Raw genomic sequence first — 55882 nt, 5'->3', positions numbered from 1 at the left:
CCGACACCTGGTGTTCGACGCGGGACGCCAGCGGCGATACGAAGCCGTAAGCCAGCAGAATGCCCAGGAACGTTCCCACCATGGCGTGGGCGATCAGCGCGCCCAGCTCGGACGGCGGCAGGTCCGCGGAGGCCAGCGCATGCACCACGCCCATCACCGCGGCCACGATGCCGAAGGCCGGCAGGCCATCGCCAACGCGTGACAGTGCGTGGGCGGGAATCTCGGCTTCGTGGCGATACGTTTCGATTTCGTGGTCCATGAGCGCCTCGATCTCGAAGGCGTTCATGTTGCCGTTGACCATCATGCGCAGGTAGTCGGTCAGGAACTCCATCATCTTGGCATCGGCCAGGATGCGCGGGTACTGACTGAAGACGCTGCTCGATGCGGGATCGGCAATTTCCTTTTCGAGGAACAAGATGCCTTCGCGGCGCGCCTTGGACAGCAGCACGTACAGCAGCGCCATCACGTCAAGGTACAGCTCCTTCTTGTACTTGGAACCTTGCAGCAGTGAGGGCATGGCCTTCATGGTGGCCTTGATGGCCTTGCCGCTGTTGGAGCTGATGAATGCGCCAACGGCGGCGCCGCCGATGATGATGAGCTCCGCCGGTTGATAAAGCGCGCCCATGTGGCCGCCGGTGAGGGCGTAACCACCCAACACCGCCACGACTACGACGACATAGCCAAGAACTACTAGCACGATCGGATCCCCGTCTGAAAAACACGCGTCAGGCACGCACAAGGGCATCCTGTACGGGCCAGCGGGGTCACCGCTCGCCAGGTACCGGGAGCCCACCTGCTACGCGGACGTCTGGCCAGATGGAATCAGGCTTCGGTCTGCGCGGCTGCGGCGTCCTTCGAGAGCTTCTTCACCTTTCCGGCACGCGACGGCGGGCGGCACAGGCTGCACACGAAATTCGCGTGCGGCTCATAAGCGTGCGTCACGAACTGCCCGCCGCAACACGTGCAGGTGGAAAGCTGCAGCATATTGCTCTCGAAAAACCGTACTAACGTCCAGGCACGGGTGAAACTTAAGACAATTTCGCCGCCAAGCAGCGAAACGTGCTCGAGGTACAGGCGATAGCTCGCCACCACTGCGCGAATGCCAGACGTCTCGCCTTCCTGCACCATGAACTGGTACGCGGAGAAGAACAGCGAGGAATGGATATTCGGCAGCCAGGTGGTGAACCAGTCCGTCGAGAACGGGAGCATGCCCTTGGGCGGCGACGCGCCACGGAGCTCCTTGTAGAGGCGGATCAACCGGTCGCGCGAGAGCGTGGTCTCGGCTTCAAGCACCTGAAGGCGCGCACCCAGGCCGATCAGCTCGATGGCGAGCTGCGTCTGGTTGGCATCCTGCAGGACGCTCTTGCGGTTGGGGATGGGAGTGGCCGTAAAGCTTCGGGCTGGCTGGGCCTGGAGGAGCGCGGTCAATTGAGCGACTCCACAGGTTGCCGGGCGAGAAGGATAGCAGCGTGGATCTGCTGCATATCATGGCTCTTGGCCGTGTGAGTGAGTGTGGAAAGCAGCGCGTGATCGTCGAAGCGGAAACGGCACAGCACCATATTCGATGCGGCCAGCTTGACGAGTTGCGCCGAGGTCAGCTTGGCGAGAATGTCAGCGATTTCCTTGCTGACGCCAAGCCTGAACATGGCTTCCACCTGGTTTTCGCGCACCAGTCGTTGCGCGAGCAGCAGATAGGCGAGGTTGACCTCCCTGATCTCCTGGAGAACTTCACTGCTTTCCAATTTTTCCCCGCTACCAAAAACCCTTCGACCGCTTGTCCGGCGCTTACCGACTTTTTTGCTGCAAGTCGGCGACCAGATCGTTTGATGCGTGTTCGATGGGTACGACGTACTACGAAAGGAACTGCGCCCGGTTACACCACTTCTCGTAAACGTTACAGATGTTACAGAGTGTAAATGAAACTGTTACGTTTATATCGGCAATTCGCCCGCACTGCCAATCCCTACTTGAGTTGGGGGATAGCAAATGTCGCACGGAAAAGACATGGCCCTCCGAATTTGTAACAGCTCGGGGGGCTGACTTCTGATTTACATCAAGGCTGTAACACTTCACTTACTGAACGGACACTCCACGTTTGTGGTGGACATGCCGACGCCCTGACGGATTCCACTATTGACGAATCAGACCGCCTTGGCTAAACAGCTGCCGCAACCACGCAGCCAAACGCGCGAAGATATCGTCGGGCGCTTCGCGGAACAGATGCGGCCGCGCACGTTCCACCTGTTCGAGCACGCGTGCGGCTTCCTCTGCACTGACAGAACCGTATTCGAGCGCCAGACCCAGCAACGCGCGCAGCTCTCCCACCTTGCTCCGACCCAGTGCTTCGCTCTGCTCAGTCTGCAGCGCATACATGACGTCATACGCGCGCTGGCGAAGACTGTCGGCCATGCGCCACGCCGGTGTGCGCATGCGTTCCTCGAGCGTGCGGATATCCACGGCGGATGAGGAGATCTGTGCCGCGAGCGCTCCCGTGAAGGCCGCATCCGCGCCGGCCTCCGAAAGAATCTGCGTGGCCCAGTCACGCGCGTTGTCCACGCGCTGCTGGGGCGTCCAGTCCGGCTGTACCGCCAGACCAAAGCCGAAGCGCTGCGCATCGCGCATCAGCGCCGCCAGCGCATTGGGTAACTGCTTGTCGAAGACCTTCTTCGCCCAGCCATATTCGCCACTGGCCAGCAACCGCATGACGGCGCGCTCGGTCAGCGGGCCATCCTGCTGCATCAGTCGCGCGCGCAGGAAGTCATCGAATGCCGGCGGGATGAACTCGGCATCGAGCCCCGTGGAGACTTTTACAAAGGCATCGAAGTCCGCGCGCAGCCGCGCAGTGGCTTCGGCTGACAGGGACAGGCTGATGTCGGTGGTCATGATGTCATTGGACGAGAAAGCGCCCCGGCGCGCTTCCTACAACACGTCGCCGGGGCACACTGCATCGCTCGTGGCGTTGCATCGGAGCGCGTTATCGGCCGCTCAGAATGCGCTCCAGTCGCCGTTGTCGGATGCGCTGCTCGCCAGGGCGGCAGCGGGGCGTACCAATGAACTATCGGCAGCTTCGTCGGCAACTTCAGCGGCGGCCATCACGGCAGGCGCTGCAGCGGCCGCGACCAGCGCCGTGCTCGTCGACTTGCGCGCGGTGCGACCCTTGGCTGCCTTCAGCGTGGAGGTCACTGCGGCCTTCACACCGGGCTTGGCGATCGAACGTGCCGCCGGTGCGGCAAGCGCGCCGAGCGACGGGCTGGTGCTGGCGGCATCGTCCTGCGACAGGCGGAAGGTCGAGACCGACTCCTGCAGCCTGCCAGCCTGATCCTGCAGGGACCCGGCGGCGGCGGCGGCCTGCTCCACGAGCGCCGCGTTCTGCTGCGTCACCTCGTCCATCTGCGCCACGGCCTGGTTCACTTGCTCGATGCCCGAGCTCTGTTCCGCCGATGCCGCGCTGATCTCGCCCATGATGTCGGTCACGCGCTTCACCGCCTGCACGATCTCGCCCATCGTCGTGCCAGCCTGGCCCACCAGTGCCGCGCCGTTATCCACGCGCGCCACGGTGTCGCCAATCAGGCCCTTGATTTCCTTGGCCGCATTCGCGCTGCGCTGCGCCAGGCTGCGCACCTCGCCGGCCACCACGGCAAAGCCGCGGCCTTGTTCGCCAGCACGCGCGGCTTCCACCGCGGCGTTCAGCGCCAGGATGTTGGTCTGGAACGCGATGCCTTCGATCACGCCGATGATGTCGACGATCTTGCGCGATGCCTCGTTGATCTCGTCCATCGTCTGCACCACGCGGCCCACTACTTCGCCGCCGCGCACGGCGGTCTCCGAGGCATTGGCCGCCAGGCCGCTGGCCTGCCGCGCGTTGTCGGCGTTCTGGCGCACCGTGCTGGTCAGCTCCTCCATGCTCGATGCGGTTTCCTCCAGCGACGCGGCCTGCTGCTCGGTACGTTGCGACAGGTCGTTGTTGCCGGCGGCGATCTCTCGCGAAGCGGTGCCGATCGATTCGGCGGATTCCTTGAAGTCGCGGACCATGTGCGACAGCTGCTGCTGCATCTGGCTCATCGCGTGCAGCAGGCTGCCACGGTCACCCTTGCGCAGCGATACCTTGCCGGAGAAATCGCCTTCGGCAATGCGTGCGGCGATGGCGGCGGCGTAGCCCGGCTCGCCACCGAGCTGGCTCGACAACTGGCGCGCCAGGAACCAGCCCAGCAGCACGGACACCGCCACGCCACCGATGACCAGCAGCAGCATCAACACGCGCGAGCTGTTGTACACGCTGGTCGATTCTTCCATGTTGGCCTTGGCGCGGTCATCGCGGCGCTTGACCATCTTGAACAGCACGTCTTCCAGCGCGCGGCTTTCCTTGAGCAGGTCCGCGCTTTCCGTAAAGACGGTGCTTTCAAACTGCGACGTGTCCAGCGGCTGCTTGCCGACCAGTTCCACGTACTTGGTCATGCGCTCGCGGAACGGCGGCACCAGCTTGTCGTATTGCTTGAACAGCGCCTGGCCTTCCGGTGCGTTGAACGAATCCTTGGCGGCCTTCACGCGCGCTTCCATCGTCGTCAGTGACTTTTGGATCTCGTCCTTCTCGGTCGCGCGCTCGCCCATGGTCGAGGCCGACAGCAGCGCGATCTGGGCGCGGCTGGCGTAGACCAGGTTGATGTTGCCGTCCTGCACGGCCTTCAGGGCCTGCAGATCGGTGTTGTAGATCTTGCCGGTCCATTCCGCCATGCGCCCCATATTCACCACGCCCAGCAGGCCGATGATGGCACCGATCACGGATACGACCAGGAAGCCAGCAATCAGCCTGGTTGTAACGCGCAGTTGATTGAACCACTGCATAGAACTACCCCCTTCTGTCAGAAAAGACCGGGATTGGCATCGACTGCTCCCTCCCGCGTTGTCACGGCGTTTCGTGCGCCGCTCTTACCCCGTTCCTGTGAAACTCAGGCTGTTGCCAGCCCGGCTTCGCGCCCCACTTCACCGATCGCCGCCACCCGTCGCGCGCGCGCCGGCCGGATTTCGGCCTGCATGCTGACGCGGAAGGTGGAGACCGATTCGCGCAGGCGATCGGCTTGTTCTTCCAGCGAGCCCGCCGCGGCAGCGGCCTGCTCGACCAACGCGGCGTTCTGCTGCGTCACCTCGTCCATCTGCGCCACGGCCTGGTTCACCTGTTCGATGCCCGAGCTCTGTTCCGCCGATGCCGAACTGATCTCACCCATGATGTCAGTCACGCGCTTCACCGCCTGCACGATCTCGTCCATGGTTGCGCCTGCGTCGCTCACCTGTGCCGCGCCGTTATCCACGCGCGCCACGGTGTCGCCGATCAGGCCCTTGATTTCCTTGGCTGCATTCGCGCTGCGCTGCGCCAGGCCGCGCACCTCGCCGGCCACCACGGCAAAGCCGCGGCCCTGCTCCCCGGCCCGCGCGGCTTCCACCGCGGCGTTCAGCGCGAGGATGTTGGTCTGGAATGCGATGCCTTCGATCACGCCGATGATGTCGACGATCTTGCGCGACGCCTGGTTGATCTCGTCCATGGTCTGCACCACGCGGCCCACCGCCTCGCCCCCGCGCACGGCGGTCTCCGAGGCATTGGCCGCCAAGCCGCTGGCCTGCCGCGCGTTGTCGGCGTTCTGTCGCACCGTGCTGGTCAGCTGCTCCATGCTCGAAGCGGTTTCCTCCAGCGACGCGGCTTGCTGTTCCGTGCGTTGCGACAGGTCGCTGTTGCCGGCCGCCACCTGGTGCGTCGCCGTGGAGATGCTGGCCATGCCCGTCTGGATGTCGTGCACGACGGACAACAGGCTGCGCTGCATGGTCTGCATGGCGCGCGACAATGCGCCGATTTCGTCGTTGGACCGATATTCGAATCCCGTGGTCAGGTCACCGGCACCCAGGCGCAGCGCGAAGTCCAGCATCTCGCCGACTGGCCGCTCCACGCGCGAAACCAGCATCGAGCCCGCCGCGAACGACGACAGCACCGCCAGCCCGAATGCGCCCCACAGCCACGGCCACAGTTGCGCGGTGACCTCGGGGGCCAGCCAGTGCGCGCCCGTGACGGCGGCCAGGAACCACACCAGCCCGGCCAGCTGCGCCCAGAGGATGCGGCGCTTCAGGTTCACGCGCGTAAGTCGCCCGATGAAGCCGGCCACACCGGTACGCACCACGGCGCCATCGCGAATCGCCAGCCCTGCGGCACGGCTTTCGCGGAAGCGCTGATACAGCGCATCGGCGGCTTCGATCTGCTCGCGGCTGGCCATCGAGCGCACCGAGGTATAGCCCACGATCCGGCCATCGACGCTCGTCGGCGTGACGGTGGCATGAACCCAGTAGTGGTCGCCGTCCTTGCGTCGGTTCTTGACGATGCCGACCCACGACTTGCCCGCCTGGATCGATTGCCACAGGTCGGCAAACGCCTCGGGCGGCATGTCGGGATGGCGCACCAGGTTGTGCGCCGCGCCCAGCAGTTCCTCAGCCGTGAAGCCGCTCGTCTCGATGAACGCCCGATTGGCGAACGTGATCCGACCCTTGAGATCGGTACGCGAAATCAGGTAATCGTTCGACGAGAGCAGGTGCTCGCGCTGGGTAACTGGCTGGTTGTTTCTCATGGATGATTGCTGCGTGGTCGCCGATGGCCCCGGCGCGCTTTGTCAGGCGGCGCGCACCGTTGGCCGGGATGGAAAAGCCGGGCTGCCCGGCAGGTCTCAGGCCGTGCCGGCCGCGGCGTCGATGGCCGCCAGGTCGTCGAGATCCATCAGCTTCTCGATGTCCGCAAGAATCAGCATGCGGCCCTCGAGCGATCCCAGGCCACGGATGTATTCGGTTTCCACGCCACCGGAGAGCGCCGGTGCCGGCTTGATCTGCGATGGGGTCAGCGTCAGCACGTCGGACACGCCGTCCACCACGATGCCCGTGGTGCGTGCGTTCAGGTCGACGATGATCACGACCGTGTACTGGTCATAGGTGACCTCGGCCTGGTTGAACTTGATGCGCAGATCGATGATCGGGACGATGATGCCGCGCAGGTTGATCACGCCCTTGAGGTAAGCCGGCGCGTTGGCGATCTGGGTCACCGATTCGTAGCCCCGGATCTCCTGAACCTTGAGGATGTCGATGCCGTACTCTTCGCGGCCAAGCCTGAACGCCAGGAATTCCTCTCCCGCGCCGTCTGCCTTGTTGATGCTGGTATTCATGGTTGCCCCCGCTGGCTTGGTTGGTCGTGGCCGGGTGACGTCTCCCTGGCTGCTGGCGACCGGAAGCAGTGCCCCGGCGCTGGCCGGGCACCTGCTATGGCCCTCCAGTATTTACGGCAGGGCGCGGGGTGAATAAAGGGCGACATGGCCGCCTGGTTTACCCCTCTGTGGGAGGGGCAAGCAGCGCCTGGACCGAGTCCATCAACTGGTCGGGATCGAACGGCTTGGCGAGGAAGCCGGAAGCGCCGGCTTCCCGCGCCTGATCGAGGATGCGGTCGTCATGCTCGGTGGACAGCATCAGGATGGGAATGGCGGCGTAGGCCGGCGTGGCGCGCAGCGCGCGGATCAGCGTCAGGCCATCCATGCCGGGCATGACCTGGTCGGTCACCAGCATGCCGAAGTCCCCCTCCTGCGCCACTTCATGCGCCTCCTTGCCATCGGCGGCTTCCGTGACCGTATAGCCGCCGGCCCGCAGGCAGGCACCAATCATGCGGCGCAGGGAAGGCGAATCGTCGACGACGAGTATGCTCGGGAGAGACATGGGGACTCCGTGAATGGTTGGTCCGCCAGGGGGGCGCAACGCACATACGGCGGCCGGCGGCGGACAGGCCAGCCGGCGAGCACGCCGTGCGCGTGCCACTGCCCTGTATTCGGCATATCGTCCGGCCGTGGCCGCGATGTAGACCGCCGACGGCGGGATAGAGGAAAACCTCTAATTCCGGCGCCGGCGTTTACCGTCGCACCGGTTATGCGGCGCGAAGGGTTTCGGCGAACGCCGACGGGTCCAGCGGCAGGGACATCAGGTAGCCCTGGACTTCGTCGCAACCCATCGCGTGCAGGATGTCGAGCTGCGACGCGGACTCCACGCCTTCGGCCACCACCTTCATGCGCAGTTCGTGCGCCAGCGCCACCATCGACCCGACGATCGCCCGCCCCTGCGGGTCGGCATCGAGCCCGCCGATCAGCGTGCGGTCGATCTTGAGCGTGCCCACGCGCAGCCGCTTGAGGTAGCCCAGGCTGGAATAGCCGCTGCCGAAGTCGTCGAGCGCCACGTGGATGCCCAGCGCCTGCAGCTCCGCCAGCGTTTCCAGCGACTTGCCGATGTCTTTCATGGCCGCGGTCTCGGTGATCTCCAGCGTGATCGCGGACGGCGGGATGTCGTGCTGGTGAATCTGGTCCAGCAGGTACTGCGGGAAATTGCGACTGGCGAAGCGCAGGCCGGAGACGTTGATCGCCACGGGCACCACGGGCAGCCCGGCATCCTGCCACTGGCGCACCTGCGCGCAAACCCGGGCGATGACCCAGTCGTCGAGCTTGTCGATCTGGCCCGACTGCTCGGCCACCATGATGAACTCCGCCGGGTTGACGATGCCCAGCGCGGGATGGCGCCAGCGGCAAAGCGCTTCGGCGCCCACCACCCGGCGATGCCGGACGTCGAACTTCGGCTGGTACATCAGGGACAAGGCGTCGTCCTGGATGGCCAGCCAGAGGTCGCGGCGGATCACGCGCGTGCGCCGCGCCCGCTCGCCGGCGGCGGAATTGAATACGCGCACCTGGTTGGAGCCGCTTTCGCGCGCCTCGGTCAGGCTGACGCGGGCCGCCTGCATGAGCGCCTCCGACGTCTGTGCGTCGCGCGGATAGATGGCGATGCCGATGTTGACGCCGATCTGCATCTGCAGCCCGCGCGCCGCCACGAATTCGGCCAGCGATCCCAACACCCGCGAGCCCAGTTCATGCGCGCGGTTGTGCTGGACCATTTCCGGCACGCCGACGGCGAACTCGTCGCGCGCCAGCCGGGCGAGGAAGTCGTGGGGCTCCAGCGCGGCCTGCGCCAGCGCGCCGGCATCCTGCGCCAGGATGTCGTCGGCACGCACCTCGAAGACCTCGTCCACCTCACGGAAGTCGGCGATATGGATCAGCAGCACCGCACAGGCCATCTCGGACAGCCTGGCCTGCGCAATGGTCTGGTCGAGCCAGCGCCCAAACGCAACGCGATCCGGCAGCTCCGTGCTCACGCTGTATTCGCCCAACGGCGCCTGACCGCGTGCAGCGGGGCGCACGGTCAGGCCGGGAATGCGGGCGTGGCCGCGCCGGCTCGGCCTGGACTCGGTGTGGCGCGCGATCTGCGCGGTGGGAATCTCATCGATGAGGTCGTCGATCAGGCCGCCCTCAGCGCGTGCCGGCACGGTCAGCCATCCATTCGACTGGGCGCGATGCACGGCGAACATCGCCAGGCAAAGCAGCGTGAGCCCGCCCGCCAGCCAGGCCGGGCCGGGGAGTCCCGCCGCATCCATGCACGCGCGTGCCGTCATCGACTGGCCGCCACATGTGCGGCCCAGCCGCGTACCGGCCACGGCCACCAGCCCGGCCCCGGCGACCATTGCCACCACCACGGCGGCACGCCAGCCACGCGTGCCCTGGCGCAACCAGTGGTAGGCCGAGGCAAACCATTGGGTGGCGACGACGCTGGCCACCAGCGAGGCGACCAACGTGGCCGCAAGCTTCGCGCCGTCGTTGACGGCGGTCAGGGTGCCGGACGCCAGCGCCACCCAGAGCGGCATGCCGATGATGCCCTGCGACATCAAGGCCGCCGACCACATCAGGGACCGGCCTGTCTTGCGTGCCTGCCCGCCCTCCGCGTTGGCTGTGCGCACCCCCCGCGCGGCGGCAACGCCGAGCAAGGCTGCAAGCAGCAGGAGGCTAGAACTCGTGGCAATCATTGGGGCTGCGCGATGTTGGACGAGGCGCGCGCATCGGAACACCGGGGTGCGGACCTGGAAAGGTCCGCATCATGGCATCTTGCGGTCGCCGTGTGAACAGTAATGCGCTGATTCCGGACGGATTACCGACTCAGAATGCGGCCCAGTTGTCGTCGGCTGCCGCTGCTGGCGTCGTGCCGGACAACGCAGGGCGCAGCAGCTTGTCTTCGCGCGACTTGCGCACGACCGGCGGACGCGTCGACGTCGGGCGCGCCGGCGCGCGATCGGCACTGCGCGCATGTCCGGCAGGTGCCTTGATCGCCGGTGCGGCCGATGCCGCCGGTCTTGCCTTCGACGCAACGGCCGGCAGCGCGGCGAGCGAATGGGCCGGACGCTGTGCGGCGATGGCGGCCTGGCGGACGTCGCCGCCCGCGCTCAGCGTGAAGACCGACACCACGCTCTTGAGCTTCTGCGCCTGCTCTTCCAGCGCGCCGGCGGCGGCCGCGGCTTCCTCGACCAGCGCCGCGTTCTGCTGCGTGACCTGATCCATCTGGTTCACGGCCTGGTTGACCTGCTCGATGCCGGTGGTTTGTTCCTGCGACGCGGCGCCAATCTCGTTCATGATGTCCGTCACGCGACGCACGGCCTGGACGATCTCGCCCATGGTCTGGCCCGCTTCGGCCACGAGCCGGGTGCCGCTTTCCACGCGCTGGCCGGACTCGCTGATCAGCGACTCGATTTCCTTGGCGGCGTTGGCGCTGCGTTGCGCCAGGCTGCGCACCTCGCCAGCCACCACGGCAAAGCCGCGGCCCTGTTCGCCGGCACGCGCGGCTTCCACCGCGGCGTTCAGCGCCAGGATGTTGGTCTGGAACGCGATGCCTTCGATCACGCCGATGATCTCGACCACCTTGCGCGACGCCCCGTTGATCTCGTTCATGGTGTCAACCACGCGGCCGACCACGTCGCCACCCTTCATGGCGATCTGCGATGCCTCGCCGGCGAGCACACCGGCCTGGCGGGCGTTATCGGCGTTCTGGCGGACCACGGTGGTCAGCTCTTCCATGCTGGCGGCGGTCTGCTCCAGCGACGACGCCTGCTCTTCGGTACGTTGCGACAGGTCCGTGTTGCCGGCGGAGATCTGCTGCGTGGCCGAGGCGATGGAATCCGTGCCACCGCGCACTTCGGCAACGATGCCGGACAGACTGTCCTGCATGGTGGCCAACGCCTGCATCATGCGGCCAACCTCGTTCCGGGACATGCTGGTGATGCGAGACGTCAAGTCGCCGCGCGCCATGCGCTCGAACACGTCCAGCGCCTCTTCCACGGGACGCACGATGGCGCGATGCAGCGCGACGGTGGCCACGATGGCAATGGCGATGCCAAAAGCGATCAGTGCGATCGACACAACGCGAATCGTCTCAAAGCGAGACTGCGCGGCGTCGAAGTTCTCCTTGCCCGTGTTCAGCTGGAACTTCTCCAGGTTGTCGTGCGCGGTGGACAACGATCGCTGCAGATCGGGCAGCACGTCCCGCGCCAGGCGCAGCGCCTCTTCCTTGCTGCCGGCAAGCAGTGCCTTTTGCAGCGGAAGCGCACCCTTCTCAAAGAAATCCTGGCGCCGGGCGGCCAGCGCGCTGGCCAGCGTCTTTTCCTCGTCCCCCTGCGGCAGCGCCATGTAGCGCTTCCAGCCGGCATCCGACGACTCCACGAACACCATGGAGCGGTCGACGTGCTTCTTCATATCGTCGCCTTCCGCGCCGGGCATGACGCCCCGGTCCAGCGCCAGGCGCACGCGGGTGGTGCCGAGCATCGCTTCGCTCAGGGCCAGCGACGACGCAAGCTGGTTGGCGTAGGTCTCCTTCAGCGCATCATTGGTCTGCGAGATGCCATGCAAGCCAGCGCCGCCGACGAGCAACAGGATGGCCGCAAGCATGGCCATGGCGCCCCGCAAAAGGGTCTTGATCTGAATATTGTTGTGGAAGGACATGATGTGCTGATCATTAGGAGGAAACCCGACGCCACTCCCCTGCGCCGGTCCGGCAGGCCGACACCCTGACGGCCTGCTCAAGACACGATAACGGCCGGGCCAGAAGCATCCTTGAGGCATACGGTAAATCGGCACTTTGAATGACGACTGACGCACTTTCAAACGATCGGAAAATACCGGCGCATATGCCACATGACATCCCGCAAATGCTGCGGCACACCAAACTGAAAACCACCGCGGGCCTGTTGCTGTTCAGCACCTGCTGAATTCGTCCGCCATCGGGAAGTCGATTGAACAGTCGTTTGGCCGGTCCATTAGGGCCGCGCCGCGTAACAGAAGACGCGCGAAAACGCGCGACTACACAAGTGCACGGTGTGCCATTCCGCGCCGGCATGTCGCCCGGAATGCAGCCGTTATTGGGACCGCGTTTTGCTGTCGACGCGATACGCATCGCAATTCCTGCCGGGATTTATCCCGGTTTTTTCGCATGCTATTCACGCGTCGATGAACATGCCGCTTGCAAATGCCACGGAGGACTACGCACCTACTTAAAAGTTCAGCGAATATATCGATTTGAGACTTTTCGTAAATTTGGTCTGTTTAGCGCCGGGGGGATTTGCAGCATGGCATCGTGTGGTTATAATTCCGTCTGCTATTCACAGACCCACCGATAAATCGAGGCATACAAATGGCGACATATCAGGAAATCGTTCAGAAAATCAGCGAACTGCAGAAGCAGGCGGAAGAGATCAAGGCACGCGAGCAAGCCACCGTGATCGCCGATATTCGCGAGAAAATCGAACAATATGGCCTGACCGCCGACGACCTCGGTTTTGGCAGCAAGGCCGTAGCCGGCAAGAAGGCCAGCCGCAAGGTCCCGGTGCGATATCGCGACAGCGCCGGCAATACCTGGACCGGCCGCGGCAAGCGCCCGGGCTGGCTGACGCAGGCGCTGGCCAACGGCAAGACGGTGGATGACTTCCTGATCCGCTAAGCAGTGGCCGAAACTGTCGTATGCATTAAAAAACCGGGCAATTGCCCGGTTTTTTTATTTTGTGCCGCTCACACACCCCCGCAGAAACGGGTACGCGTGACGGTCGGCACTAGGCGGCAAACCCCTTCGGATTCATCGACTGCCAGCGCCAGGAATCCGCGCACATCCGGTCGATGTCATGGCGGGCGCTCCAGCCAAGCAGTTCCCGGGCGAGCGTCGGGTCGGCATAGCACGAGGCAATATCGCCCGGCCGACGCGCGACGATCTGGTAGGGAACAGACCGGCCGCTGGCACGTTCGTAGGCCTTCACTACCTCCAGGACGCTGTAGCCGCGCCCGGTTCCCAGATTCACCGTCACGCTCCGCGCCTTGTCGCGCAGATAGCCCAGCGCCGCCACGTGTCCGTCGGCGAGATCACAAACATGGATGTAGTCGCGGACGCCCGTACCGTCGATGGTCGGGTAATCGCCGCCATAGATGCTGAGCTTTTCGCGCCGGCCGCCGGCGACCTGTGCCACATACGGCATGAGATTGTTGGGAATACCGCCGGGGTCTTCTCCAATCCGGCCGCTTTCATGCGCCCCGACCGGATTGAAATACCGCAGGTAGCCAATTCGCCAGGAAGGATCGGAAATCTCCAGATCGCGCAGGATCTGCTCGCTCATCAGTTTTGTCTGACCGTATGGATTGGTGGCCGAGAGCGGGAAATCCTCGAGGATCGGCACGGTATGCGGATTTCCATACACCGTGGCGGATGAACTGAACACCAGTTGCCTGACGCCTGCCGCCTGCATGGCGGCGCAAAGCGTGACCAGTCCATTGAGATTGTTGTCGTAATAGGCGAGCGGCTGACTCACCGATTCCCCCACGGCCTTGAGCGCGGCGAAATGAATGGCGCCCGTGATCTTGTGTTCGGCCAGCAGGCGGTCCAGCAACGCCCGGTCTCGCACATCGCCTTCCACGAAATGCGGCGTCTTGCCGCTAATGGCGGCCAGGCGGCTTACAACCTCCCGGTTACTGTTGCACAGATTATCGAGCCCGATCACGTTGTAGCCCGCTTCAAGCAGTGCCACCCATGTGTGCGAAGCAATATAGCCAGTGGCGCCCGTCAGCAGTAAGGTCTCAGCCATGTGAATGTTCAGGTTCAGAAATCGTTGCAGAAGTGCCAGCAGTCCGCGCGGCGTGGCGCTATGTGGCGAACCGGGCGGCCGCCATCATAGCGCCGCCACGTTACGCCGGGGATACGCCACCCGGGGCCTTGCTGACCGGCTTTGGCGTGGCCGGCAGACCGGCACGTGACTGCCACGCCTCATACGCCGCGTGCAGCCGCCAGCCGGATTCCAGATCCCGCATCCCTAGCAATTGCGCCACGGCGGCGGGGGATGTTCCCACGTCGAAATGCATGGCACCACAGGTATTGCGCAGTGTCTGTGGGGAGGCGCGCTCACTGCGCCCGGCCAGGACGCCAGCCTCATCCAGCAACACTTCCACGCGGCGATACACCGACGCCGCGTGCATGGGGCGCCCGTTTGCCATGGCCGGAAACACCAGGTCACCCAGCGTCTCCGCGGCGGCGCGCAGGGCCAGCCAGTGCCGCAGCGGCTGATGCGCAAACGCAAACAGCGGGACGGTATAGGCCCGGCCGTTGTCGGTGCGCACCATGCGTAGCGCCATCGGCCCACCATCAATGCCGTCGATGCCGTCCACGCGCAGCGCCCGAACTTCGGCCACCTTCAGTCCGCCGCCCAGCAATATCGCCATCAGCGCCACGTCGCGCGCCCGCTTCCATTGTGTGGGCGATATCCCGCGCTTTTCCTGACTCCCGGCGTCCGGCGCCGGCGCCAGGATGCGCGCGACCAGCAGGTCGCGTTCGCCCGGCAACAGGAAGGCTGTGGGATCGTTCTCGCCCTCGGCGAGGTGGTTCTTCACCGCCTGGCTGGCGGGGTTGTGCAGGTTTTGCTGAAGCCGCGACAGATGATGAAAAATCCGCTCTATCAATCGCGCATAGCGATAGCGATGACGCTTGTGCAGGTCCTGGGCGTCGAGGAAGTCGCCAATCTGCGCGGCGGACCATGTCAGCGGCGGCACGCCGCGTTCGCCCGACCAGCGCAGCAACTTGCCCCACATCGCGCGATACACCACGGCCGTGCCGTGGCGGAACCCATGCTGGGCAAGCCAGCCATCGAATGCGCGTTCCGGCTGGTTGCGCCACGCGGCGAGGTCGGCTTCGAACAGGCCATCTGGCAGCGCGGTGTGCGGCGGACCCGCTCGATCAGCTCGATCAGTCTGGTCGGCGCTCGTGTGGGTGGTCACTGACTCTCCTGCTTCGCAAACGGCAATGGGCTCATTGTAGACAAGGCGCCACAAAATGCGCCCCATTCCACCGCCAGCCCACGGAGCATATGTCGGACCCTGAAGGATGCTTCGCCGAATTGGACTTGCGGCCCGCTTTTCGGGCGTGTAATCTTCTCAATCAATATGCAACCAGTTGCATAAAAAACCAGATCGGACCTTTCGACCCTGAGGACCCTGAGGAGACACCATGCACAGCATCTCGCTCGCCCCGGCCGCCCGGCAATCGCTGGACACGTGGCATCAGATGATCGCCACCCATTCGATGGATGCGCTCGGCAGCATCGTTGCCGATGACGTCGTGTTCCGTTCCCCGGTGGCCCACACCCCTTATCCGGGCCGTGCCGCCATCCAGTTAGTGCTCACTACCGTCAACGAAGTCTTCGAGAATTTCCGCTACCACCGCAGCCTCGTGAGCGAGGACGGCCACAGCGTCGTGCTGGAGTTCAGCGCCAGCGTCGGCGGCAAGGCACTGAAGGGCATCGACATGATCCGCTTCGACGCGGCCGGCAAGATCGCCGAATTCGAGGTCATGATCCGGCCGCGCAGTGGACTCGAGGCGCTCGGCGCGGCCATGGCGGCCCGGCTTGGCGACCAGAAGCAGGTGCTCACCGGTACCTGAAACGTCTTTCCCGATTTCCGGTTTCGATGGCACGGCGCGCGCGTCGCTCTTGCCGTCGAACCACCGTCTTACGCATTCGCAACACATCAAGAGAACCGACATGGCCCTTCCCGCCCTGCTTCAGAACCTTTCCCTGCCGGCCGTCTGCTCGCCGCTGTTCATCATTTCCAACCCTGACCTGGTCATTGCCCAGTGCAAGGCGGGCGTGGTGGGATCCTTTCCGGCGCTGAACGCGCGCCCGGCGGAAAAGCTCGAGGAATGGCTGGACCGCATCACGACCGAGCTGGGCGAGCACGACGCGAAGCATCCGGACCGCCCGGCCGCGCCGTTCGCGGTCAACCAGATCGTGCACAAGTCCAATGACCGGCTGGAACACGACCTGGAACTGTGCGTGCGCTACAAGGTGCCCATCGTCATCACCTCCCTGGGCGCACGTGTGGAAGTCAACGAGGCCGTGCATTCGTATGGCGGCATCGTGCTGCATGACATCATCAACAACACGTTTGCCCGCAAGGCCATCGACAAGGGCGCCGATGGCCTGATCGCCGTGGCGGCGGGCGCGGGCGGCCATGCCGGCACGCTCTCGCCGTTTGCGCTGCTGCACGAGATTCGCGAATGGTTCGACGGCCCGCTGCTGCTGTCGGGTGCGATTGCCAGCGGCGACGCCGTACTGGCCGCCCAGGCCGCCGGCGCCGACCTGGCCTATATCGGATCGGCGTTCATCGCCACGCAGGAGGCCAACGCGCAGGACGCCTACAAGCAGATGATCGTGGACAGCACCGCCGACGACATCGTCTATTCAAACCTGTTCACGGGCGTGCACGGCAACTACCTGCGCAACAGCATCGTGCGGGCGGGGCTGGACCCGGAGGCGCTGCCCACCTCCGACGCTTCGAAGATGAATTTCGGCTCGGCCAGCGCCAAGGCATGGAAGGACATCTGGGGCGCCGGCCAGGGCGTTGGCGCCATCAAGCGTGTGGTGCCGGCAGCCGAGCTGGTGCGCCGCTTTGTGGAAGAGTACGCGCTCGCACGCCGTCGTCTGGGCCTGGCCGACACGGCCGGCGCCAGCGCCGCGCGTATCGTCGATCCGGCCTGAGCGTCAGGTCAGTCGCCGCTGCTGGCGGGCATTGCCAGCAGCGGCAGCAATGCCTGGCCCCAGGCCACCCAGTCTTCCTCGAACAAGATGCCGCGCCTGAGCAGCGCATGTTGAATCTGCTTCGCGCGGTCCATGTCGCCCGACGAGAAATCCTTGCGCTCGATATTGCGATACGTCTCGAGCCGCCCCTGATGCAGCGCGATCAACCGCACCAGTTCGTCTTCCAGGCCGAGCGGGCCGATGGCGGCATCCGCCCGTAGCTTGACCAGAATCTCTTCCCGCTGATCCAGCCCGTGCCCGGGCGCCAGGACCCAGCGCGCGAGTTCATCGCGGCCAGCCGGCATGACGCGATACACCTTCTTCCGATTCTTCTTCTCGACGCCATCGCCATCGGCCCCACCGGCGGGCTCATCGGCGACGATCCAGCCGCTGTCGGCCATCCGACCCAGCTCCCGGTAGATCTGCTGGTGCGTGGCGTGCCAGAAATAGCCGATCGATTTGTCGAAACGACGCGCCAGGTCGTATCCGGACGATGGCTTTTCGATCAGGGAAATCAACAGGGCGTGTTGGGTGGACATTCGACGGGTGGAAGGGGAAACGGAGGCGCTGGCATGAAGGTTGCGACCCGGAGCACATCGTGGCCGCGAGGGTCGCCCCGGGGGTGGCCGCGGGGGTGGCCGATATGGTAGCGCGCAAGTCACGCCAAGTCATGCCGTTAACCCCTTGGATATGCCCTCGTTGCAGCTCGCAGCAGCGCAGCCGGCGCACCTGGTCCGATTTATGACAATTTAGTCAATTATCTCGAAACTGATGTAAAAAATTCGAAATGGCATTTCCCGACCGCTTGCAATACATTCCAGACATTGCCACCCGCATGCGCGCGCGCCCTTCTTGCCGGCCCAACGTTCCGCGCCATGCGCCTCCCGGGAGTTGTCCATGAACGCAAGACCGGAATTTGCCGACGGCGGTGCCTCGGGCGAGTCCGCCCCGCCTGCCACCGCCACCCGCGCGCGCGCCGGCTCGGCCCCGATCTACTACCGGCTGCCCGATACGCCGGAAGGCCACCACATCAAGGAGTACGCCAGCGGCCTGCGCCAGCTGGTGCGCTTTGTCGGCGTGGAAGAGCAGGTCGTGAAGTACAGCCTGACCTGAAACGGCCAGCACCGAAGGTTGTCTCCTCCTGTCCCCCAAGGGATCTGGGATTTGTGCCCGCGACTGGTTCGCGGGTTTTTTCTGCGCGAGATCGGATCGTCGCGATCGGCACTTTGGGGAATCGGGCGCACCAGAGCGCAGCCGGGGCTGCACCGGCAATGACGCCGCGCACCACGCACGGCACCAAAGATAAAACCGGCCCGCAGGCCGGTTTTATCACAACACGTCAGACGCGGTCGATCAGTCCACCGTCGCGCCGGATGCCTTCACCACCTTGGCCCACTTGGCGGTTTCGGTCTTCATGAAACCAGCCAGCTGCGCCGGCTTTTCCGGGTGCGGCTCGGCGCCCTGCTCAGCCATCTGCTTCTGCACTTCCGGCATGGCCAGGATCTTCACCACTTCGGCGTTCAGACGGTCGACGATCGGTTGCGGCGTGCCGCCCGTGGCATACAGCGCGAACCACGACGTGGCTTCGTAGCCCGCAACACCGGCTTCGGCCACCGTCGGCACGTTCGGCAGAGCCGGCGAGCGCTTGGCGGACGTCACGGCGATGGCGCGCAGCTTGCCGGCCTTCACGTGCGGGTACGACGACGGCATGTTGTCGAACATCAGGCCGATCTGGTTGCCCAGCAGGTCATTCACGGCCGGGGCGCTGCCCTTGTACGGAATGTGCTGGATGTGCAGGCCGGTCATCGAGTTGAACAGTTCGCCCGACAGGTGCATCGACGAGCCGCTGCCCGACGAGCCGTACGCCAGCTTGTCCGGATTGGCCTTCGCGTAGGCGATCAGTTCCTTGATGTTGTTGACCGGAACCTTGGGGTTCACCACGACGAGATTCGGCACCATGGCCACGCGCGTGATCGGCGCGAAGTCCTTCACCGGGTCATACGGCAGCTTGGAGTACAGCGACTGGTTGATCGCGTGCGTGCCGATGGTGCCCATGAACAGCGTGTAGCCATCGCCCGGGGCCTTGGCGGCCAGCGATGCGCCAATGTTGCCGCCCGCGCCGGGGCGGTTGTCGATCACCACCGGCTGGCCGAGCGCCTTGCCCAGTTGCAGGCCAACGATACGCGCCAGGATGTCCGTGGTGCCACCCGCCGAGAACGGCACGATCATCGTGATCGGCTTGGTCGGATAGGTGCCTTGTGCTTGCGCGCCGGTCATGGCGGCAAAGCCGGCGGCCAGTGCCACGCCGGCGGCCAGCAGGCGTCTGCGCGCCTTCGACGGTTGATTGGTCATGCTCATCTTGTGCTCCAGGAATTGATGCAAGCCAGCAGCGCCGCCAGGGCGCCACGGGCACAAAGCTTGAATCGCTGTTTCCGCCCCGTGCCAGGGCGGGCATTTTCTTATACGGGTGCCACGCCCAGCGTGGTTCCGCCACAGACGTAAAGTACCTGTCCGGTCACGAAACCATTTTCGGGCGAAAGGAAGAACAGCGAGGCACGCGCCACGTCTTCCGGCGTTCCCATGCGTTTCACGGCAATGCTCGCAAGAATGCGCCGTGTCTGTTCGCTGCCCTCCGGATTGCTCCGGCGGAACAGCTCCGTGGCGATGGGACCCGGTGCCACGGCGTTGACGGTGATGCCGTCGCCGCCCAGCTCCATCGCCAGCGTTCGGGTCATGCCAACCAGCCCGGCCTTGGCCGCGGAATACACCACGCGCTCGGGCTTGCCCAGCGCCGCGCGCGAGGCCATGTTGACGATACGGCCAAATCCGGCCGCGCGCATGGCGGGCAGGCAGGCCTGGGTGAGCAGCATCGTGGCCTGCAGGGTCAAACCCACCACGTAGTCGAGATCCGCCGCGGTGGCCGTGTCGGCGGTGCCGGGGCGCGTGGCGCCGGCATTGTTCACCAGCCGCGTAACGGCGAATCGGGAGGTCACCTGCGCCGCCACCGCGCGCGTGGCGTCGGCATCGGTCAGGTCGGCCTGGAAGAAGGTCAGGTTGGGGTGCGACCATGCGGGTTCCACATAGTCGACATTGACCACCTGGGTCACGCCATCCGCCAGCAGCATTTCTGCGATGGCGCGGCCGATACCGGAACTGGCACCGGTCACGAGCGTGGCAACGGGAAGGGACATCTCAGTACTCCGCACCGGCAACATCAGCCGGCTCCATCAAAAAAGATGCGGCAAGACCGGCGAGCCCGTCGGCCTGGCCGCAATGCTCTACCTCGTTGGGGAAGAGACACCACTGAAACTTCCCACACGGCTTATCGGCAGGAAGTGAAGAACATTAAGCAGGCGTCCGACATGTACAGACATGGGAACGGCCCGACGGTGGCGCCGGGCCGCTCGATTCACATCCTGGCCTGCCGCCGCGATCAGACGCGCTCGATCACCATGGCGATGCCCTGGCCCACGCCGATGCACATCGTGCACAGCGCGTAGCGGCCACCGGTGCGGTGCAGCTGATACATCGCGGTGGTCACCAGGCGGGCGCCGCTCATGCCGAGCGGGTGGCCCAGTGCAATGGCGCCGCCGTTCGGGTTCACGCGCTTGTCGTCATCGGCGATGCCGAGCTGGCGAAGCACGGCCAGGCCTTGCGCGGCGAACGCTTCGTTCAGCTCGATCACGTCGATCTGGTCCAGCGACATGCCCAGTTGCTTCATCAGCTTCTGCGTGGCCGGTGCCGGGCCAATGCCCATCACGCGCGGTGCCACGCCGGCCGTGGCCATGCCGACGATGCGGGCACGCGGGGTCAGGCCGTGTTGCTTCAGGCCGGCTTCGCTGGCCAGCAGCAGCGCGCAGGCGCCGTCGTTCACGCCCGATGCGTTGCCGGCGGTCACCGTGCCATCCGCGCGCACCACGCCCTTGAGCTTGCCCAGCGCTTCCATGCTGGTGGCACGCGGGTGCTCGTCGCGATCCACCACCAGCGGGTCGCCCTTCTTCTGGGCAATCGTGACGGCCGTGATTTCCTGGGCCAGCGTACCGTCGGCCTGGGCGCGCGATGCCTTTTCCTGGCTGCGCAGCGCCATCAGGTCCTGGTCTTCGCGGCTGATCTTGTAGTCGGTGGCGACGTTCTCGGCGGTCTCGGGCATCGAGTCCACGCCGTAGGCCGCACGCATCGCCGGGTTGATGAAGCGCCAGCCGATGGTGGTGTCGAAGATCTGCGCATCGCGCGAGAACGCGCTGGCCGCCTTGCCCATCACGAACGGGGCGCGGCTCATGCTTTCCACGCCGCCGGCGATCATCAGGTTGGTTTCGCCGGACTTGATGGCGCGCGCGGCCGTGCCGGTGGCATCCATGCCGGAGCCGCACAGGCGGTTGATGGTCGAACCCGGAACCGCTTCCGGCAGGCCGGCCAGCAGCAGCGACATGCGCGCCACGTTGCGGTTGTCTTCACCGGCCTGGTTGGCGTTGCCGTAGATCACGTCGTCGATGGCGGACCAGTCCAGGTTCGGATTACGTGCCATCAGCGCCTTCAGGGGCACCGCGCCCAGGTCATCCGGGCGCACGCCGGACAGGCTGCCGCCGTAGCGGCCGATGGGGGTACGGATGGCGTCGCAGATAAAAGCGTCGGTCATGGTTTGTCTCTCTCGTCTTTGGTGTATCAGGCGGACACGGCTTGCTTGAGCGGCACGCCGGTTGCGCGCTGCAGTTCCTCGAAGGACAGGCCTTCGACCAGATCGCGGGCGACCAGTCCGTCAGGCGTGACGTCCAGCGTGGCCAGGTCCGTGTAGATGCGCGTGACGCAGGCAATGCCGGTCAGCGGATAGGTGCATTCCGGCACGATCTTGCTTTCGCCCTGCTTGGTCTGGTGTTCCATCATCACGAACACCTGCTTGGCGCCGATGGCCAGGTCCATCGCACCGCCCACGGCGGGGATGGCGCCGGGCGCGCCGGTGTGCCAGTTGGCCAGGTCACCCTTTTCCGAGACCTGGAACGCACCCAGCACGCAGAAGTCGAGGTGGCCGCCACGCATCATGGCAAAGGAATCGGCATGGTGGAAATAGGAACCGCCGGCCTTGATCGTCACCGGCTGCTTGCCGGCGTTGATCAGGTCGCCGTCTTCCTGGCCAGCCGCGGGCGCGGGGCCCATGCCCAGCAGGCCGTTCTCACTGTGGAGCAGGATCTCGCGGTCGGCCGGCAGGTGATTGCCGACGAGGGTAGGCAGGCCGATGCCGAGGTTCACCACGGCACCTTCGGGAATGTCTTTGGCCACACGGGCAGCCATCTGGTCGCGGGTCAGGCGTTGCATCTGTCTCTCCTTCTACGGTCAGGCGGCCTTGGCGGCGGCGCCACCGACCTTGACAACACGCTTGACGAACAGGCCCGGCGTGACGATGTGCTCGGGATCCATCTCGCCCAGTTCCACGATGTTGCTCACCTGCACGATCGCGCATTTGGCGGCCATCGCCATGATAGGCCCGAAATTGCGCGCGGTCTTACGGTAGGTGAGGTTGCCCCAGCGGTCGGCCGTGTCGGCCTTGATGAGGGCAAAGTCGGCGTGGATGGGCGTCTCGAACACATAGCCCTGGCCGTCGATGATGCGGCATTCCTTGCCCTCGGCCAGCGGCGTGCCGTAGGCGGTACGGGTGAAGAAGCCGCCGATGCCGGCACCGGCGGCGCGGATGCGCTCGGCCAGGTTGCCCTGCGGCACCAGTTCCAGCTCGATCTCGCCGGCGTGGTAGAGGGAATCGAAAACGTAGGAGTCGGCCTGGCGCGGGAATGAGCAAATGATCTTGCGCACGCGCTTGGTCTTGAGCAGCGCGGCCAGCCCCGTGTCGCCATTGCCGGCGTTGTTGTTGACGATGGTCAGGTCGCCGGCACCCTGTGCGATCAGTGCGTCGATCAGCTCGGCAGGCATGCCAGCCATGCCAAAGCCGCCAATCAGGATCGTGGCGCCGTCGTGGATACCGGCCACTGCCGCTTCCACCGAGTCATATAGCTTGTTGATCACTTGCGTTCCAGTTCGGAGGGTCCGGCAGAGAACCGGGACCGGCCGCAAGGGCGCGGCACGCAAAGCTGTCTCCGGTCATGCTGGACTAGGCGTCCTCACGGCAGCCCCGTGGTGACGCACGATGGCATGGCAGGACAGGATGCGACAATCTGCAGTTGTCTTGGCGGCCGTCTATGCGGCTTTTTGCTTTGTTCGCTCTACGAACCTCAATTCGCAGAATGAACAAAGGTTACACCCGCCCTCAAAACAGGGTCAAGGATAGGTCCTGCATCGCGGGCGATAATCGGTCATCGCCCCCGTTTTATGGCATGCGCAGCACAGCTTGGCTCCCGGCCACGCCGGGGCGGACTTCGAGGCGTACGTCGATTCGCTCGCGCAGCTCCGAAACGTGCGAAATGATGCCCACCAGCCGGCCCGCCTGCTGGAGATCCAGCAGCGTGCGGATGGCGAAATCCAGGCTTTCCGGGTCCAGCGTGCCAAAGCCCTCGTCGACGAACAGCGTGTCGAGCTGGATGCCACCCGCGCGGGACTGCACCACGTCGGCCAGACCCAGCGCGAGCGAGAGCGACGTGAGGAATCCCTCGCCCCCCGACAGGGTATTGGCCGGCCGGGCGCTGCCGGTATCGTGATCGAAGACTTCGAGATCGAGGCCGCCCGCCGTCCGCTGGTCGCCCTGTTCGCGCACGCGCTGGAGCGCGTAGCGGCCGCGACTCATGCGCAGCAGCCGCAGCGAGGCCGCCTCCAGCACCTCGTCGAGCAAGGTGGCCAGGACAAAGCGCTGGAACGTCATGCGGCGCGGGTTGTTGCCGTTGGCCACCTCGGAGAGGCGGCCGAGCACGGCGTAGCGCGCCTCCACGTCACGGTTTTCGGCGGCCAGCGAATCGAGCAAACCCTGGCACTGCAGCAGGCCGTCGCGCGACGCGGCGACCTCGGTTCGCTGCCGGATCGCATCTTCCAGCTGCACGGCCGCGGCGTCGCGCGCGCCGAGCAGCGCCGGCAGGTCGGGCGCCTGCAGGCCACGCGCCGCCGTCGCCGCGCGCTCACGCCGGTCGATGGCCGTGGCGAGGTCGACTTCGAACGCGCGAACCTGCTTGTCGAGTTCCGCGATCGTCTCGCCCGGCAGGCACGCGGCCGCGTATGCGGCGGAATCGGCAAAGCCGGCATCGGCAAGGCCCTGGCGGAGCGCCGCGTCATGTTGTTGCAGGCGCATGTCGGCCTGCAGTACGCCGGCCCGCGCGGATGTGAGCGCGGCCGTGGCGCCGGCCAGCATCGCCACCGCATCGCGCTCCGCACCCTGGGCCGCCGTGAGCGCCGCCTCCAGCGCGCCGGCTTCCCGGCGCGCTGCATCAAGCGCCGCGGCAATGACGTCCGGATCGCGCGAGTCTTCCGGCACCCGCGCGCACTCGGCCTGCCATTCGCCTTCGAGCCTCGCCTGTTCCTGGGCCGCCGACCGGGCGGCGGCATCCGTCATTTTCACGGCGGTTTCCGCGGCCTCGCAGGCGGTGCGGCCCTGTGCCCGGGTGGCGGCAAGCGCCTCGGCACGCCTGGCTGCCGTCTCAGCCTGCGTCACCGCACCGGACAGCGCGGCGATATCCGCTTCGAGCCGGCGCACGCCGTCTTCGGAAATATCGCCGGCAGCGTCGGCGAGATCGGCCAGCCGGGCCTGTGCCTGCGCAACGCGGAGCTGGGTCTGTTGATGCGCGGCGGTGGCGCTCGCCAGCGCATCGTCGGCGCGACGCAGCGCTTCGCGGCAACCATCCAGGTCGTCATCCGTCACCAGCGCCAGCACCTGTTGCGCCAGCGCCGGATGGTCCTTGCCGCCGCAAACGGGGCAGGGCTCGCCGCGAGCGAGTCCGGCCGCCAGACGGGCGGCCTGTCCGACGCGCCACGCCGACTCCGACTGTGCCAGCGCCGCCCGCGCGACGTCGCGCGCATCCGTGGCCCGTGCGACCTGACGTTCGGCCGCAACCGACGCGTCGCGCAGTGGCGGCAGCTCGGCTTCCACCTGACGATAGCGGGCGATGCGCGCGGCGCGCTCGCGCGCATTGTCGCGCTGGAGCATGGCGGCCTGCAGGCCTGCCGCATCGCGCCCGGCCTGTTCGAGCTCCTGCTCCACGGTCTTCAGCCTGGCCGTGACAGTGGCCAGCGCACTGACCGCGTGGTCATGCGCGGCCTGCGTCTTCGCCACCACGGCGGTGGACTGCGCGAGGCCGTTCTGCAGCACGCCTAACCGGCGTGCGTGCGGTAGCAACGCCTCCAGCGTCGACACAGCGCGTTGTGCCGCCAGCCGGGCTTCGCCGCGCGCCAGCTCGGCGCGCAACGTGTTGACAGCGGTCTCGGCCGCCTGCGTGGCCCGCGCGGCAGCGGCTTGCGCCTTTTCCTGCGACGCGTGCGCTTCGACGCGGTCCCGCGTGGCGACCTCCAGGTTCTGCGCAAGCGGCGTCACCTGCGCCGCGCGGCGCGCCGTCTGCAAGCGCGTCCGATCCGCCTCCACGGCGGGAGCACGTGCCGCCAGCACGGCACAGGCACCCTCGGCTTCCTGCCATACCTTGATCTGCGTGCCTTCCATCTCGCCCTTGCGCAACGATGCCTGCGCGGCTTCGCTGGCGGCACGGGCCAGCGTCTCGCGGCGTTGCAGCTCCGCCAACGTTTCCTGCAGCGCGGCGATGCGCTCGGCGAGCGCATCCGTCGACGGCAACTGATGCTGATCCAGCAGCGTCTTGCGGCGCAGCGCGATCTCGTCCGCCTCACGCCGGATGCCGGCCGCCTGCTCCTTCAGCAGCTCCTCGACGCGACGGTAGAGCTCGGTATGAAACAGGCGTTCCAGGATGCCCTGCCGCGCCCGGGAATCGGCAGTGAGCAATTCCCGGAAGCGGCCCTGCGGCAGCACGATGACCTGTCTGAACTGCGCGCTGTCGAAGCCAAGCAGGTCGCGCACCGCATCGCTGACGCGGTTGGGCTGGCTGGCCTTGCTCTTCCAGCCGTCGTCGATCTGCATATCGAGCTGCGCCTTGGCGGTCTCCTTGACGAATCCGCCGGCGGCGCGCTGGCTGGGACGATCCTGCGTGGGGGACCGCGTCACGCGATAGCGCATGGCGCCCAGGCAGAACTCCAGCGTGACTTCCGTGCGCAGCGCGGGATCGGCGTTGGCGCTGCGCATGTCCTGAGCGTTGCGCTCGCCGCCGGAGGTGTCGCCGTAGAGCGCAAAACAGATCGCGTCCAGCAACGTGGTCTTGCCCGCGCCGGTCGGCCCGTGGATCAGGAAGAAGGCCTGCTCGCCGAGCCGTGTGAAATCGATGGTCTCGGTGGCGGCGAACGGCCCGAATGCCTGCAGCTTCAGGTAAAGCGGTTTCATGCCGATTCCCTTTCCGACGCCGCCATGCCGGCCAGCAAATCTTCGAGTGTCCGACGCTGGTCGCCATCCAGATCCGCGTCAGCCACCTCGCGGAAGAAACTTGCGAACAGCGCGCCCGTATCCAGTTCCCGTAGTTGTCGTCCCGCTTCGCCGGCCTGCCCGCTACGCGCCAGCACCGTACGCTCCATCGCCAGCGCATTCGGGTAGACCCGACGCAGCCGCGCCATCGGGTCCAGCAACGCGCCGGTATCCGTCAGCATCGCGTAGACGTAGTCGTCGCGGCGCGCATCGGTCGCGCCATCGGCCAGCAACGCCGCCAGTTCGCCGGTGAGTATGCGGAGATCGCGCAGCGGCTGCAACGGCACCGATTCAATCTGGACGTGGCCGTCGGCATCGATGTCGATCAGCGACACCGTCTTCACGTGATCGGCTTCCGATAGCGAATACTTGAGCAGCGATCCCGCGTAGTGCACGCGTTCGCCGATCGTCTGCGGCCGGTGCAGGTGGCCCAGCGCGACGAAATCGAAGCCGTGGAAGACGTCCGCCGCCACCGCGCCGCTGCCGCCCACCGAGAGCGGGCGTTCCGATTCGCTGACGGCACCACCCACCACGAACGCATGAGCTACCGTCACCGCACGCACGCCGGCGGGATGCGTGGCGCGGATCGCGTCGAGCTGCGCGGCCAGTGCCGCCTCATGTCCCGGCACGTCCACGCCCAGCGCATCGCGCACGGCCGCGGGCTCGGCATAGGGCAGCGCGTAGATCCGCACCTCGCCATGCGCGTCGCGCAGCGTCACGCAACTGGCTTGCGGACCGGCGCGCCCGGCCACGTGCAGCCCCTGCGCCGACATCAGCCGCGCGCCGAAGCCGAGCCGGTGCGCGCTATCGTGGTTGCCCGCGATCATCACTACCGGCACGCCGGCATCCACGACGATGCGCGCGAGCACATCGTCCAGCAGCGCCACGGCCTCCGGCGGCGGCACCGCGCGGTCGTAGACGTCGCCGGCAATCAGCACCGCGTCCGGGCGCACGTCGCGCACCAGCGCGACAAACTGGTCGAGCACATGTGCCTGGTCTTCCAGCAGGCTGCGGGCATGGAACAGCCGACCGAGATGCCAGTCGGCGGTGTGGAGAAAACGCAATCTGAATCCTTCGGCGCCGTGGCGCGAGAAGCACGGCGAAGCCGCGCGGTCCCGCATCATAACGTCGTCGGCTGGCCCGTCGCTTACCGGGTCAGTAGGGGGGCGGCGCCCGGGCCGCTACGAGGGGCGTCAGGCGCGTATTGCGAAGGCATGGCGAGAGCGATAGGGCCGCCCGGACGGGCGCACAGGTGGGCGCCCGCGCGACGGACGCCGCGCGGACTGCTGGCTTGCCGCCCGGTGGTCGCGACCCGTCCGCTCAGGTCACGCGGAAACCGATCTTCAGCGTGACCTGGAAGTGCGCGACCTTGGCGTCCAGCACGTGGCCGCGCATTTCCACCACCTCGAACCAGTCGATATGCTTGATGGTTTCACCGGCCTTGGCCAGCGCGCTGCGAATGGCGTCGTCACTGCCATCGGGCGACGATCCGACAATCTCGACCAGCTTGTAAGTGTGGTTGGACATGGTCTGTCTCCTGTGTCGCGTGGCACACGGCGCGGTGGCAGCCAGCCCACCGCCGAATCTCTCCATCATAGGCAGCGAAAATGGATAGCCCCAAGGGCCGTTGCCGGTTGCCTGGGAGGGGCTCGGCCTGTTACGCTGCGGGCCGCCGATTTCCCGCCTCAACCTCTAAACGCTGATGCTCCTTTCGATTTCCCGATTCAGGCGGCTCGCCGTGGCGAGCCTGCTCTTGGCCGCCGCGGGCGCCGTCCAGGCCCGCACCACTTCCACGCTGGAACGCCTGGCCGATGCGCTCGGCACCCCCAGCGCACGCCCCAGCCAGTTTGCGAGCGGCAGCACCTATACGCTGTGCTTCGTGCCCGATGGCCCGAGCTGCCAGGCCATGCTGATCGACGCCATCCGCAACACGCGCCACAAGCTGCTGATCCAGGCGTACTCGTTTACCAACGCGCAGATTGCGAAGGCCGTGGCCGAAGCGCACCAGCGCGGCGTGGATGTCCGCGTGATTGTCGACAAGAGCCAGGTATCCGAGCGCTATACCAGCGCCACCTTCCTCAAGAACGCCGGCATTCCGGTCGTGGTCGATACCAAGCCGGCGATCGCCCACAACAAGGTCATGGTGTTCGACGACCAGGCCGTGTTCACCGGATCGTTCAACTTCACCAAGTCCGCGCAGGAACGCAATGCGGAAAACGGCATGCTGATCCGTGGGGACGCCGCCGTCGTGCGCGCCTATTCGGACAACTGGCGCACCCGCTTCGAGCAGTCCTCGGCGTACTGATCGCGCCCGTTGACGGGCCGGCACTTCTGCCGGCCCGCTTTCCTTCCGCTTTTCGCTTTTTCCTCCCGCTTTTCCTCCGCTTTTCCTTCCGGCTTTCCCTGCTCATTCGCCGCCCGCCTCCCCGGCACCCCCCGCGGCATCGTCCCGCAGGAAGATCAGTCAAACGCTGACAGATCCTGCGCCGGCGCGGGTGTGTACTGCAAGCGTGTACCTCCGGAGACTGTGACTGGCTGTTGTCTCTCCGATGTGCCGAACCTGCCGCGCACGTCCCCGCCATCCTGTCGTCCGGTCAACCTGGCAGGAGGAAACCATGTATATCGATCGAACTACGATGCGCCGACAGGCGCGCGCCATGTGTGCCATCGGCCTGGCCGTGGCATCCCTCGGTGTGACGATTGCCGCCCGTGCCGACATGACCACATCGACCGCCGGCCCCTTCACTTATATGTGCGGTGGCGTGGCGGCAGACGAGCAGGCCGAGATGCGAAGCGAGGCCCGCAACTACGATATGGGCCTGCTGTTCACGCAAGGCGGTCGTGGCGAGTATCTGTCGGACGTGAATGTCCGGCTGATGCGCAACGGCAAGGAAGTGGCGCAATTCACGTCCACCGGGCCGCGCTGCCTGATCAGGGGGCCGCACGCCTCGTATCAGGTGGTTGCCACGTATGAAGGCATGTCCAAGCGAGCCACGGTGAGTCCGGGCGAGAAGAACGTTCAAATGCGCTGGTGAGGTCGACCTCACTGGCTGACTGGTAAATAGCACTGCGGCCGCCGTCCCTGCGCGGCCCCCATGCCGGCACCCGCCCCCGCGGTGCCGGCATTTTTTTGCATCGGCCGGGCCGCCTGCACGATTGCACGGCCAGTGGCACACTTGCGCCTTGCTTCGCAAGCATTGCTCCCAACCCCTGGAGAATCATTCACCATGACGACCACGCCCAACAGCCGCTGGATCCGTATCGATACCACCGATGGCAGCTTCGATGCCTACCTGAGCCTGCCGCCCGCCGGCAAGCAGGCGAACAACCCTGGCATCGTGCTCGTGCAGGAAATCTTTGGCGTCAACGAACATATCCGCTCGGTGGCGGACCAGTATGCGGCCGACGGCTACGTCGTGCTGGCGCCGGACGTGTTCTGGCGCAAGGCACCGCGCGTGGAGCTGGGCTATGCCGGCAAGGACATGGAAGAGGCGATGGCGCTGCGCAAGTCAGTCGACGTGGAAGCCGCCGTGTCGGATATCGCCGCAACCGTGAAGACGTTGCGTGCGGAGATTGGCGCGGGCGGCAAGGTGGCGGCCGTGGGCTACTGCTTTGGCGGCCTGCTGGCCTACCTGGCAGCGGCGCGCGGACTGGTGGATGCGGCCGTGCCGTACTACGGCGGCGGGATCCAGAACAACCTGCACGAAGCGGCAGCGATCAACGTGCCAGTGCAGTTCCACTATGGCGCGCTCGATGCCCATATCACGCCCGAGCATGTGGAGCAGGTACGCCAGGCCGTCGCCGGCAAGCGCGGCACGGAGATCTTCGTCTACGACAAGGCCGATCACGGCTTCAACTGCTGGGCTCGCGGTTCCTACCACCAGCGCTCGGCGGCGCTGGCCCACGGTCGCGCACTGACGTTCCTGGTCAATACCTTGTCCTGAGGCGGACCATACCGGCGGTCCCCACCCGAGCGGGGGCCGCGCCGACTGCCCGGGTCACCGGGCCACTGGGTCACCGGGCCACTGGGTCTGCGCAGGCGCGCAGACCACGAAGCACCAGTCAGTAGGGCATGGCCACGCCGTTCTGGATCTTTACGCGATCGCCATTGCGCAGGTTGTACGGGCTGCTTTGCGTGAGCGTGAGATAGCCGTTGTCATTCGTCCGCACGCGCACGCGATAGGCCGGCGGCGTGGCCGCCGAGCGCTTCTCCACCTCGTTGCCGGCCACGGCGCCCGCCACGGCGCCGCCAATCGTGGCCACGGTGTTGCCGCGTCCGCCACCCACCTGGTGGCCCAGCAGGCCACCGACCACGCCGCCGATCACCGCGCCCGCACCGCTCGTGCCGGCGGGCTGTCCGGGCATCGTCTCGATCGATTCCACCCATCCGTACCGCACCGCGTACGGATCATTGGCATAGCCGTTGTAGCTGCCCTGCGCCTGCCCGGGATAACCGTACTGGTCGTAGCCCGCCTGTTGTGGATAGCCCTGCTGCGGGGATCCCTGCTGCGGATACGTGGTCTGCGGGTAGCCTTGTTGCGGATAGCCTTGCTGGGGATACGCGGCCTGTGGGTAGCCTTGCTGCGGGTAGGACGTCTGCGGATACGTCTGCTGCGGATAGCCGGCGCCGCCACTCAGTTGCGTGCCGCTGGTGCCGTAGCCGCTGTTGCCATAGCCACTGGCGCTGGTGCCGTAGCCACTGTTGCCGTAGCCGCCCCCGTAGCTCCCGCCATAGCCATTGCCATAGGGCGCGGTAACGCAACCAGCCAGCGCGCCGGAAGCCAGCACGGCCAGCACGGCCGAACGAAGCGGGAAAGACATGGTGGGAACTCCTGCGCCAGTGCGCGTGTGGTCGATGCGCGGGAGTCTAGGGTCACGACCCGGCCGCAGGTGTCACGAGAGATTGTGTTGGGTAACGGACTGTAACGGCGAGACCACGGCGCGGTGTCGCACCTCAGAAGCGGTCGGCACCGTCGTCATTGAACGCCGTGATGCGCGCCACGCGGAAGGTGTTGCGCAGGGACTCGAGCTCGGTCCGATGCAGCAGCGCCAGCCGGTTCAGACAGCGCTCCCCCTTGGCCAGCAGATGGATTTGCACGACGCGACGGTCATCCGGATCGGCCTTGCGGCTCACCAGCCCGGCGGCTTCGCATCGGTTGACGAGCGCCACCACGCCATGCTGCTTGGCCTGCAGCCTCTCGGCCAGTTCTCCCACGGACGCCCAGTTCTTTTCCTGGCAGCCGCGGATATGAAGCATCAACAGGTATTGCTGGACCGTCACGCCCTCGCCGCGCGCAGCGTCTTCCGAGAACCGCAGGAAGCGCCGTAACTGGTAGCGGAAATCAGACAACGCCTCGAAGTCCTGCTTGGTCAGGGCGGCGTTGTCGATGGCGGACTTCGCCGGGGCGGACTTGCGTGGCATGGGGGTGATCTTCGGCGCTTGGGTAGAATCCGGCGCTCATTATAGGGGCGGCGAGTACTGCGCCCGGTGCGCTCTCGCGCATTCATGATGCGCACGCGGCGTGGTATGGCAGAATCTGTGCGGTCGCCGACACCCTACAACCGTCACCCGGAAATCCGCCCGATGTTCACGGAAATTGTCCTGTTCCTGCTCGATACCGTCTTTACGCTTTTCGGCATGGCGCTGCTGCTGCGCCTGTGGATGCAGCTGACCCGGCTGCCGTCCCGCAATCCGGTCTCGCAGGGCGTGTTCCAGGTCACCGACTGGATCGTGCGGCCGCTGCGGCGCATCATTCCCGGCATTGGCGGCATCGACTGGGCCACCGTGATCGCCGCCTACCTGACGGCGGTGCTGTTCCTGCTCTGCCGTGCGCTGCTGCTGGGCGCCGACCCGCTTGCTTTCCTGCCCGTGATCCTGGCGCTGGCCTTGCTCAATGTGCTCAAGTGGGCGATCAGCATGGTGATGTGGGTGACGCTGCTGATGGCGGTGCTGTCGTGGGTGAATCCGCAATCGCCGATGGCGCCCGCCATCTGGCACCTGACCGCGCCGTTGCTGCGGCCCATCCAGCGCGTGATCCCGCGTCTGGGCGGCTTCGATATCTCGCCGCTGATCCTCTTTGTAATCGCGCAGATTCTGCTGATGGTGATCGCCAGCGTGAGCCGCGGCGTGGTGTGACGGTGCCGGGGGCGCCCGGCCTCCGAACCCCTGAAGGATGGCGGAGCGTGCCGCCGCCCTAGCACAAACCCGCGCTATAGGGTTAACCCTTATTGTTCAGCGAGTTGGACAGTCTGTCGAGGATTCACGCTTTTTCCGGTGCGTGCCGAAGCCTACATTACAGCCATCGCGGAATCCCACCGCGATATCTGCCAAAACAAGTAGGAACCGCACAATGAAAACCCTCGCCCTCTCCCTGCTCTGCGCCATCGGCCTATCGGTCGGCGCCACCGCTGCCCAGGCTTCGCAACCCCTGTCGGACCTGGCCCGCCTGGACGGCAGCATCGGCCGCGTCGGCTCCGTGGATCCGTACACCGACGGCGCCCGTGGCGTGACCGAAAAGCGTGACGTGTACACGGATGGTGCCCGCACCGTATCCGACAAGCGTGACCCGTACACCGACGGCGCCCGCACTGTCACCGAAAAGCGCGACGGCTTCTCCGAAGGCGCCTGAGGCGTCCAAGGCACCCGAGGCTCCTGAAGCCCGGCGCCTTAGTTCAGCGCCCCAGACACCTGGACCCGGCCTGAAGCAAGTTCCACCGGAGCACTCCCACGCTCCGCTACTGTCCCAGATCGTCGAGGTCGGTTCCCATCATCGACTCGATGGCCTCCATGAACGCACGCACCTTGCGCGGCTGGAGGCGGCGATCAGGCAGTAACGCAAACACCCGGAGGGGCGGCAACGGATAGTCAGGCATGACCCGTACCAGCCGTCCCTGCGCAATCTCCGTCTCCGCCGCCGTCATCGGCACCCGGGCGATCCCCAGCCCAGCCAAAGCGGCCTGCATGCGCAGTTCGGCGTTGTAGGTCTGCATACGCGGACGAATCGGCACCGAGATCCGCTCCCCGTTTCGCGCGAATTCCCAGACTGATACACCGGGCGTGGCCAGCGTCGGCATGTTCGACAGGTCTTCCGGGTGCATCTGCGCCGGCAGGCTGGCCGCCAGTGACGGCGCCGCCACCAGTCCGCGTTCCACGTGCCAGATGCGCCGGGCAATCGTGCCGGAGTCCGGCAATTCTGTTTCCACGGTGACGAAGGCGATATCGAATCCCTCGCGGATCGGATCGACCAGCCCCTGGGAAATCTCGACGGTGATATCAAGCGCCGGGTGCGCGGCGAGCGTCCGGCAGATCACCCCGCCCAGCTGCTGGGCACCGAATTCATAGGGCGTGGCGATGCGCAGCATCCCCTGCACACGTTCTTCGCGCGCAAGGGTTTCCTGGCGGATTTCGCGCAGTCGAGCGAACAGTGGCGCCACGTCGCGATAGACCGCGCCACCGGCATCGGTCAGCCGCATGCGGCGCGTGGTGCGCTCGAGCAGCTTGGCGCCGATGGCCGTTTCCAGCCGGGCCACCGCCGCCGATACGCGGGACTTGGGGCAGTCGAGCGTCTCCGCCGCCGCCGTGAATGTGCCCTGCTCGACTACGCAGCAGAACGCTTCCCAATCATTCCACTGGATGGTTTCGTTCACCGGACGCTATTTCCTTTACTGACACAGTTGTCGTGGCCACCGGGGCGACATTGTGCGGATGCACATTATGAGGGAGACGCGCGCGTCCGTCAGCGTGGCGGCATGTGTCGGGGGACGGTAAAGCGAGCCACGGACTAGCGAACCCGCCGCATTTCCTCTACCCTTTCGGCCTTTCCGAGCCAATTCCGGCGCGCCCGCGCCGGTGTCCCCATCGATGGCGAGCCAAGCCGATTCCGCAACGCCCCGCACACCGGGCAACGCCGCAACAGAAAAGCCAAGCGACAGCTATGTGCAGTCCTTTGCACGCGGCCTGTCGGTGATCCGCGCGTTCGACGCCCGCCATCCCGCGCAGACGCTGACCGAGATCGCCCAGGCCAGCGGCCTGACGCGTGCCGGCGCGCGCCGCATCCTGCTGACACTAGTGGGGCTGGGCTATGTGCAGGCGGACGGCCGCCAGTTCCGGCTGACGCCCAAGATCCTGGACCTGGGCTTTGCCTACCTGACGTCGATGCCGTTCTGGAACCTGGCCGAGCCGATCATGGAAGCGCTGTCGCAGGCCGTCCATGAAAGCTGCTCGATTTCCGTGCTGGACGGGACGGAGATCGTCTATGTGCTGCGCGTGCCCGCGCGCAAGATCATGACCATCAACCTGTCGATCGGCAGCCGGCTGCCGGCGTATTGCTCGTCGATGGGCCGCGTGCTGCTGTCCGGGCTGGACGCCGAGGAGCTGGACCGCGTGCTGCGCGCGACGGACCGGCAGCCGCGCACGCGACGCACCGTGACGGATATCGACGAACTGAAGACACTGATCGCCGACATCCGCACGCGCGGCTGGGCACAGAACGATCAGGAGCTGGAGGAAGGCCTGGTGTCGCTGGCCGCGCCCATCCGCAACCGGGCCGGGCAGGTGATCGCCGCCATCAATATCAGTGGGCAGGCCAACCGGACGAGCGCGCAGGAGATGGTGGATCGCTTCCTGCCGCCGCTGCTGGAAGCCTCCGAGAAGATTTCAGGGCTGGTCGGGCTGCGCACCTGAGGCGCCAGAAGCGCCAGAAGCGCCGGAAGCACTGAGGTGCCTGAGACACCTGAAGCGCCCGAGCCGGCTGAAACAGCCAGGGCATCTGAATCGCCGGAAGCACCGCGCGCACGCGCATCCGGTGCTCCCGGGGGCGATAACCCTCCAGCCCCGCCGCGTTATCGCTACCAGGCTACGGCGATGTCGCCGCTCACAAACGTCTGGCACGCCATGCGATAGCCCGCGCGCAGGTCGTCGTCGGTCAGGTGCTTGCGCTCCTTGGCCTTGACGGCATCGGTATGCTCCAGCCCGCGTTCGATCCGGCACTTGCAGGTGCCACAGATACCCCCGCCACACTTGAACGGAATGCCGCCCTGCTCGCGCAGCGACACGCGTAGCAGGTTGCTGTTTTCGGGCGCGGTGACGGTCTTGCCGTCGTTCGTCACGAAGGTGATCTCGATCATCCGGGTCTCGGTCACGGTGGCAACCGCATCGGTCTCGGCCTGCATCATTGCTTCCTTAAAGAGAGGTCCATGCTGCCGAACCGGGCCAGCGCCTCCAGGGCGGCCCGCGCAGCGTCGAGCGTGTCGAAGCGCTCCAGGAACTTCGACGGCACGTGGTTGACGACGGGCTCGGCCTCCGGCCCGCCGGTTTCGTCGATCACCCGCACTTTCACCGCCTCGCGCAGCTCGGCAATCACGAAGCTGGCGGTGACGCGGCCGTAGAACAGGTATTCGTAGGTTTCCAGGGGCTCCACGCCCGCCACCGCTTCGGTGCGGAACTGCCCGGGCTTGCTGGTCAGGATCACGTACATGGCAGTGGACATCAGGCGGGTTGTTGTTCTTCCTGCACCAGCTCGATGTCGTGCGTCAGCCAGATCTGGCAGGCGAGCCGGAAGCCCTGGTCGAGCCGCTCGCCCAGCTGCTTCTTCTCCTTCCAGTTCGGCGGCGGCAGGTGCTCCGCGCCCGCCAGCACGCGGCAGGCGCATTTGGAGCATTTGCCCATGCCGCACTCGTAGCGCAGGTTCGGATACGGAAACTGCTTGATGCCCGCACGGACAACGAGGTTGGTCTCGGGCTTCACCTCATCCTCGAAGACCTGGCCGTTCTTATGAAATACGACTTTCGGCATTTGTATACTTTCTACACTCTGATTCGGGCGACACGCATTCCGTATGGAACAGCACGGGATGCGAGTCGGAACCGGGGAAAAGGAAAACGGGGGAAGCGACGCTCAGGCTGCGATCAATGCCATAGCAGCATCGCGCAGATCGTGGAGACCACCAGCCCGGCCAGCACGGGCAGCAGCAAGGCGCGGACCGCGTCGAGCACCGGCACCCGGGCAAATCCCGCCACGGCGATCAACGACGACCAGGCGATCAGCGTGCCGCCACCGGTCCAGACGGCGCCCATCTGACCCACCGCCGCCAGCGTCGCGGAGTCAAAGCCGACGACCGGACCCAGGGCCCCCGCCAGCGTGCCGGTCAGCGGCAGCCCGGCAAACCCGGAACCATCGATCCCCGTGATCATGCCGACGAGCAGCACGCCGAACGCCACCAGTACGTGGTTGTCCGGGATCATGTGCTGGTACGCCTGAATCAGCTCGAACAGCAGGCTGGGCGCGCGGCCGGTATCCACGCCGAGGATCTGCGCGGCAGTTTCGCCAGCACCGACGAAGAAGAAACCGGCAATCGGCAGCACCGAGCCCATGGCCTTGAAGGCGAACACAAAGCCGTCAGTAATGTGTTCCGGGCAGATGTCGAGCATCTTGCGCGGCCCCTCGGCGGCCAGCGTCGCCAGCATCATCAGCAACGCCGCCACGCCCCCCACCAGCGCCGCCGCCGCGCCACCCTTCAGGTCCGGCATGCCGGACGCCAGCTTGGGCAGCACCATCAGGCTCACCACGCAGACGAATGCCACCGGCGTCAGCACCGCGAAGAACTTGGACCATTTGATGCGGCGCTTGGCGACCATCGCCAGGCTGCTTTCGATATTGGCGTCCGTGGCAAGCGGTTCCGTATGCGACGTACCGCGGGCAATCTCGGCCTTGTCGAACGTGCCCGTCGACTCGACGGTGGTGTCGACTCCGGTGGCGCGAGCCTGCCAGCGGTCCAGCAGCGCGCCGTTGGCCGGCACGATGTGCCGGCGCATCGACAGGTAGGCCAGGGACAGCGCGATGGCGCCGGTGATGATCGACAGGATCAGCGCCCGGTCCGCCACCACGGCTGCACTGACGGCGGCGCCTGCGGCCTTGGCGCTGATGCCGGGCGCCACGCCGATGACGTAGTCGGAAGACAGCGCCATGCCTTGTCCCGCGATGGCGATGGCCATCGCCCCGGCCAGCGGCGGCAGCCCGGCGGCGATGGCGGCCGGCAGCAGGATTGCCGACACCAGCGGTACGGCAGGCGTGGGCCAGAAGAACAGCGAGATCACATAGGTAATGCCCGCCAGGATGAAATAGGCGCTGTGTCCGTTCTTCATGATCACGCGGAAGGGCTCGACCATGCGGATATCGGACCGCAACGTCTTCAGCGCATTCAGCAGCGCCGTCATGAACGCGATCACCAAGAAGATATTGAAGAGCTCTTTGGCCGCGACGAGGCTCGCGGAAAAGATCCCGCCCAGCGCGGAGACCGGGTTGCCCGTGATGGCCAGGATCACGAGGAAGGTGCCGACGATGGACGGCACCACGACATTGGCCCGCATGATCATGGTCAACACGATCACGGCCACGCCTAGCAGATACACCCAATGTGCCAGGCCAATCACTACGGTTTGTTGCATGAGGCTCCCCTGATCGTGGAGGCCCTTGTGGGGGCGATGTTATGAATCTGTCGTAATCCTGTTTTTGTATACTATATCCCGCAGCAGCGGGATAACAAGCAAAAACTGCGTACGCTAGGGAAAGCCCCCAATGCGGTGCGCAATCCCGCTTCAATGCACGGTTACAGCGCACCTCGCACCAGTTTCGACAAAGCCGCCAACGTGCCAGCCTCACAAATCTAGGTGGCTTTTTTTTCGAGCTTGTGTAGACTGTATACCGAAATAAGCCTGAGACACCCACTGACGCCATCATGCTCCATATCACCGACGCACTGATTGATCGCCATGTCACGGCCGCCGACGCGCAGGCTGCCATGCGGGATGCCTTCTGCAGTTTTGGTCGCGGCGATGCCGCCATGCAGGAACGGATTCGTACGGAGGCCGGTGGTGTGAAGCTTTCGACGCTGGGGGCGGTCATCCCCGGTCAGCAGGTGGCCGGCGCGAAGGTATATACAACGATCGCCGGTCAGTTCTCGTTTGTCATCCTGCTGTTTTCAACGGTTGACGGACGGCCGCTTGCCTCGTTCGACGCTGGCGCGATCACAAAACTGCGCACCGCGGCCTGCACGGTGCTGGCTGCGCAACATCTCGCACGACCCGACGCCGCGACGCTCGCGCTGTTTGGTGCCGGCACGCAAGGCGCGCAGCATGCGATGCAACTTTCGGCGGCGCTGCCGCTGAAGCAAATCCTGGTGTGTGATCCGTACGCCGATGCCGGCGCGGCGGATCGCCTGGCCAGCCAATGCGGGATTCCGGTGGCGTTTGCGCAGCCGGAAGCTGCCGTGGCCCAGGCCGACATCATTGTGACGGCCTCGCGATCCACCACCCCGCTGTTCTCCGGCGCGCTGGTCAAGCCCGGCGCGTTTATCGCGGCCATCGGCTCCAGCCTGCCCCATACCCGTGAACTGGACGACACCGCGCTGTCCCGCGCTGCGGGCGTGGTCGTCGAATGGCGCACGCAATCGCTGCGCGAAGCGGGCGACCTGGTGCTGGCCGACAAGGCCGTCCTGCCGGACAGCAAGATTGTCGAGCTGGCTGACGTGTTGCTGGATCGGCAACCGGTCCGCCGACATGCCGACGACATCGTGATCTACAAGTCCGTCGGCGTGGGTCTCGAGGACATTGCCCTGGCGGGCGTGGCCTATCGGCGCATCACCGACGCGGAGGCCATCGCCGCCTGAGCGGTGTCCGCGCCCAGGGCCTTCGTTCGCCTAAAAACGATTGCAGAAAGTATACAAACCACAAACCCTCGCGATGCTCGTTGCTTCGTCCGGCGAGCCGCGAATTTCCTAGCCCACCCCCTCTCGTCATAACAGGAGCCCCCAAATGGCCGAACTGATGAACCGTGAAGCATTCCGCGCCGCCCTCGAAAACGCGATCAAAGGCAAGAGCGCCAACCTGGCCCCGTTCAGCAAGGCGTGGGCCAGTGGCACGCTGACCCGCGAGCAACTGGGGCGCTGGGCGGAGAACCACTACCACTATGTGGGCCCGTTCGCGGACTACCTCGCCTACATCTACGCCCGCACGCCGGACCACATGACCGAGGCCAAGGACTTCCTGCTGGCCAATATGTACGAAGAGGAAATCGGCGGCGATCGCCACACCGATCTGCTCATCCGCTTTGCTGAAGCCTGCGGCACGACGCGAGAGCGCGTGGTCAATCCGGACAATATGTCGCCCACCACGCGCGGCCTGCAGAGCTGGTGCTACGCCGTGGCCATGCGCGAAGACCCGGTGGTGGCGGTTGCCGGGCTGGTGGTCGGGCTGGAGTCGCAGGTGCCGTCGATCTATCGCAAGCAAACCCCGACGCTGCGCGAGAAATACGGCTTCACCGACGAGGAAGTCGAGTTCTTCGACCTGCACATAGTCTCCGACGAGATCCACGGCGAGCGTGGCTACCAGATCGTGCTGGAACACGCCAACACGCCCGAACTGCAGCAGCGCTGCCTGAAGATCTGCGAGATCGGCGCCCAGATGCGCCTGCTGTACACCACCGCGCTCTACTACGACTACGTCGAAGGCAAGACGGAAGCCATCGCCGCCTGAAAGACGCCGCCCGGACGCACGCCCGTGCGTCCGGCTTCCCGCTCCTGCACAAGGCCTGAGAGATGACCGAGACGTACCGCAACTACATCGACGGCGAATGGTGCGACAGCACCAGCGGCCGCACCACCGACAACGTCAACCCTGCCGACACGCGCGATATCGTGAGCCGGCACGCCGCCTCCGACGCACGTGACGCCGCCGCCGCCGTGGCCGCCGCCGCCGCCGCATTCGAAGGCTGGAAGAAGACCCCGATCGGCAAGCGCGCGAAGATCCTCAACGACGCCGCCGCACATCTGGAGGCCAACGCCGACGCCATTGCCGTCGAGCTGACGCGCGAGGAAGGCAAGGCGCTCGCCCTGGCCCGCGACGAGGTCTTGCGCTCCGCCCAGACGCTGCGCTTCTACGCCGTGGAAGGCCAGACCTTCTCGGGCGAAACCTATCCGAACGACGATCCCGACATGCTCGTCTACAGCCAGCGCGAGCCGCTTGGCGTGGTGACGGTAATTGCGCCGTGGAATTTCCCCGTGTCGATTCCCGCGCGCAAGATCGCGCCGGCGCTGATCACGGGCAACACCGTGGTATTCAAGCCGTCGTCCGACGCGCCGCTGTCGGGCTTCCGCCTGGCTGAGGCCTTCGTGCGTGCCGGCATCCCCAAGGGCGTGCTGAACTTCATCACCGGCAGCGCCGCCGAAGTCGGCCCGACCCTTGTGGAGTCGCGCGCCGTGCGTGCCGTGTCGTTCACCGGGTCCACTGCGGCCGGCGAGCAGATCCACCGCGCGGTGCCGATGACCACGCGCACGCAGATGGAACTTGGCGGCAAGAATCCGCTGATCGTGATGGAAGACGCGGACCTCGACCGCGCGGTGGACCTGGCCATCAAGGGCGGTCTGTCGTTGTCCGGCCAGGCCTGCACAGGCACGAGCCGCATCCTGGTCATGCGCGAGGTGAAGCAGGCGTTCACGGAAAAGCTTGTCGCCAAGGTGAAGACGCTGAAGATCGGCAGCGGCATGGCGGCTGGCATGGACCTGGGTCCGCTGGCCACGCGCAAGCAACTGGAGTCGGTGCTGGGCTACATCGCGGCCGGCAAGGCGGAGGCGACGCTGCTGTGCGGCGGCGAACCGCTGACCGAAGGCGAGTTCGCCCACGGCTACTACGTCTCGCCGGCCGTGTTCACCGATGTGACGCAGACCATGCGCATCGCCCGTGAGGAAATCTTCGGCCCAGTGCTGGCGATCATCGAAGTCAGCAGCTACGCCGACGCCATCGCCAAGGCCAACGACACCGAGTACGGCCTGTCCGCCGCCATCGCCACGCGCAACCCGCGCTATATGCACGACTTTGCGCACGACATCGAGTCTGGCACGGTAAAGATCAACCGGACCACCACCGGCAACCTCGTCAATGCACCGTTCGGCGGACTCAAGCGCTCCAGCACTTCCACGTTCCGCGAGTCGGGGCGCGCCGGGCTGGATTTCTACACGCAGATCAAGACCGTCTATCGCGGCTGCTGAGCACGCCGCGGCTGACGCATCGTACGCACAGAACGCATCGAAGGAATCGACATGAAGAAAGCCATCAAGCTCGAATTGAAGGAAGCCCGCCATATGGTGGCCGCCGCCATCCGCAAGGCCGAAGAGATCGGCGTGCTGGAATCGGTGTGCATCGTCGACGACGGCGGCTATCCGCTGTTGCTGGAACGCATGGACGGCGCGCGCATCACCGGGCCGCAGATCGCCTGGAACAAGGCGTTCACGGCTGCCGGCCACAAGCGGTCGACCCACCTGTTCAATACCGCGCCCAATGGCCCCGCTCTGCCCGGCAATGAAGCGTTCGGCATCCAGTGGAGTTTCGAGGGCAAGTTCGCCGTGTTCGTGGGTGGCTACCCGATCGTGGTCAATGGGGAAGTGATCGGCGGCGTCGGCTTGTCCGGGGGCAATGGCGAGCAGGACACGGCATGCGGCGTGGCCGCGCTGGAAGCACTGCGCGACCTGCTGGCCGCCGACGACCTGACCGTTCTGGCCCAGGCCGACATCAAGAAGTAAGCGCGGAGGAGGCCGTCATGTCCTGTCGCATTGAAATTCTGGAAACGCAGGAGTCGTTTGTCGTGGCACCCGGTGAATCGGTGCTCGACGGTGCGTTGCGCGCCGGTATCCGCCTGGCCCACGAATGCACGTTCGGCGGCTGCGGCACGTGCCGCGTGCGCGTGGTGGAAGGCAGCGTCGGCTATGAGGAATTTCCGATGGGGCTCTCCGAGGAAGAGGATGCCGCCGGTTTTGCGCTGGCTTGCCAGGCGCGCCCCCGGGGCAACCTCGTCCTCAGCACCGCCCGAGCAGAGGAGCCGGCGGTGCCCGCGCGGCGTGCCACTGCCATCGTGCAGGCCGTGGCGCCGCTCGGACCCGACGTGCTCCATTTGCGCATGGCGTTGCCGGACGAAGCGCCGCTCGACTTCCAGCCCGGCCAGTACATGAAGATCCTGCTGGACGACGGCAGCCATCGCAGCTTCTCGATGGCGTCGGCGCCCAGCGGCAATGCCATCGATTTTCACGTGCGGCAGATTGCCGGCGGACGCTTTACCACAGGGCAGTTGCCCCGGCTACGGCCCGGCGACAAGCTGGAGGTTGAAGTGCCGCTCGGCAACTTCAGCCTGCGCAAGGAGGACTATCGCCCGCTGCTGATGGTCGCCACGGGCACCGGGCTGGCGCCGATCAAGAGCATGCTGGAGTCCCTGATGGATGACCCGGACTGCCCGCCGGTGTCGCTGTACTGGGGCATGCGCTCGGCAGCAGACCTGTACCTGCACGACGACATCGCCAGCTGGGGCGAGCGCCTCTACGACTTCCAGTACGTGCCGGTGCTGTCCCGCGCCGACGAGAGCTGGCAGGGCCGGCGCGGCTACGTGCATGACGCCGTGGCCGCGGACATCGGCGATCTGTCGGAACACGCGATCTATCTGTGCGGATCGCCCAACATGATCCGCGACGCCAAACAGACCTTCATGGTGCTGGGTGCCCAGGCGCCATTCCTGTATGCGGACGGCTTCACTTTCCAGCATACATAGGCGCTGCCTAATGTCTGGTATCGGGGGCAGCGGTATACAATAGCGGCATTCACGTCGGGGTCCATGCCCCGGCGCTTATCGATTTTGACGGCCGATCCCGACCATGAACGACGCCACCGCCAGTGCCTTCAGCCCGAATCCGGATGCCCCGGCTGCCAGCCTCGGGGCCCAGCATTCCCCGCTCTTCGCGTTGGTGACCGACACGCTGCGGCAGCGGATTCTCGCCGGTCAGTACGAACAGGGCGAGCGACTGGTAGAGAATACGGTGTCGCAGGAGCTGGGTGTGTCCCGGATTCCCGTCCGCGAGGCGTTGCGCGCACTGGCGGCAGAAGGGCTGGTGCGGATCGAACCGCGGCGCGGCGCATCGGTAGCACGGCTGTCGCCCAACATCGCGCGCGAGATGGTAGAAGTGCGCGCCACGCTGGAAGGCCTGAATGCCAAGCTGGCCGCGCAGCGGCGCGACCCGGCACTGATCCAGGAACTCGAGAAGGTCTTGAAGGAAGGCAATGACGCCGTGAACAGCGGCCAGACCGAGCGCTTTGTCGAGCTGAATTCGCGGTTCCACGAAGTGCTGGGCAACATCGCCGCCAACAGCGTGCTGCAGGACATGATGCGGTCGCTGCGCGAGCGCACGGCCTTGCTGTTTGCGCCGGCCAACTTGAGCCGCGCCCAGACCAACTGGGATGAACACGCCCAGATCCTGCAGGCGGTCATCGCCGGCGATGCCGACCTGGCCGCACTGCTGGCCACACGCCACGTCTTCAGCGCCGCCAAGGCCGTCGAGGCCATCAACGCCGCGCCCGGCGCGGACACCGCTTCCGACAAGGCCGCCTGAACGGGGCGGCTGAGGGCTGCTGGTTGACGGCTGGCGGCTGGCGGCTGGCGGCTGCGGAATTGTTCAGCACGATTGAAGGCGGCTGAAGGCTGCTCAAGGCGACTCTGCGTTCGTTCAGCGCGACGTGTGGCCGCCGACATCAGCTGACGGCTGCGTCGCTTTTTCTCCCTTCCCCTGCTGCCTCGTGCGAAGGCGTGCGGGCATCCCTCGGCTGCCCTCCCCCACCGCGCGGCATCCTTCAACTGCCCCCTGCCGCGTCCCCCTATTGCATCCTGGTGCACCACCCGTTGCGGCGGCGCATTCCCATGCCCGTGCCGCACCACCAAATGGCGCATCGCACCATCGCGGTGTATACTGTAGGCAGATCTGAACCACAATAGGGAATCACCATGATGCAATACCCGGATGCTTCGTACTTCGACCGTCCGGTGGGCGAGCAGCTCTTGAGCCACTTCGCACGCCGTGACGTCGTTCGCCACGCTACGCCGTTGCTGCCGTTCCGCTTCGCTGACCTGCTGGCCCTGTTTCGCCAGGGTCCTGCGCACGGCAAGACGGTCTGAGCGCCTGAGTCCGGCCAGATCGCTGCCGGACAACAAGAAATAAAAAAGCCGCCCATTGATGAGGCGGCTTTTTCGTATCTGGCCGGCTGTGCTGCCGGCCGCGGGTAAGTCAGAGCGCGACTGGCGGAAGCTCCACGCTGCCAAACTCCGCCGAACGCGTGCCGGCGATGGGCCGATTGCTGGCGCCAAAGTACGCAAACGCCACCGAAAGCTTCACCGCTTCGGAATCGTTGCGGCCGGCGGCATGGAACAACCGGCTGTCGAACATCAGCACGTCGCCGCGATGCAGGGCCAGCGACATGGTCCCTTTCAGCAACGACTGGCTGGCCGGATGGGCTTCCACCAGGAATTCGGCCGGATCGAGCTGTGCGGGGTCGAGCTTTGCCTTGTGGGAGCCGGGAATCACGCGCAGGACGCCGTTGCGTTCATCCTCGTCGCCCAGTGCCAGCCAGACGGTCACCAGTTCCGGGCTGACGAAGGACCAGTAGCGCGTATCGCGGTGCCAGCCGGTCTGGCTGCCGTAGTGCGGATGCTTGGTCATCACGCAGTTATGGTGCGCCAGCGTCAGCCGGGCGGGCTCGCCCAGCAGCGCCTCCACCGTCGACACCACACGCGGGTCGCTGGCCCAGCGGCGGAAGACTTCGTCGCGGCCATAGGCCTGGCGCAGGCGTCGCACCGTTCCTCCGCCCACCGCGTCGCGCGTGGCCGGTGCGCCCGGGTAGCCCAGATCGGCTTCGAATTCCACCGGCGGCACCGCGGCGGCCAGATGCTGGCGCGTAACGGACTCAAGCGCGGCGCAAATGGCCTCGCTGGCGAAGTTGCGCAGGATCACGTAGCCGCCCGCGTGGAATTCGCGCGCCAGGCTGGCCAGGCCAGCCTGGTCTGCCAGCGGCGCCGAGGAATCGAAGTCGAGGGAAGAGGACGCGCCAAACGCGTGGTGTTGCGGGGCAGTCATTGCGGCAGGAGAGACGAATCTGAAAATAGCGGGAGGCCAACAGGTCGATGATGCCAGAAGCGGCGGGATCCGGCGCGTCCGGCGGGCCGATTGTGCCTCCGGGGGGCCGTTTCGGTGCGGTTTCTGACCGGTTTGGGGCCGAATCCGGTAGGGATGACTGACGACACCGGCGTTCTCCAGCGTGCGGAAACCCACTGTCCGATGCGACCCCGGCGCCGCTACAATGGCCGGACTCTGCCACCCTGCAATCCAACCGGACAGGCCAACGTGACCGCCCGACCCAGGATCATTGCCTCGCTCGCCGAGGCCCAAACCCAGCTAGGCCGCATTGTGCTCGGCAAGCCGCGCCAGGTGCGCCTGGCGTTGGCCTGCATGCTGGCCGGCGGCCATCTGCTGCTGGAAGACGTGCCGGGCGTGGGCAAGACCACGCTGGCCCACGCACTTGCACAGACTCTTGGCCTGCAGTATCAACGCGTGCAATTCACCAGCGACCTGCTGCCGGCCGACCTGGTAGGCGTGTCGGTCTTCATGCGTGACGCCGGCGATTTCCGCTTCCATCGCGGCCCGGTGTTCGCGCAACTGGTGCTGGCCGATGAAATCAACCGCGCCCCGCCCAAGACGCAGAGCGCGCTGCTGGAAGCGATGGCCGAGCGCCAGGTCACGCACGACGGCACCACGCACGCCCTGCCGTCGCCGTTTTTTGTCATCGCCACGCAAAATCCGCTGGAGCAGATCGGCACACACGCGTTGCCGGAGTCGCAGCTGGACCGCTTCACGATGCGGATTACCCTCGGCTATCCCGATCCCGCATTCGAGCGCGTGCTGTATCTGGGTGGTGCCGGCGCGCAGGAAGCCGTCGCCGTGATGGATGCCGACCAGGTCATTGCGCTACAGGCGGCGGCGGCCAAGGTCTATGCCAGCCCGGCACTGGTCGACTATGTGCTGGCGCTGGTCCAGGCCACGCGTGCCGAATCCGCTTTCGCCGCCGGCCTGTCTCCGCGTGCCGGGCTGGCCTTGCTGGCGTGTGCCCGGTCATGGGCGATGCTCGACCAGCGCCAGATGGTGGTGCCGGAAGACGTGCAGGCCGTGTTCATGCCGGTGGCCGCGCACCGCCTGCTGCCGGCCGGGCATGCGGCATCGGGTCAGGCCGCCGCGGCGCTGGACCGGCTGCTGTCCAGCGTTGCCATTCCCTGACCGCGCGGATCGCGTTGCCATGGAGCGCGCCTCCGCAACCGTCAACCGACCTCCCGCCTCCGTCTCGAGCGGGCGATTGACGGCATGGCTGCGGCGCACGCATGGTCCGGTCAATGGCGTGATCCGGCTGGACCGCCGCCATCTCTATATCCTGCCAACGCGTGGCGGCATCGGCTTTGCCGTCCTGCTGATGGCAATGCTGATGACATCGCTGAACTACAACATCAGCCTGGGCTTTGCGCTGACATTCCTGCTGGCAGGCATCGGCATGGCCTGCATGTGGATGGCGTACCGCAACATGCTCGACCTTGCCGTGTCGGCCGGGCCGGCCGCCCCGGCGTTTGCCGGCGCCCACGCCGTTTTCGCACTGCATGTGGACAACGCCGATGCCGACGCCAGAATTGGCGTCGAAGCCCGGACGCCGCTGTCGGACCCAGCGGCGCCGTCGTCTCTGACGCTCGACGGCCATGCCAGCGGCGAGTTGCCACTCCGGCTTCGCGCCGAGCGGCGCGGACGGCTGGCCCTGCCCCGCGTCACGCTTGCCAGCCGTTTCCCGTTCGGCCTGTTCCGTGTCTGGAGCTACGCCGACCTGCCGCTCTCCACATTCGTCTACCCGGCGCCCGAATCCGACGCTCCGCCCCTGCCGCTGACGCCCCGCCCCGATGATGCCGACGATGGTGCGCTGGTCGTGGCGTCCGACGACGGCATCGACCAGTTGCGTCGCTATCGCACTGGCGATCCGCTGCATCGCATCGCCTGGAAACACAGTGCGCGGACCGGTCGCTGGCTCAGCCGCACAGGACAAACGCCGCGTCAGCCCGGATGCTGGCTGGAGTGGGATGCCATGCCACCGGCCTTCGAAACCGAAGCCCGGTTGTCGCGCCTGTGCGCGTGGGTACTGGCGGCGAGCGACGACATGGACATCGGCCTGCGGCTGCCGGGCGTGGAAATCCCGCCCGGTCACGGTGCTGCCCACCGCCGTGCTTGCCTGGAGGCGTTGTCGCTATGGCCGGAGCGGCGCGCATCATGACGCGGCAGGACGTCCGCCCGCTCGCCCATCAGGAACACGGCATGCTGATCGGGCAGCTGGCACTGGTGCTGGCGCCGCAGGCGCGGACGCTGCCGGTGGCCGTCAGCCTGCTGCTGCTGGTGTTGCTGGCCTGGCGTTGGCTGCTCTGGCGCCAGCGGGCACCGCTTCCATCGAAATGGATGATGGCGCTGACCGCGGTGCTGGTGCTGGTTACCTCCGCCGCGCTGGTCTGGCAGGCCGGCGGCAGCCTCGGGCGCGAGCTGTGCGTGGCGCTACTGGGCGCGTTCGTGATCCTCAAGCTGTTGGAAACCCGCGCGCTCTCCGATGCCACGCTCGTCACCCAGTTGTCGTTCTATCTGCTGCTGACGCTCTATCTGGCCGATCAGCCGTTCTGGCTCGCGCTCTACAGCATGGCGATCGGCGCATGGATTCTTCGTAACTGGCTGTTGCTTCACCACCCCGAGGCGCGCGGACGGCTGGCGATCTGGCCGCTGCTCGGCCGCATGGCACTGTTCGGCCTGCCGTGGGCGCTGTTCCTGTTCGTCCTGTTCCCGCGCCTGGACCACCCGCTCTGGCGGCTGCCGCAATCGGAAACCGTGGGGCGCACCGGCATCAGCGACACGATGAAGCCCGGCAGCATCGGCGAACTGATTCGATCTCCGGAAGTGGCGTTTCGCGCGGACATCGTCGGCGATCCGCTGCCGACCAGTGCGCTCTACTGGCGTGCGTTCGTGCTCTGGGATTACGACGGGCAGGCCTGGCGCCGGGCGGATGCGTCCATGCAATCCACGCAGCCGGCGGCGGGGCTGCGCGACGACGCGGGGGAAGACAGCCTCGCGGGACCGCCCGCGCAAGGGATGCGCGAGTACAACGTCACGCTCGAGCCCCATCAGCAGGCTTGGCTCTATCTGCTTGATCGCGGGGTGGCGATTTCGTCCAGCCTCGAAGCGCGTGTGTCGGCGGACGACGAGTACTTTTCCCGCGCGCCGGTGGATCGCGCCCTGCGCTATCGGGGCAGATCCATGCTGTCGGCTTCGCCGCAGCCGCTCACGCGGCGCACGCTGGCGCTGTCGCTGACCTTGCCCGAGGGCAATCCGCGCAGTCGCGCGCTCGCCGCGCAGTGGATGACGCAGTACGCCGACCCGTGGCAGCGCGTGCAGGCCGCGCTTCGGCTGTTCGCCAGCGCTCCATTTGCGTACACGTTGTCACCGCCATCGCTGGGCCAGCAACAGGTAGATAGTTTCCTGTTCGACACCAGGCGCGGTTTCTGCGAGCACTACGCCAGCAGCTTCGTCTTCCTGATGCGCGCGGCAGGCGTGCCCGCCCGGGTGGTTGCCGGCTACCAGGGCGGCGAGTACAACCCGATGGGTCGGCACTACATCATCCGACAATCCGATGCACACGCCTGGGCCGAAGTCTGGCTCGAGGCCCGTGGCTGGGTCCGCGTCGACCCGACCAGCGCGGTGGCGCCCAGCCGCGTGGAGGAAGGCCTGGATGCAGCGCTGGCCGGCGACGAGGCCGCGGAACTCCGTGCCTTGCGTGGCCCGGAATGGCTTCGCGACCTGCGCTGGGGCGTGGATGGGCTGATGTACAACTGGGGGCGTTGGGTGCTGCAGTACGACCGCACCCAGCAATCGCGCCTGCTGCAACGCTTCGGCATGGCCGACCAGTTGCCAACGCTGCTGGTCGGCGGGCTGGCGACACTGAGTCTGCTTGCGCTGCTCCCCCTGTGGCTACGCCGCCGCCAGGTGGACCCTTTACAGGCGCTGTACGAGCGATTTTGCGCGCTGCTGGCACGTCAAGGCTGCGAGCGCGGCGCCGCCGAGGGGCCGCATGACTTCGCTGCCCGCGTCGGCAAGGCGATACCTCAGGCGGCCAAGTCGGTGCTGGCCTTTACGGATGGCTACGTGGCGATGCGCTACGGTGCGCCGGAGCAAGATCGCCCCGAGCCGGGACTGGCAGGCCTGCGCAAGGCGCTGAATGAGGTGAGCCGGGCAATCCGCCAACGATAGGCGGATCAGGATGTCGTGACGCGTCCGGCGCTGGGACCCCGACGTCCGGTGATTTTGAACCCCGGTGACGTCGATCACCGGGTTGCAAGGCTTGACGCTCGCGCATATAGTTACGTTCGTAACTATATCGACTGAAATCAAAATAGCCAATGTGGAGCGCAATCCACACGACGATTCCGGAACGCCATCATGTCCTTCGAGCAACGTATCGACCGCTTCTGCGCCCAGCATCCGGAAGCCCCGCGCGACCTGATCCTGGCCTCCCGGCTGCTGCTTCGGTCGGCGCGCCTCTTGCGCAATCACATTGAGCGGACGCTTGCCCCGCACGAACTCGACCTCAGCCAGTACCTCGTCATCAGCATGCTGGCCGCCGATGCCGGCCAGCCGACCATTCCGTCCGAACTCGGCATGACCATCGACGCGACCCGCACGCAGATGACGCGGCTGATCGACGGGCTGGAGGCGCGCGGCCTCGTGCTTCGCAAGACATCCACCCAAGACCGCCGCAGTCTGGAACTGAGCCTCACCCCGGCTGGCCACGCGTTGCTGGAGCGTACGGCGCCGGCCGTTCACGCCGCGTACGGTCAGGCCTGGGCGCCGATCGGCGCGGACGGCCTTGCCGCCGTCACCCATCATCTCAATCAGTTGCACCAGAATCTGGTGGCGCTGGAGGCGACGCAGCCGTGACCGCCCAGGCACGACTGGCAGGACGCTGGCATCGCCTGCGTGCCGGCATGCGCTGGCTGCGTTTGCTGAGCCACCCGCAGCGGCAGACGCTGCTCATGATGTTGCTGGCGCTGGCCACAGGCGTGGAGTTCCTCGAGAACATCATGTTCGTGTTCGCATCCAGCCATATCGTGGGCGGCATCAACGCCGATCCACGCAGCTTTGCGCTTGTGCAGGCCGCCTATGCAGTGGGCAGCATGCTGATGATCCTCAAGCAGCAATGGCTGGCCCGGCGATTCGGGTATCGCTACTACCTCACGGGATCCCTGCTGCTGTTCATGGCCGGCACGCTCGCCGCCGCAACCAGCACCGGGCTGCCACAAATGGTGGGCGCACGCTTCGTCCAGGGTGTGGGCGGCGGCGCACTGTTCACGAGCTGCCGGATTCTGGTCAACCTGATGTTCGGGCCGGCGGATCGCCCGCGCGCCACGCGTATCTTCATGCTCGGGATCTTCGCCGCATCGGCGCTGGCGCCCGCCTTTGCCGCCGAGCTGGTCGAGAATGGCGTCTGGCAGGACGTCTTCTATGGCGTCATGCCGTTCGCCGCGATCGCCACGCTTGGCGCCTGGCTGCTGCTGCCCGATGCGGAGTCGCGTGACGACATGGAAGGCCCCGCGCTCGGCCCGCTGCTGTTGTTCGGTGTCGCCATCGTCGCGCTGCAGGCATCGCTGACCGAGGCACGCTTCGACATTTTCTCGCACCCCGCTCGCGTGGCAGCCATCGCCACGGTTGCCTTGACGTTGCTCGGGGCGTTTCTCTGGCACCAATGGCACCACGCCGCGCCGGTGCTGCGGCTGCACGTCCTGCGTCAACCGGTCTACCTGACGGGGCTGGCGATGTACTTCGTGTACTACATGATCAGCAACCTGAGCGGCTATGTCTTCCCGATCTATGCAGAACAGGCGCTGAAGTTTCCGCTGGCGACAACGGGCTGGCTGAATACGTTTGCCGCGGGCATCAGCCTGGCCGGCATTTTTGTGTATCTGCGCGTTGCCCGGCGGCTGACCCACAAGAAGCCCGTGATGGTGACCGGTCTGCTGTTGATGGCCGCGGCGATGTCGTATTTCTCGGTCATGCCGCCGGACGTGGGGCCGGCCGCGCTCGTGGTCGGACTCGTTGGAAAGGGGTTGTTCGGCGTGATGGTCATCATCCCGATTGCCGGGCTCACATTCCGGTCATTGGCTGGCGACGACTTTTCGCATGGCTACCGCAGCAAGAACCTGATCCGGCAAATCGCCAGCTCGTTCGCGTCGGCAGTTGGCGCTGTCTTGCTGCAAAACCGTCAGTTTTCCGTGCATACGAGCCTGGTTCACGCGATAGGGCAGCGGCCGGCCGAAGCGGCGCAGTGGATGCAGACCGCGCAGGCCGCACTGACCGCCCGCGGATTCGATGCGGGGCAAGCTCACGCAGGTGCGCTGGCGCAACTTGCAGCCATGGTCGATCAACAGGCTCGCCTGATTGCCTGTGAGGATCTGTATCGATTGATTGCCGTGCTCGCCTTGGCGGCGGCGGCGTGCATGCTGGTGCAGCGTCGGCTGGATTAGCCTGGCTCAGCGAAACGGGAGGACGATTGGCGAGGTGCCGCGTTCAATGTGCCCGGCCGAAGGATGCGCCGAAGTTTGCGGTCAACAGGCAGGCGACAGGTGGGCCATGACGGCGGATCGCCATCGCGGCAGTGCGGAGTCAGGGCGCGTTATCGGGCCTGGCCGCTCAGAACAGGGACAGCTGGCGCATGCCAAAGCCGATCGTTTCTTCCACGCGAGCACGCGCATGGGCCAGCGAGCCCTCGGCGCCGGAGTAGTTGCCGGCCGCCCAGCGGTAGACCACGGGAAGCTCGCCACGATCGGACAAATGAACTTCGCCCAGCTTGTCGCCGCGTTCATTGCGATAAAAGTGGGAACGATAGCCGCGCTCCCAGTGGGGCGCTTCGGCTTTCTTGCGACGACGCGGTGTCGTCGGGTTAGTCGTGGCTGGCGTCAGTCGCCGCGCACGGTCGGTACCCTGCGTAATCGGGGCGCGGGTGAAATCCAACTGCATAGACTTCCTTCTTCTGTCGATTCAGCAAGAACCAGAAATGGTGACCGTGGCCACCACACGCTTCATGCATCGCAGTCGAGATCATACCCGTTCAAACGCGTTTTTGGGGTGATTTATCGCCTTGAATTCCGCCTCTGGCAAGGGTTTGCGGGCCGTATACCGGTTTACCGTATACGGCCCGTATACCTGTTTCGCGCACCGTAAACCACTTCTCGCAAAGCGTTAACCGAGGTCCAGCGGAATGAAAATCCGCGCGTCGTCGCGCTGAACCAGCAGTGCAACCTGCTTGCCCGACTTCGACACCAGCGCGCGCAATTGATCGGCGGAACTGATCGGCGTGCCATTCAGGGAAAGGATGACGTCGCCCGGCTGGATGCCAACGCGCGCGGCCGGACCGGCCACGTCCTCGACGACCAGCCCGCCATCGATGCCGCTATCGCGCTTCTCGGCGGGCGTCAGCGGGCGCACCGCGAGCCCCAGTCGACCGCCAGCCTCTCGCCCGCTGGCCTTCTGCGCGACGGCGTCCTCCTTGGCGGTACCCACCTTCACGGTCAGCGTCATCGGTTCGCCCTTGCGGATGACCTTGAGCTGGGTCTGGGTGCCCGGCTGGATGTCGGCCACGTGCTCGGGCAGATCGCCGGAATGATCGATCACGTCGTCGCCCAGCTGCACGATCACGTCGCCTGGCTTGAGCCCGGCCTTGGCAGCGGGACTGTCCGGCTCCACCGAGTTGACCAACGCGCCGGTCGGCTTGGGCAGATTGAACGATTGGGCCAGCGCCTGATTGACTTCCTGCACGGCAATGCCGAGGCGTCCGCGCGTCACCTTGCCGTGTGCCACCAGTTGTTCCTGGACCTTGGTCGCCACGTTGATCGGAATCGCGAACGACAAGCCCTGGTAGCCGCCGGTCTGACTGTAGATCTGCGAGTTGATGCCAATCACCTCGCCACGCTGGTTGAACAGCGGGCCTCCGGAGTTGCCCGGGTTCACGGCCACGTCGGTCTGGATAAACGGCACGTAGGTATCGTCCGGCAGCGAACGCGACTTGGCGCTGACAATGCCCGCCGTGACGGTGTTCTCGAAACCATAGGGCGACCCGATCGCCAGCACCGGTTCGCCGACGCGAATCCTGGACGGATCGCCCAGACGCACGGTCGGCAGGTTCTTCGCATCGATGCGGATCACGGCAATATCGGTCTGCGGGTCCGCGCCCAGCACCTTGGCCTTGAATTCGCGGCGATCGGTGAGCTTGACCGTGACTTCTGTCGCGTTATCGACAACGTGGGCGTTGGTCAGGATCAGGCCATCTGAACTCACGATGAACCCGGAGCCCAGGCCCCGTACCGTCTGCGATTGCCCGTTCTGCGGCCCCTGGAACTGCGGGCCGAATCGCTTGAAGAACTGGAACAGCGGATCATCGGGGTCCATGCCCTGTGGGGCTTGTGCGGACGTACGTTGGGCGCGAGCGGTCACGCTGATGTTCACGACCGCAGGCCCGTACTGATCCACAATGCCCGAAAAGTCGGTCGGCGTGGCCACAGCGACTGGCGATGCCGACGCGGTCGTCGGCGTGGGCGCCGCATATCCCGGTGTAATCGCATCCTTCTGCAGATATGCATAGCCGCCGGCAAGGGCAGCGAGCGCAGCGACACCAACAGCGGAGCGGGCGAGAGCGTGGCGGATCATGGTGCTTTCCTTTTCATGATGGTCCTGGCGCCGGCGGGTTCCTCGGCGCGATGGAAGCATCGTAAGCAGCCATCCTTAAACCAGACTTAAAGTGCCCGGCGGACGCGTCTGGCAAAGTCAACCTTTGATCGGACTCGACCTGCCCCTATTCTCTATAGGGTCGATTGAAAATTTAAGTTGCGCACAATTTAATTGTGTATAAGATATGTACATGACTCAGGCAACGATTCCCTCCCAAACGGAAGACTGGCTCCAGCTGGATCGACAGCTCTGCTTTGCGCTGTACTCGACCTCCCTGGCGATGACCAAGATCTACAAACCGATTCTGGGTGAGCTTGGACTCACTTATCCCCAGTATCTGGTGATGTTGGTCTTATGGGAGAACGAGTCGCCGACGGTTTCTGAGCTTGGCGCGCGGTTGTCGCTGGATTCCGGAACCCTGACACCGCTACTCAAGCGGCTCGAGGCGGCTGGACTGGTGGATCGGTTGCGCGATACGGAAGACGAACGCCGTGTCCTGGTCAGCCTGACGGATGCTGGTCGAAGCCTGCGGGCTTCCGCCACCGGTATCCCGGAAAAGATGTTGTGTGCGACGCAGTGCTCGATCGAAGAGATCCAGTTTCTGACGGCGCGCCTGCATGCGTTGCGGTCCACGCTAGAAAGCGCGCGGTCCGATGATTGACTGCCGATCGCCGGCAACTTTGATTAGCCTGCCCATTGGGCAAACCTAGGAGCGTTCAAATGAAACTGGAAAAAGTTCTCTATACCGCCCATGCATCCGCAACCGGTGGCCGTGATGGCCGCGCGGTGACGTCGGATGGTCAATTGGATGCCAAGCTGGCCGTGCCCAAGGAAATGGGTGGCAATGGCGCTGGCCTGAATCCCGAGCAATTGTTCGCCGCCGGTTATTCGGCGTGTTTCCTGGGCGCTATTCGCTTTGTGGCTGGCCAGCAGAAGATCAATGTGTCGCCTGACGCCAAGATCGAAGGCGCCGTGGGTATTGGCCAGATTCCGCAGGGTTTCGGCATTCAGGTAGACCTGAAGATTTCGCTGCCGGGCATGGAGAAGGAAGCTGCTGAGAAGCTGGTCGAAGCGGCACACCAGGTTTGCCCATATTCCAACGCCACGCGCGGCAACATCGATGTCACGCTGACGGTGGTCTGATCCTTATGGGATTGGCGCTGGCTGCGGCCGGCACGGTTAAAGAAGAAACGCCGGCTTATGCCGGCGTTTCTTTATGCTCGATTGGATTGGAGTTGCGCGCAGAAGGCGCGTTTTTGCGAGGCGGATAGACGCTTTGTCGCCAGTTCGGCCCGCAGTGCTTCAGATTTAGTGGGGAATTGCATCCAGCCGAGAAGCCTCACTGGCTTGCGGGATCGCGTGTATTTCGCACCGGTACCGGCGACGTGCTGCGCATATCGACGCTGAACGTCTGTAGTGATTCCGGTATAGATCGAGTTGCCCTCGCATTCGAGCAAATAGAGAAACCAGGGCGTTTCCTCGAAGTCGGCGGGGTCGATATTGGATGACATGGCACCGCGGATCATACGGTTTGCCTAAGGGTGCCGCAATATGCCTTTAGACATTGTGCAATGCATTGACTCTTTGGGCAGTCAGGCCCGGCTGCCTTCGTCCCCCATGCACATTTGCTGTGAACTGAGCCGAAAAAGCGAACGCCGACGTGGAATTTGCCGCCGCAAAGCAAAACCCCCAGCTTTTGAGGGCTGGGGGTTTTGGGTATAAGAGCCTGGCGATGACCTACTTTCACACGGGTAGTCCGCACTATCATCGGCGCAAAGTCGTTTCACGGTCCTGTTCGGGATGGGAAGGGGTGGTTCC

At 65.6% G+C, this 55882-nt stretch carries 56 protein-coding genes and 1 rRNA gene (1 of these 57 cut by a window edge); 24 read left to right on the top strand and 33 right to left on the bottom strand.

Annotated features, from left to right (window positions below):
• From motA to AC1DOX_RS21290, 10 genes are all read right to left on the bottom strand, one after another.
• On the bottom strand, positions 1-697 hold the 5' portion of the coding sequence (gene motA, locus AC1DOX_RS21335; RefSeq protein WP_441622777.1) for a flagellar motor stator protein MotA. The gene continues 167 nt to the left of window position 1, outside the view; only the first 697 of its 864 coding nucleotides appear in the window; the start codon lies at positions 695-697; the stop codon falls past the left edge of the window.
• A 125-nt stretch (positions 698-822) separates the two neighbouring features.
• The gene (gene flhC, locus AC1DOX_RS21330) at positions 823-1428 is read right to left on the bottom strand and encodes a flagellar transcriptional regulator FlhC (RefSeq protein ID WP_092140820.1); all 606 of its coding nucleotides are present in this window, start codon (positions 1426-1428) and stop codon (positions 823-825) included.
• On the bottom strand, positions 1425-1742 hold the full coding sequence (flhD, locus tag AC1DOX_RS21325; RefSeq protein ID WP_010812713.1) for a flagellar transcriptional regulator FlhD: 318 nt from the start codon (positions 1740-1742) through the stop codon (positions 1425-1427). Before flhD ends, flhC begins: the two co-directional genes overlap by 4 nt.
• Before the next feature lie 388 nt (positions 1743-2130).
• Complete coding sequence (locus tag AC1DOX_RS21320; RefSeq protein ID WP_441622774.1) at positions 2131-2883, bottom strand: DUF4088 domain-containing protein; 753 nt, start codon at positions 2881-2883, stop codon at positions 2131-2133.
• Positions 2884-2985: 102 nt separating this feature from the next.
• Complete coding sequence (locus AC1DOX_RS21315; RefSeq protein WP_477101498.1) at positions 2986-4842, bottom strand: methyl-accepting chemotaxis protein; 1857 nt, start codon at positions 4840-4842, stop codon at positions 2986-2988.
• A gap of 104 nt (positions 4843-4946) precedes the next feature.
• Positions 4947-6605 (bottom strand): methyl-accepting chemotaxis protein, encoded by a 1659-nt coding sequence (locus tag AC1DOX_RS21310; protein ID WP_441622770.1) that lies wholly within the window; start codon positions 6603-6605, stop codon positions 4947-4949.
• A gap of 96 nt (positions 6606-6701) precedes the next feature.
• The gene (locus AC1DOX_RS21305; RefSeq protein WP_092140812.1) at positions 6702-7190 is read right to left on the bottom strand and encodes a chemotaxis protein CheW; all 489 of its coding nucleotides are present in this window, start codon (positions 7188-7190) and stop codon (positions 6702-6704) included.
• A gap of 157 nt (positions 7191-7347) precedes the next feature.
• Entirely contained in the window at positions 7348-7731 is a 384-nt protein-coding gene (locus AC1DOX_RS21300; protein WP_092140810.1) for a response regulator, read from the bottom strand.
• Positions 7732-7936: 205 nt separating this feature from the next.
• The gene (locus AC1DOX_RS21295) at positions 7937-9910 is read right to left on the bottom strand and encodes a putative bifunctional diguanylate cyclase/phosphodiesterase (protein WP_441622767.1); all 1974 of its coding nucleotides are present in this window, start codon (positions 9908-9910) and stop codon (positions 7937-7939) included.
• A 130-nt stretch (positions 9911-10040) separates the two neighbouring features.
• Positions 10041-11873, bottom strand: a complete 1833-nt coding sequence (locus tag AC1DOX_RS21290; protein ID WP_441622765.1) for a methyl-accepting chemotaxis protein — start codon at positions 11871-11873, stop codon at positions 10041-10043.
• Positions 11874-12561: 688 nt separating this feature from the next.
• Here AC1DOX_RS21290 and AC1DOX_RS21285 point away from each other — a divergent pair.
• Positions 12562-12867 (top strand): H-NS histone family protein, encoded by a 306-nt coding sequence (locus tag AC1DOX_RS21285; RefSeq protein WP_092140804.1) that lies wholly within the window; start codon positions 12562-12564, stop codon positions 12865-12867.
• A gap of 109 nt (positions 12868-12976) precedes the next feature.
• Here the strand turns inward: AC1DOX_RS21285 and galE are convergent, their stop codons facing one another.
• Both galE and AC1DOX_RS21275 read right to left on the bottom strand, forming a co-directional pair.
• Positions 12977-13996 (bottom strand): UDP-glucose 4-epimerase GalE, encoded by a 1020-nt coding sequence (gene galE / locus AC1DOX_RS21280; RefSeq protein WP_441622762.1) that lies wholly within the window; start codon positions 13994-13996, stop codon positions 12977-12979.
• A 100-nt stretch (positions 13997-14096) separates the two neighbouring features.
• Complete coding sequence (locus AC1DOX_RS21275; RefSeq protein WP_441622760.1) at positions 14097-15179, bottom strand: tyrosine-type recombinase/integrase; 1083 nt, start codon at positions 15177-15179, stop codon at positions 14097-14099.
• A 229-nt stretch (positions 15180-15408) separates the two neighbouring features.
• Between AC1DOX_RS21275 and AC1DOX_RS21270 the strand changes: the two genes are divergently transcribed.
• Positions 15409-15840, top strand: a complete 432-nt coding sequence (locus tag AC1DOX_RS21270; RefSeq protein WP_092140798.1) for a nuclear transport factor 2 family protein — start codon at positions 15409-15411, stop codon at positions 15838-15840.
• Between the two features lie 100 nt (positions 15841-15940).
• Positions 15941-16936, top strand: coding sequence for an NAD(P)H-dependent flavin oxidoreductase (locus tag AC1DOX_RS21265; protein WP_441622758.1), 996 nt, complete (start codon positions 15941-15943; stop codon positions 16934-16936).
• 8 nt (positions 16937-16944) lie between these two features.
• On the opposite strand, the gene AC1DOX_RS21260 is transcribed toward AC1DOX_RS21265, so the two are convergent.
• Positions 16945-17514: a PadR family transcriptional regulator gene (locus AC1DOX_RS21260; protein ID WP_441622756.1), complete on the bottom strand. Its 570-nt coding sequence runs from the start codon at positions 17512-17514 to the stop codon at positions 16945-16947.
• Positions 17515-17872: 358 nt separating this feature from the next.
• On the opposite strand from AC1DOX_RS21260, the gene AC1DOX_RS21255 reads away from it, so the two are divergent.
• Positions 17873-18088, top strand: coding sequence for a hypothetical protein (locus AC1DOX_RS21255; protein ID WP_092140792.1), 216 nt, complete (start codon positions 17873-17875; stop codon positions 18086-18088).
• 240 nt (positions 18089-18328) lie between these two features.
• Here AC1DOX_RS21255 and AC1DOX_RS21250 read toward each other — a convergent pair whose 3' ends face one another.
• The 8 genes from AC1DOX_RS21250 to AC1DOX_RS21215 form a co-directional block, all read right to left on the bottom strand.
• Positions 18329-19333: a Bug family tripartite tricarboxylate transporter substrate binding protein gene (locus AC1DOX_RS21250; RefSeq protein WP_441622754.1), complete on the bottom strand. Its 1005-nt coding sequence runs from the start codon at positions 19331-19333 to the stop codon at positions 18329-18331.
• A 101-nt stretch (positions 19334-19434) separates the two neighbouring features.
• The gene (locus AC1DOX_RS21245) at positions 19435-20166 is read right to left on the bottom strand and encodes an SDR family NAD(P)-dependent oxidoreductase (RefSeq protein ID WP_092140788.1); all 732 of its coding nucleotides are present in this window, start codon (positions 20164-20166) and stop codon (positions 19435-19437) included.
• A 242-nt stretch (positions 20167-20408) separates the two neighbouring features.
• Positions 20409-21611 carry a 3-oxoadipyl-CoA thiolase gene (pcaF, locus tag AC1DOX_RS21240; protein ID WP_441622751.1) on the bottom strand — a complete coding sequence of 401 codons (1203 nt, stop codon included), beginning with the start codon at positions 21609-21611 and terminating at the stop codon, positions 20409-20411.
• Between the two features lie 26 nt (positions 21612-21637).
• Positions 21638-22285, bottom strand: a complete 648-nt coding sequence (locus tag AC1DOX_RS21235; protein WP_092140784.1) for a 3-oxoacid CoA-transferase subunit B — start codon at positions 22283-22285, stop codon at positions 21638-21640.
• Positions 22286-22303: 18 nt separating this feature from the next.
• Positions 22304-22987, bottom strand: a complete 684-nt coding sequence (locus tag AC1DOX_RS21230; RefSeq protein WP_092140782.1) for a 3-oxoacid CoA-transferase subunit A — start codon at positions 22985-22987, stop codon at positions 22304-22306.
• 301 nt (positions 22988-23288) lie between these two features.
• A complete protein-coding gene (locus AC1DOX_RS21225) occupies positions 23289-26342 on the bottom strand; it encodes an AAA family ATPase (RefSeq protein WP_441622749.1) in 3054 nt (1017 codons plus the stop codon).
• Complete coding sequence (locus AC1DOX_RS21220) at positions 26339-27484, bottom strand: exonuclease SbcCD subunit D (RefSeq protein ID WP_441622747.1); 1146 nt, start codon at positions 27482-27484, stop codon at positions 26339-26341. The genes AC1DOX_RS21225 and AC1DOX_RS21220 overlap by 4 nt, the downstream gene beginning before the upstream one ends.
• A 256-nt stretch (positions 27485-27740) precedes the next feature.
• Positions 27741-27947, bottom strand: coding sequence for a dodecin (locus tag AC1DOX_RS21215; RefSeq protein ID WP_092140778.1), 207 nt, complete (start codon positions 27945-27947; stop codon positions 27741-27743).
• Positions 27948-28158: 211 nt separating this feature from the next.
• Here AC1DOX_RS21215 and AC1DOX_RS21210 point away from each other — a divergent pair, with 211 nt between their 5' ends.
• The 3 genes from AC1DOX_RS21210 (at position 28159) to AC1DOX_RS21200 (ending at position 30364) form a co-directional block, all read left to right on the top strand.
• Positions 28159-28725: a phospholipase D family nuclease gene (locus tag AC1DOX_RS21210; RefSeq protein WP_441622744.1), complete on the top strand. Its 567-nt coding sequence runs from the start codon at positions 28159-28161 to the stop codon at positions 28723-28725.
• Between the two features lie 310 nt (positions 28726-29035).
• The gene (locus AC1DOX_RS21205) at positions 29036-29455 is read left to right on the top strand and encodes a hypothetical protein (protein WP_092140774.1); all 420 of its coding nucleotides are present in this window, start codon (positions 29036-29038) and stop codon (positions 29453-29455) included.
• Between the two features lie 192 nt (positions 29456-29647).
• The gene (locus tag AC1DOX_RS21200; RefSeq protein ID WP_092140772.1) at positions 29648-30364 is read left to right on the top strand and encodes a dienelactone hydrolase family protein; all 717 of its coding nucleotides are present in this window, start codon (positions 29648-29650) and stop codon (positions 30362-30364) included.
• 118 nt (positions 30365-30482) lie between these two features.
• On the opposite strand, the gene AC1DOX_RS21195 is transcribed toward AC1DOX_RS21200, so the two are convergent.
• Together AC1DOX_RS21195 and AC1DOX_RS21190 are read right to left on the bottom strand one after the other, a co-directional pair.
• On the bottom strand, positions 30483-31241 hold the full coding sequence (locus AC1DOX_RS21195; RefSeq protein WP_441622742.1) for a glycine zipper 2TM domain-containing protein: 759 nt from the start codon (positions 31239-31241) through the stop codon (positions 30483-30485).
• Positions 31242-31374: 133 nt separating this feature from the next.
• Positions 31375-31842, bottom strand: a complete 468-nt coding sequence (locus AC1DOX_RS21190) for a MarR family winged helix-turn-helix transcriptional regulator (RefSeq protein WP_092140768.1) — start codon at positions 31840-31842, stop codon at positions 31375-31377.
• A 162-nt stretch (positions 31843-32004) separates the two neighbouring features.
• On the opposite strand from AC1DOX_RS21190, the gene AC1DOX_RS21185 reads away from it, so the two are divergent.
• Both AC1DOX_RS21185 and AC1DOX_RS21180 read left to right on the top strand, forming a co-directional pair.
• Positions 32005-32556 (top strand): YggT family protein, encoded by a 552-nt coding sequence (locus tag AC1DOX_RS21185; RefSeq protein ID WP_092140766.1) that lies wholly within the window; start codon positions 32005-32007, stop codon positions 32554-32556.
• A 214-nt stretch (positions 32557-32770) separates the two neighbouring features.
• Positions 32771-33049, top strand: coding sequence for a hypothetical protein (locus AC1DOX_RS21180; protein ID WP_441622739.1), 279 nt, complete (start codon positions 32771-32773; stop codon positions 33047-33049).
• A 106-nt stretch (positions 33050-33155) separates the two neighbouring features.
• On the opposite strand, the gene AC1DOX_RS21175 is transcribed toward AC1DOX_RS21180, so the two are convergent.
• On the bottom strand, positions 33156-34067 hold the full coding sequence (locus tag AC1DOX_RS21175; RefSeq protein ID WP_092140762.1) for a LysR family transcriptional regulator: 912 nt from the start codon (positions 34065-34067) through the stop codon (positions 33156-33158).
• 214 nt (positions 34068-34281) lie between these two features.
• Here AC1DOX_RS21175 and AC1DOX_RS21170 point away from each other — a divergent pair, with 214 nt between their 5' ends.
• Positions 34282-35103, top strand: a complete 822-nt coding sequence (locus AC1DOX_RS21170) for an IclR family transcriptional regulator (RefSeq protein WP_441622737.1) — start codon at positions 34282-34284, stop codon at positions 35101-35103.
• A gap of 164 nt (positions 35104-35267) precedes the next feature.
• Here AC1DOX_RS21170 and AC1DOX_RS21165 read toward each other — a convergent pair whose 3' ends face one another.
• From AC1DOX_RS21165 to AC1DOX_RS21150, 4 genes are all read right to left on the bottom strand, one after another.
• A complete protein-coding gene (locus tag AC1DOX_RS21165) occupies positions 35268-35591 on the bottom strand; it encodes a 2Fe-2S iron-sulfur cluster-binding protein (protein ID WP_441622787.1) in 324 nt (107 codons plus the stop codon).
• Positions 35591-35908 carry a ferredoxin gene (locus AC1DOX_RS21160; protein WP_441622735.1) on the bottom strand — a complete coding sequence of 106 codons (318 nt, stop codon included), beginning with the start codon at positions 35906-35908 and terminating at the stop codon, positions 35591-35593. Before AC1DOX_RS21160 ends, AC1DOX_RS21165 begins: the two co-directional genes overlap by 1 nt.
• Positions 35908-36213 carry a 2Fe-2S iron-sulfur cluster-binding protein gene (locus AC1DOX_RS21155; protein ID WP_092140754.1) on the bottom strand — a complete coding sequence of 102 codons (306 nt, stop codon included), beginning with the start codon at positions 36211-36213 and terminating at the stop codon, positions 35908-35910. The genes AC1DOX_RS21160 and AC1DOX_RS21155 overlap by 1 nt, the downstream gene beginning before the upstream one ends.
• A 113-nt stretch (positions 36214-36326) precedes the next feature.
• Positions 36327-37865 (bottom strand): hypothetical protein, encoded by a 1539-nt coding sequence (locus tag AC1DOX_RS21150; protein ID WP_441622733.1) that lies wholly within the window; start codon positions 37863-37865, stop codon positions 36327-36329.
• Between the two features lie 290 nt (positions 37866-38155).
• On the opposite strand from AC1DOX_RS21150, the gene AC1DOX_RS21145 reads away from it, so the two are divergent.
• From AC1DOX_RS21145 to AC1DOX_RS21115, 7 genes are all read left to right on the top strand, one after another.
• Entirely contained in the window at positions 38156-39085 is a 930-nt protein-coding gene (locus tag AC1DOX_RS21145) for an ornithine cyclodeaminase family protein (protein ID WP_092140750.1), read from the top strand.
• A 145-nt stretch (positions 39086-39230) separates the two neighbouring features.
• Positions 39231-39950 carry an iron-containing redox enzyme family protein gene (locus AC1DOX_RS21140; protein ID WP_092140748.1) on the top strand — a complete coding sequence of 240 codons (720 nt, stop codon included), beginning with the start codon at positions 39231-39233 and terminating at the stop codon, positions 39948-39950.
• Between the two features lie 62 nt (positions 39951-40012).
• Positions 40013-41461, top strand: coding sequence for an aldehyde dehydrogenase family protein (locus AC1DOX_RS21135; protein WP_441622730.1), 1449 nt, complete (start codon positions 40013-40015; stop codon positions 41459-41461).
• Positions 41462-41512: 51 nt separating this feature from the next.
• Positions 41513-41992, top strand: coding sequence for a GlcG/HbpS family heme-binding protein (locus tag AC1DOX_RS21130; protein ID WP_441622728.1), 480 nt, complete (start codon positions 41513-41515; stop codon positions 41990-41992).
• Between the two features lie 17 nt (positions 41993-42009).
• A complete protein-coding gene (locus tag AC1DOX_RS21125) occupies positions 42010-43008 on the top strand; it encodes a 2Fe-2S iron-sulfur cluster-binding protein (protein WP_441622726.1) in 999 nt (332 codons plus the stop codon).
• Positions 43009-43111: 103 nt separating this feature from the next.
• Positions 43112-43843 (top strand): GntR family transcriptional regulator, encoded by a 732-nt coding sequence (locus tag AC1DOX_RS21120; protein WP_092140740.1) that lies wholly within the window; start codon positions 43112-43114, stop codon positions 43841-43843.
• A gap of 389 nt (positions 43844-44232) precedes the next feature.
• Positions 44233-44403, top strand: coding sequence for a hypothetical protein (locus AC1DOX_RS21115; protein WP_176861059.1), 171 nt, complete (start codon positions 44233-44235; stop codon positions 44401-44403).
• A 109-nt stretch (positions 44404-44512) separates the two neighbouring features.
• On the opposite strand, the gene AC1DOX_RS21110 is transcribed toward AC1DOX_RS21115, so the two are convergent.
• Positions 44513-45358: a phytanoyl-CoA dioxygenase family protein gene (locus AC1DOX_RS21110; protein WP_092140738.1), complete on the bottom strand. Its 846-nt coding sequence runs from the start codon at positions 45356-45358 to the stop codon at positions 44513-44515.
• A 267-nt stretch (positions 45359-45625) separates the two neighbouring features.
• Here AC1DOX_RS21110 and AC1DOX_RS21105 point away from each other — a divergent pair, with 267 nt between their 5' ends.
• The 5 genes from AC1DOX_RS21105 (at position 45626) to AC1DOX_RS21085 (ending at position 51864) form a co-directional block, all read left to right on the top strand.
• The gene (locus AC1DOX_RS21105; protein ID WP_441622723.1) at positions 45626-46552 is read left to right on the top strand and encodes an AAA family ATPase; all 927 of its coding nucleotides are present in this window, start codon (positions 45626-45628) and stop codon (positions 46550-46552) included.
• 19 nt (positions 46553-46571) lie between these two features.
• A complete protein-coding gene (locus tag AC1DOX_RS21100; protein ID WP_441622721.1) occupies positions 46572-47582 on the top strand; it encodes a DUF58 domain-containing protein in 1011 nt (336 codons plus the stop codon).
• Complete coding sequence (locus AC1DOX_RS21095; RefSeq protein WP_441622719.1) at positions 47579-49594, top strand: transglutaminase TgpA family protein; 2016 nt, start codon at positions 47579-47581, stop codon at positions 49592-49594. Before AC1DOX_RS21100 ends, AC1DOX_RS21095 begins: the two co-directional genes overlap by 4 nt.
• A 189-nt stretch (positions 49595-49783) precedes the next feature.
• Positions 49784-50281, top strand: coding sequence for a MarR family winged helix-turn-helix transcriptional regulator (locus AC1DOX_RS21090; RefSeq protein WP_441622717.1), 498 nt, complete (start codon positions 49784-49786; stop codon positions 50279-50281).
• A gap of 47 nt (positions 50282-50328) precedes the next feature.
• Complete coding sequence (locus AC1DOX_RS21085; RefSeq protein WP_441622785.1) at positions 50329-51864, top strand: MFS transporter; 1536 nt, start codon at positions 50329-50331, stop codon at positions 51862-51864.
• A gap of 166 nt (positions 51865-52030) precedes the next feature.
• Here AC1DOX_RS21085 and AC1DOX_RS21080 read toward each other — a convergent pair whose 3' ends face one another.
• Both AC1DOX_RS21080 and AC1DOX_RS21075 read right to left on the bottom strand, forming a co-directional pair.
• On the bottom strand, positions 52031-52357 hold the full coding sequence (locus tag AC1DOX_RS21080; RefSeq protein ID WP_441622715.1) for a hypothetical protein: 327 nt from the start codon (positions 52355-52357) through the stop codon (positions 52031-52033).
• A 222-nt stretch (positions 52358-52579) separates the two neighbouring features.
• Positions 52580-54043: a DegQ family serine endoprotease gene (locus tag AC1DOX_RS21075; protein WP_441622713.1), complete on the bottom strand. Its 1464-nt coding sequence runs from the start codon at positions 54041-54043 to the stop codon at positions 52580-52582.
• A gap of 211 nt (positions 54044-54254) precedes the next feature.
• Between AC1DOX_RS21075 and AC1DOX_RS21070 the strand changes: the two genes are divergently transcribed.
• Together AC1DOX_RS21070 and AC1DOX_RS21065 are read left to right on the top strand one after the other, a co-directional pair.
• Positions 54255-54725: a MarR family winged helix-turn-helix transcriptional regulator gene (locus AC1DOX_RS21070; protein WP_441622711.1), complete on the top strand. Its 471-nt coding sequence runs from the start codon at positions 54255-54257 to the stop codon at positions 54723-54725.
• A 59-nt stretch (positions 54726-54784) separates the two neighbouring features.
• A complete protein-coding gene (locus AC1DOX_RS21065; RefSeq protein ID WP_441622709.1) occupies positions 54785-55207 on the top strand; it encodes an organic hydroperoxide resistance protein in 423 nt (140 codons plus the stop codon).
• Between the two features lie 71 nt (positions 55208-55278).
• Here AC1DOX_RS21065 and AC1DOX_RS21060 read toward each other — a convergent pair whose 3' ends face one another.
• The gene (locus tag AC1DOX_RS21060; RefSeq protein WP_441622783.1) at positions 55279-55575 is read right to left on the bottom strand and encodes a GIY-YIG nuclease family protein; all 297 of its coding nucleotides are present in this window, start codon (positions 55573-55575) and stop codon (positions 55279-55281) included.
• A gap of 213 nt (positions 55576-55788) precedes the next feature.
• Positions 55789-55882 (bottom strand): 5S ribosomal RNA (gene rrf, locus AC1DOX_RS21055); the annotation flags it as partial.

Source organism: Cupriavidus sp. 01L415 (genome assembly GCF_056400065.1).
This window is presented reverse-complemented; position numbering and strand designations above follow the sequence as displayed.

Bases quoted from the DNA above. Each gene is read 5' to 3' on its own strand.
- AC1DOX_RS21320 (WP_441622774.1), bottom strand. From the start codon at position 2,883: ATGACCACCGACATCAGCCTGTCCCTGTCAGCCGAAGCCACTGCGCGG.
- AC1DOX_RS21315 (WP_477101498.1), bottom strand. From the start codon at position 4,842: ATGCAGTGGTTCAATCAACTGCGCGTTACAACCAGGCTGATTGCTGGC.
- AC1DOX_RS21310 (WP_441622770.1), bottom strand. From the start codon at position 6,605: ATGAGAAACAACCAGCCAGTTACCCAGCGCGAGCACCTGCTCTCGTCG.
- AC1DOX_RS21305 (WP_092140812.1), bottom strand. From the start codon at position 7,190: ATGAATACCAGCATCAACAAGGCAGACGGCGCGGGAGAGGAATTCCTG.
- AC1DOX_RS21300 (WP_092140810.1), bottom strand. From the start codon at position 7,731: ATGTCTCTCCCGAGCATACTCGTCGTCGACGATTCGCCTTCCCTGCGC.
- AC1DOX_RS21295 (WP_441622767.1), bottom strand. From the start codon at position 9,910: ATGATTGCCACGAGTTCTAGCCTCCTGCTGCTTGCAGCCTTGCTCGGC.
- AC1DOX_RS21290 (WP_441622765.1), bottom strand. From the start codon at position 11,873: ATGTCCTTCCACAACAATATTCAGATCAAGACCCTTTTGCGGGGCGCC.
- AC1DOX_RS21285 (WP_092140804.1), top strand. From the start codon at position 12,562: ATGGCGACATATCAGGAAATCGTTCAGAAAATCAGCGAACTGCAGAAG.
- galE (WP_441622762.1), bottom strand. From the start codon at position 13,996: ATGGCTGAGACCTTACTGCTGACGGGCGCCACTGGCTATATTGCTTCG.
- AC1DOX_RS21270 (WP_092140798.1), top strand. From the start codon at position 15,409: ATGCACAGCATCTCGCTCGCCCCGGCCGCCCGGCAATCGCTGGACACG.
- AC1DOX_RS21265 (WP_441622758.1), top strand. From the start codon at position 15,941: ATGGCCCTTCCCGCCCTGCTTCAGAACCTTTCCCTGCCGGCCGTCTGC.
- AC1DOX_RS21260 (WP_441622756.1), bottom strand. From the start codon at position 17,514: ATGTCCACCCAACACGCCCTGTTGATTTCCCTGATCGAAAAGCCATCG.
- AC1DOX_RS21255 (WP_092140792.1), top strand. From the start codon at position 17,873: ATGAACGCAAGACCGGAATTTGCCGACGGCGGTGCCTCGGGCGAGTCC.
- AC1DOX_RS21250 (WP_441622754.1), bottom strand. From the start codon at position 19,333: ATGAGCATGACCAATCAACCGTCGAAGGCGCGCAGACGCCTGCTGGCC.
- AC1DOX_RS21245 (WP_092140788.1), bottom strand. From the start codon at position 20,166: ATGTCCCTTCCCGTTGCCACGCTCGTGACCGGTGCCAGTTCCGGTATC.
- pcaF (WP_441622751.1), bottom strand. From the start codon at position 21,611: ATGACCGACGCTTTTATCTGCGACGCCATCCGTACCCCCATCGGCCGC.
- AC1DOX_RS21235 (WP_092140784.1), bottom strand. From the start codon at position 22,285: ATGCAACGCCTGACCCGCGACCAGATGGCTGCCCGTGTGGCCAAAGAC.
- AC1DOX_RS21225 (WP_441622749.1), bottom strand. From the start codon at position 26,342: ATGAAACCGCTTTACCTGAAGCTGCAGGCATTCGGGCCGTTCGCCGCC.
- AC1DOX_RS21215 (WP_092140778.1), bottom strand. From the start codon at position 27,947: ATGTCCAACCACACTTACAAGCTGGTCGAGATTGTCGGATCGTCGCCC.
- AC1DOX_RS21205 (WP_092140774.1), top strand. From the start codon at position 29,036: ATGTATATCGATCGAACTACGATGCGCCGACAGGCGCGCGCCATGTGT.
- AC1DOX_RS21200 (WP_092140772.1), top strand. From the start codon at position 29,648: ATGACGACCACGCCCAACAGCCGCTGGATCCGTATCGATACCACCGAT.
- AC1DOX_RS21195 (WP_441622742.1), bottom strand. From the start codon at position 31,241: ATGTCTTTCCCGCTTCGTTCGGCCGTGCTGGCCGTGCTGGCTTCCGGC.
- AC1DOX_RS21190 (WP_092140768.1), bottom strand. From the start codon at position 31,842: ATGCCACGCAAGTCCGCCCCGGCGAAGTCCGCCATCGACAACGCCGCC.
- AC1DOX_RS21185 (WP_092140766.1), top strand. From the start codon at position 32,005: ATGTTCACGGAAATTGTCCTGTTCCTGCTCGATACCGTCTTTACGCTT.
- AC1DOX_RS21180 (WP_441622739.1), top strand. From the start codon at position 32,771: ATGAAAACCCTCGCCCTCTCCCTGCTCTGCGCCATCGGCCTATCGGTC.
- AC1DOX_RS21170 (WP_441622737.1), top strand. From the start codon at position 34,282: ATGGCGAGCCAAGCCGATTCCGCAACGCCCCGCACACCGGGCAACGCC.
- AC1DOX_RS21165 (WP_441622787.1), bottom strand. From the start codon at position 35,591: ATGCAGGCCGAGACCGATGCGGTTGCCACCGTGACCGAGACCCGGATG.
- AC1DOX_RS21160 (WP_441622735.1), bottom strand. From the start codon at position 35,908: ATGTCCACTGCCATGTACGTGATCCTGACCAGCAAGCCCGGGCAGTTC.
- AC1DOX_RS21155 (WP_092140754.1), bottom strand. From the start codon at position 36,213: ATGCCGAAAGTCGTATTTCATAAGAACGGCCAGGTCTTCGAGGATGAG.
- AC1DOX_RS21150 (WP_441622733.1), bottom strand. From the start codon at position 37,865: ATGCAACAAACCGTAGTGATTGGCCTGGCACATTGGGTGTATCTGCTA.
- AC1DOX_RS21145 (WP_092140750.1), top strand. From the start codon at position 38,156: ATGCTCCATATCACCGACGCACTGATTGATCGCCATGTCACGGCCGCC.
- AC1DOX_RS21140 (WP_092140748.1), top strand. From the start codon at position 39,231: ATGGCCGAACTGATGAACCGTGAAGCATTCCGCGCCGCCCTCGAAAAC.
- AC1DOX_RS21135 (WP_441622730.1), top strand. From the start codon at position 40,013: ATGACCGAGACGTACCGCAACTACATCGACGGCGAATGGTGCGACAGC.
- AC1DOX_RS21130 (WP_441622728.1), top strand. From the start codon at position 41,513: ATGAAGAAAGCCATCAAGCTCGAATTGAAGGAAGCCCGCCATATGGTG.
- AC1DOX_RS21125 (WP_441622726.1), top strand. From the start codon at position 42,010: ATGTCCTGTCGCATTGAAATTCTGGAAACGCAGGAGTCGTTTGTCGTG.
- AC1DOX_RS21120 (WP_092140740.1), top strand. From the start codon at position 43,112: ATGAACGACGCCACCGCCAGTGCCTTCAGCCCGAATCCGGATGCCCCG.
- AC1DOX_RS21115 (WP_176861059.1), top strand. From the start codon at position 44,233: ATGATGCAATACCCGGATGCTTCGTACTTCGACCGTCCGGTGGGCGAG.
- AC1DOX_RS21110 (WP_092140738.1), bottom strand. From the start codon at position 45,358: ATGACTGCCCCGCAACACCACGCGTTTGGCGCGTCCTCTTCCCTCGAC.
- AC1DOX_RS21100 (WP_441622721.1), top strand. From the start codon at position 46,572: ATGGAGCGCGCCTCCGCAACCGTCAACCGACCTCCCGCCTCCGTCTCG.
- AC1DOX_RS21095 (WP_441622719.1), top strand. From the start codon at position 47,579: ATGACGCGGCAGGACGTCCGCCCGCTCGCCCATCAGGAACACGGCATG.
- AC1DOX_RS21090 (WP_441622717.1), top strand. From the start codon at position 49,784: ATGTCCTTCGAGCAACGTATCGACCGCTTCTGCGCCCAGCATCCGGAA.
- AC1DOX_RS21085 (WP_441622785.1), top strand. From the start codon at position 50,329: ATGCGCTGGCTGCGTTTGCTGAGCCACCCGCAGCGGCAGACGCTGCTC.
- AC1DOX_RS21080 (WP_441622715.1), bottom strand. From the start codon at position 52,357: ATGCAGTTGGATTTCACCCGCGCCCCGATTACGCAGGGTACCGACCGT.
- AC1DOX_RS21075 (WP_441622713.1), bottom strand. From the start codon at position 54,043: ATGATCCGCCACGCTCTCGCCCGCTCCGCTGTTGGTGTCGCTGCGCTC.
- AC1DOX_RS21070 (WP_441622711.1), top strand. From the start codon at position 54,255: ATGACTCAGGCAACGATTCCCTCCCAAACGGAAGACTGGCTCCAGCTG.
- AC1DOX_RS21065 (WP_441622709.1), top strand. From the start codon at position 54,785: ATGAAACTGGAAAAAGTTCTCTATACCGCCCATGCATCCGCAACCGGT.
- AC1DOX_RS21060 (WP_441622783.1), bottom strand. From the start codon at position 55,575: ATGTCATCCAATATCGACCCCGCCGACTTCGAGGAAACGCCCTGGTTT.